At 64.7% G+C, this 57,671-nt stretch carries 48 protein-coding genes, 1 tRNA gene and 3 pseudogenes (1 of these 52 running past the window's edge); 29 read left to right on the top strand and 23 right to left on the bottom strand.

The window, feature by feature from the left end:
• A protein-coding gene (groL, locus tag ASE22_RS15410; RefSeq protein ID WP_056361480.1) for a chaperonin GroEL crosses the window boundary here: on the top strand, positions 1-510 show its 3' portion. Its footprint begins 1,140 nt before the window's first position; only the last 510 of its 1,650 coding nucleotides appear in the window; its start codon lies off the left edge, out of view; the stop codon is at positions 508-510.
• A 190-nt stretch (positions 511-700) separates the two neighbouring features.
• Here groL and ASE22_RS15405 read toward each other — a convergent pair whose 3' ends face one another.
• The gene (locus tag ASE22_RS15405; RefSeq protein WP_056362424.1) at positions 701-1,612 is read right to left on the bottom strand and encodes a peptidylprolyl isomerase; all 912 of its coding nucleotides are present in this window, start codon (positions 1,610-1,612) and stop codon (positions 701-703) included.
• A 75-nt stretch (positions 1,613-1,687) separates the two neighbouring features.
• Here ASE22_RS15405 and ASE22_RS15400 point away from each other — a divergent pair.
• The 4 genes and pseudogenes from ASE22_RS15400 (at position 1,688) to ASE22_RS26845 (ending at position 3,425) form a co-directional block, all read left to right on the top strand.
• Positions 1,688-1,778: transfer RNA gene (locus ASE22_RS15400), tRNA-Ser, on the top strand.
• 437 nt (positions 1,779-2,215) lie between these two features.
• Positions 2,216-2,953 (top strand): annotated as a pseudogene (locus ASE22_RS15395) (transposase); the annotation flags it as partial.
• Positions 2,950-3,078 (top strand): annotated as a pseudogene (locus tag ASE22_RS26270) (IS5/IS1182 family transposase); the annotation flags it as partial. The pseudogenes ASE22_RS15395 and ASE22_RS26270, both read left to right, overlap by 4 nt.
• A gap of 71 nt (positions 3,079-3,149) precedes the next feature.
• Positions 3,150-3,425 (top strand): hypothetical protein, encoded by a 276-nt coding sequence (locus tag ASE22_RS26845; RefSeq protein ID WP_156397174.1) that lies wholly within the window; start codon positions 3,150-3,152, stop codon positions 3,423-3,425.
• Here ASE22_RS26845 and ASE22_RS15385 read toward each other — a convergent pair.
• From ASE22_RS15385 to ASE22_RS15365, 6 genes are all read right to left on the bottom strand, one after another.
• Entirely contained in the window at positions 3,361-5,346 is a 1,986-nt protein-coding gene (locus ASE22_RS15385) for a prenyltransferase/squalene oxidase repeat-containing protein (protein WP_056361474.1), read from the bottom strand. The two genes, ASE22_RS26845 and ASE22_RS15385, sit on opposite strands and share 65 nt — an antisense overlap.
• Positions 5,343-6,263: a hypothetical protein gene (locus tag ASE22_RS15380; protein ID WP_056361471.1), complete on the bottom strand. Its 921-nt coding sequence runs from the start codon at positions 6,261-6,263 to the stop codon at positions 5,343-5,345. Before ASE22_RS15380 ends, ASE22_RS15385 begins: the two co-directional genes overlap by 4 nt.
• Positions 6,260-7,930 carry an asparagine synthase-related protein gene (locus ASE22_RS15375; protein WP_235538168.1) on the bottom strand — a complete coding sequence of 557 codons (1,671 nt, stop codon included), beginning with the start codon at positions 7,928-7,930 and terminating at the stop codon, positions 6,260-6,262. Before ASE22_RS15375 ends, ASE22_RS15380 begins: the two co-directional genes overlap by 4 nt.
• A gap of 140 nt (positions 7,931-8,070) precedes the next feature.
• Positions 8,071-8,361 (bottom strand): PqqD family peptide modification chaperone, encoded by a 291-nt coding sequence (locus tag ASE22_RS15370; protein ID WP_056361466.1) that lies wholly within the window; start codon positions 8,359-8,361, stop codon positions 8,071-8,073.
• A 148-nt stretch (positions 8,362-8,509) separates the two neighbouring features.
• On the bottom strand, positions 8,510-8,656 hold the full coding sequence (locus tag ASE22_RS26840) for a lasso RiPP family leader peptide-containing protein (protein WP_156397175.1): 147 nt from the start codon (positions 8,654-8,656) through the stop codon (positions 8,510-8,512).
• A gap of 86 nt (positions 8,657-8,742) precedes the next feature.
• Complete coding sequence (locus ASE22_RS15365) at positions 8,743-9,873, bottom strand: JmjC domain-containing protein (protein WP_056361463.1); 1,131 nt, start codon at positions 9,871-9,873, stop codon at positions 8,743-8,745.
• A 131-nt stretch (positions 9,874-10,004) separates the two neighbouring features.
• On the opposite strand from ASE22_RS15365, the gene ASE22_RS15360 reads away from it, so the two are divergent.
• Genes ASE22_RS15360 through ASE22_RS15345 form a run of 4 tightly spaced genes read left to right on the top strand, consistent with a single transcriptional unit; the run spans position 10,005 to position 14,669 of the window.
• A complete protein-coding gene (locus ASE22_RS15360) occupies positions 10,005-11,705 on the top strand; it encodes a carbamoyltransferase family protein (RefSeq protein ID WP_082545364.1) in 1,701 nt (566 codons plus the stop codon).
• Positions 11,702-12,796, top strand: a complete 1,095-nt coding sequence (locus tag ASE22_RS15355; RefSeq protein ID WP_056361458.1) for a cytochrome P450 — start codon at positions 11,702-11,704, stop codon at positions 12,794-12,796. The genes ASE22_RS15360 and ASE22_RS15355 overlap by 4 nt, the downstream gene beginning before the upstream one ends.
• Positions 12,730-13,587 (top strand): class I SAM-dependent methyltransferase, encoded by an 858-nt coding sequence (locus tag ASE22_RS15350; protein WP_082545365.1) that lies wholly within the window; start codon positions 12,730-12,732, stop codon positions 13,585-13,587. Before ASE22_RS15355 ends, ASE22_RS15350 begins: the two co-directional genes overlap by 67 nt.
• A complete protein-coding gene (locus ASE22_RS15345; RefSeq protein WP_056361453.1) occupies positions 13,584-14,669 on the top strand; it encodes a cytochrome P450 in 1,086 nt (361 codons plus the stop codon). The genes ASE22_RS15350 and ASE22_RS15345 overlap by 4 nt, the downstream gene beginning before the upstream one ends.
• Before the next feature lie 477 nt (positions 14,670-15,146).
• Here ASE22_RS15345 and ASE22_RS26265 read toward each other — a convergent pair.
• The 5 genes and pseudogenes from ASE22_RS26265 to ASE22_RS15325 all read right to left on the bottom strand — a co-directional run.
• Positions 15,147-15,311, bottom strand: a pseudogene (locus tag ASE22_RS26265) (transposase); the annotation flags it as partial.
• Positions 15,312-15,355: 44 nt separating this feature from the next.
• A complete protein-coding gene (locus tag ASE22_RS15340) occupies positions 15,356-16,135 on the bottom strand; it encodes an SDR family NAD(P)-dependent oxidoreductase (protein WP_056361450.1) in 780 nt (259 codons plus the stop codon).
• A gap of 49 nt (positions 16,136-16,184) precedes the next feature.
• A complete protein-coding gene (locus ASE22_RS15335; protein ID WP_200933115.1) occupies positions 16,185-17,174 on the bottom strand; it encodes an NAD(P)H-quinone oxidoreductase in 990 nt (329 codons plus the stop codon).
• Between the two features lie 65 nt (positions 17,175-17,239).
• Positions 17,240-17,977 carry an SDR family oxidoreductase gene (locus tag ASE22_RS15330; protein ID WP_056361445.1) on the bottom strand — a complete coding sequence of 246 codons (738 nt, stop codon included), beginning with the start codon at positions 17,975-17,977 and terminating at the stop codon, positions 17,240-17,242.
• 15 nt (positions 17,978-17,992) lie between these two features.
• On the bottom strand, positions 17,993-19,246 hold the full coding sequence (locus ASE22_RS15325) for an MFS transporter (protein ID WP_162248202.1): 1,254 nt from the start codon (positions 19,244-19,246) through the stop codon (positions 17,993-17,995).
• A 388-nt stretch (positions 19,247-19,634) separates the two neighbouring features.
• On the opposite strand from ASE22_RS15325, the gene ASE22_RS15320 reads away from it, so the two are divergent.
• Entirely contained in the window at positions 19,635-21,182 is a 1,548-nt protein-coding gene (locus tag ASE22_RS15320; protein WP_056361439.1) for an AMP-binding protein, read from the top strand.
• Positions 21,183-21,481: 299 nt separating this feature from the next.
• On the opposite strand, the gene ASE22_RS15315 is transcribed toward ASE22_RS15320, so the two are convergent.
• The 3 genes from ASE22_RS15315 to ASE22_RS15305 form a co-directional block, all read right to left on the bottom strand.
• Positions 21,482-23,764 (bottom strand): TonB-dependent receptor, encoded by a 2,283-nt coding sequence (locus ASE22_RS15315; RefSeq protein ID WP_162254024.1) that lies wholly within the window; start codon positions 23,762-23,764, stop codon positions 21,482-21,484.
• A 449-nt stretch (positions 23,765-24,213) separates the two neighbouring features.
• Entirely contained in the window at positions 24,214-25,446 is a 1,233-nt protein-coding gene (locus tag ASE22_RS15310; RefSeq protein WP_056361426.1) for an MFS transporter, read from the bottom strand.
• Positions 25,447-25,507: 61 nt separating this feature from the next.
• A complete protein-coding gene (locus ASE22_RS15305; RefSeq protein ID WP_056601629.1) occupies positions 25,508-27,829 on the bottom strand; it encodes a TonB-dependent receptor in 2,322 nt (773 codons plus the stop codon).
• A gap of 254 nt (positions 27,830-28,083) precedes the next feature.
• Between ASE22_RS15305 and ASE22_RS15300 the strand changes: the two genes are divergently transcribed.
• From ASE22_RS15300 to ASE22_RS15275, 6 genes are all read left to right on the top strand, one after another.
• Positions 28,084-29,580: an aldehyde dehydrogenase gene (locus ASE22_RS15300; protein WP_056361422.1), complete on the top strand. Its 1,497-nt coding sequence runs from the start codon at positions 28,084-28,086 to the stop codon at positions 29,578-29,580.
• Positions 29,581-29,588: 8 nt separating this feature from the next.
• On the top strand, positions 29,589-30,497 hold the full coding sequence (locus ASE22_RS15295) for a DMT family transporter (protein ID WP_056361417.1): 909 nt from the start codon (positions 29,589-29,591) through the stop codon (positions 30,495-30,497).
• A 91-nt stretch (positions 30,498-30,588) separates the two neighbouring features.
• A complete protein-coding gene (locus ASE22_RS15290) occupies positions 30,589-31,590 on the top strand; it encodes a phosphotriesterase family protein (RefSeq protein WP_056361414.1) in 1,002 nt (333 codons plus the stop codon).
• Entirely contained in the window at positions 31,587-31,880 is a 294-nt protein-coding gene (locus tag ASE22_RS15285; protein WP_056361411.1) for a putative quinol monooxygenase, read from the top strand. The genes ASE22_RS15290 and ASE22_RS15285 overlap by 4 nt, the downstream gene beginning before the upstream one ends.
• Before the next feature lie 32 nt (positions 31,881-31,912).
• A complete protein-coding gene (locus ASE22_RS15280) occupies positions 31,913-32,758 on the top strand; it encodes an FAS1-like dehydratase domain-containing protein (protein WP_056361408.1) in 846 nt (281 codons plus the stop codon).
• A complete protein-coding gene (locus ASE22_RS15275) occupies positions 32,743-33,681 on the top strand; it encodes an HpcH/HpaI aldolase/citrate lyase family protein (protein ID WP_082545367.1) in 939 nt (312 codons plus the stop codon). Before ASE22_RS15280 ends, ASE22_RS15275 begins: the two co-directional genes overlap by 16 nt.
• A 26-nt stretch (positions 33,682-33,707) precedes the next feature.
• Here ASE22_RS15275 and ASE22_RS15270 read toward each other — a convergent pair whose 3' ends face one another.
• Complete coding sequence (locus tag ASE22_RS15270; RefSeq protein ID WP_082545368.1) at positions 33,708-34,643, bottom strand: LysR family transcriptional regulator; 936 nt, start codon at positions 34,641-34,643, stop codon at positions 33,708-33,710.
• A gap of 100 nt (positions 34,644-34,743) precedes the next feature.
• Between ASE22_RS15270 and ASE22_RS15265 the strand changes: the two genes are divergently transcribed.
• From ASE22_RS15265 to ASE22_RS15230, 8 genes are all read left to right on the top strand, one after another.
• The gene (locus tag ASE22_RS15265) at positions 34,744-37,038 is read left to right on the top strand and encodes a TonB-dependent receptor (RefSeq protein ID WP_235536455.1); all 2,295 of its coding nucleotides are present in this window, start codon (positions 34,744-34,746) and stop codon (positions 37,036-37,038) included.
• A 73-nt stretch (positions 37,039-37,111) separates the two neighbouring features.
• A complete protein-coding gene (locus ASE22_RS15260; protein ID WP_056361399.1) occupies positions 37,112-38,716 on the top strand; it encodes a GMC family oxidoreductase in 1,605 nt (534 codons plus the stop codon).
• 99 nt (positions 38,717-38,815) lie between these two features.
• Positions 38,816-39,970 carry an acyl-CoA dehydrogenase family protein gene (locus ASE22_RS15255; protein WP_235536456.1) on the top strand — a complete coding sequence of 385 codons (1,155 nt, stop codon included), beginning with the start codon at positions 38,816-38,818 and terminating at the stop codon, positions 39,968-39,970.
• Positions 39,970-41,115, top strand: coding sequence for a CaiB/BaiF CoA transferase family protein (locus tag ASE22_RS15250; RefSeq protein WP_056361396.1), 1,146 nt, complete (start codon positions 39,970-39,972; stop codon positions 41,113-41,115). The genes ASE22_RS15255 and ASE22_RS15250 overlap by 1 nt, the downstream gene beginning before the upstream one ends.
• Before the next feature lie 26 nt (positions 41,116-41,141).
• Positions 41,142-43,199 carry a flavin-containing monooxygenase gene (locus tag ASE22_RS15245; protein WP_056361394.1) on the top strand — a complete coding sequence of 686 codons (2,058 nt, stop codon included), beginning with the start codon at positions 41,142-41,144 and terminating at the stop codon, positions 43,197-43,199.
• Positions 43,200-43,233: 34 nt separating this feature from the next.
• Positions 43,234-44,082 carry a patatin-like phospholipase family protein gene (locus ASE22_RS15240; RefSeq protein WP_056601633.1) on the top strand — a complete coding sequence of 283 codons (849 nt, stop codon included), beginning with the start codon at positions 43,234-43,236 and terminating at the stop codon, positions 44,080-44,082.
• 33 nt (positions 44,083-44,115) lie between these two features.
• Complete coding sequence (locus ASE22_RS15235; protein ID WP_056361388.1) at positions 44,116-45,918, top strand: N-acyl-D-amino-acid deacylase family protein; 1,803 nt, start codon at positions 44,116-44,118, stop codon at positions 45,916-45,918.
• Between the two features lie 42 nt (positions 45,919-45,960).
• Entirely contained in the window at positions 45,961-47,229 is a 1,269-nt protein-coding gene (locus ASE22_RS15230; protein WP_056361385.1) for a cytochrome P450, read from the top strand.
• Positions 47,230-47,330: 101 nt separating this feature from the next.
• Here ASE22_RS15230 and ASE22_RS15225 read toward each other — a convergent pair whose 3' ends face one another.
• The 3 genes from ASE22_RS15225 to ASE22_RS15215 are packed head-to-tail and all read right to left on the bottom strand — an operon-like array spanning position 47,331 to position 49,519.
• A complete protein-coding gene (locus tag ASE22_RS15225) occupies positions 47,331-48,122 on the bottom strand; it encodes an SDR family NAD(P)-dependent oxidoreductase (RefSeq protein WP_056361383.1) in 792 nt (263 codons plus the stop codon).
• 30 nt (positions 48,123-48,152) lie between these two features.
• Entirely contained in the window at positions 48,153-48,494 is a 342-nt protein-coding gene (locus ASE22_RS15220) for a DUF4286 family protein (protein WP_056361380.1), read from the bottom strand.
• On the bottom strand, positions 48,494-49,519 hold the full coding sequence (locus tag ASE22_RS15215) for a zinc-dependent alcohol dehydrogenase family protein (protein WP_056361377.1): 1,026 nt from the start codon (positions 49,517-49,519) through the stop codon (positions 48,494-48,496). The genes ASE22_RS15220 and ASE22_RS15215 overlap by 1 nt, the downstream gene beginning before the upstream one ends.
• A gap of 111 nt (positions 49,520-49,630) precedes the next feature.
• On the opposite strand from ASE22_RS15215, the gene ASE22_RS15210 reads away from it, so the two are divergent.
• Positions 49,631-50,380 carry an SDR family NAD(P)-dependent oxidoreductase gene (locus ASE22_RS15210; RefSeq protein WP_056361373.1) on the top strand — a complete coding sequence of 250 codons (750 nt, stop codon included), beginning with the start codon at positions 49,631-49,633 and terminating at the stop codon, positions 50,378-50,380.
• 35 nt (positions 50,381-50,415) lie between these two features.
• On the opposite strand, the gene ASE22_RS15205 is transcribed toward ASE22_RS15210, so the two are convergent.
• Complete coding sequence (locus tag ASE22_RS15205; RefSeq protein ID WP_235536458.1) at positions 50,416-51,135, bottom strand: nitroreductase; 720 nt, start codon at positions 51,133-51,135, stop codon at positions 50,416-50,418.
• 170 nt (positions 51,136-51,305) lie between these two features.
• Between ASE22_RS15205 and ASE22_RS15200 the strand changes: the two genes are divergently transcribed.
• The 4 genes from ASE22_RS15200 (at position 51,306) to ASE22_RS15185 (ending at position 55,959) form a co-directional block, all read left to right on the top strand.
• Positions 51,306-52,181 carry an enoyl-CoA hydratase/isomerase family protein gene (locus tag ASE22_RS15200; RefSeq protein WP_056361371.1) on the top strand — a complete coding sequence of 292 codons (876 nt, stop codon included), beginning with the start codon at positions 51,306-51,308 and terminating at the stop codon, positions 52,179-52,181.
• Positions 52,182-52,306: 125 nt separating this feature from the next.
• Positions 52,307-53,998: a class I adenylate-forming enzyme family protein gene (locus ASE22_RS15195; RefSeq protein ID WP_056361368.1), complete on the top strand. Its 1,692-nt coding sequence runs from the start codon at positions 52,307-52,309 to the stop codon at positions 53,996-53,998.
• A 45-nt stretch (positions 53,999-54,043) separates the two neighbouring features.
• Complete coding sequence (locus ASE22_RS15190; RefSeq protein WP_056361364.1) at positions 54,044-55,192, top strand: CaiB/BaiF CoA transferase family protein; 1,149 nt, start codon at positions 54,044-54,046, stop codon at positions 55,190-55,192.
• 17 nt (positions 55,193-55,209) lie between these two features.
• The gene (locus tag ASE22_RS15185) at positions 55,210-55,959 is read left to right on the top strand and encodes an enoyl-CoA hydratase/isomerase family protein (RefSeq protein ID WP_056361361.1); all 750 of its coding nucleotides are present in this window, start codon (positions 55,210-55,212) and stop codon (positions 55,957-55,959) included.
• A gap of 28 nt (positions 55,960-55,987) precedes the next feature.
• Here the strand turns inward: ASE22_RS15185 and ASE22_RS15180 are convergent, their stop codons facing one another.
• The 3 genes from ASE22_RS15180 to ASE22_RS26835 form a co-directional block, all read right to left on the bottom strand.
• The gene (locus ASE22_RS15180; protein ID WP_056361357.1) at positions 55,988-56,839 is read right to left on the bottom strand and encodes an SDR family oxidoreductase; all 852 of its coding nucleotides are present in this window, start codon (positions 56,837-56,839) and stop codon (positions 55,988-55,990) included.
• Positions 56,836-57,435: a TetR/AcrR family transcriptional regulator gene (locus tag ASE22_RS15175; protein ID WP_162248203.1), complete on the bottom strand. Its 600-nt coding sequence runs from the start codon at positions 57,433-57,435 to the stop codon at positions 56,836-56,838. Before ASE22_RS15175 ends, ASE22_RS15180 begins: the two co-directional genes overlap by 4 nt.
• 144 nt (positions 57,436-57,579) lie before the next feature.
• A partial coding sequence (locus ASE22_RS26835) for an NAD(P)(+) transhydrogenase (Re/Si-specific) subunit beta (protein ID WP_156407250.1) occupies positions 57,580-57,671 on the bottom strand: 92 nt, incomplete at its 5' end.

The raw sequence follows: 57,671 nt of genomic DNA, 5'->3' as shown, positions 1-57,671 counted from the left end.
GTCGGCGGCTCGACCGAAGTCGAGGTCAAGGAGCGCAAGGACCGCGTCGACGACGCGCTGCACGCGACCCGCGCGGCCGTCGAGGAGGGCATCGTCCCCGGTGGCGGCACCGCGCTGCTGTACGCGACCAAGGCGCTGGACGGCCTCAAGGGCGTCAACGACGACCAGACCCGCGGCATCGACATCATCCGCAAGGCGATCCAGGCGCCGGTGCGCCAGATCGCGCAGAACGCCGGTCATGACGGTGCCGTCATCTCGGGCAATCTGCTGCGCGAGAATGACGAGACCAAGGGCTTCAATGCCTCGACCGACGTTTACGAGAACCTCGTCGCCGCCGGCGTGATCGACCCGACCAAGGTCGTTCGCACCGCGCTGCAGGACGCGGCCTCGGTCGCCGGCCTGCTCATCACCACCGAAGCGGCGATCTCCGAATCGCCCGAGGACAAGCCTGCCATGCCCATGGGCGGCGGCATGGGTGGCATGGGCGGCATGGGCGGCATGGACTTCTAAATACGGAGCGATCGCAGCGGACGGGTCACCTGTCCGCTGCGATGGTGAGTATGAGGAGATCCGCCGGCCATCCGGTCATCGGAACAGGAAGGGCCCGGGGAGCGATCCCCGGGCCCTTTCCTTTGGACGGTCGCATCACAAGCGCATCGCTGGAAACGCATCGCTGCCGCAGCGAAGGCCCGGCTGACGCTTATGGCCTTTGAGCGTCGCGCACCGGGGGCAGCGCGTTGCAGATGTCGAGCGCTCCGGCCGGCCGGATGAAGAATTCGTCCTTGCGGTTGGCGCGCGCGGCCAGCCAGTCGGCGAAGCTCGCCGAATCGCTGCGCATCAAGTCGAAGGCCGGGCGTTCGGCTTCGGGCATGTCCGCAGCCAGGCGCGCGGCCGCGATCGCCGGACGCGGCGTCCCGTCCTTGTAGAAGCCGAGCGCCTCGGTTCCGCGCGGCAGCGCGCTCAGCGCCTCCATCCCCGACAGCACCCGGCCGACGACTGCGATGTTGCGGTCGAGATGGCGCGGACCATGGCCGATCACCGTGTAGAGTTCCGCTCCGGTCCCGGTATCGGGCGCGATGTTCCGCCCCACGCCGACCATGCCGTAGCAGTGCGGCAGCCAGGCGAGCTGGCCGTCGCTCGCCGCCGGCCATCCGCCGGCATGGCCGGCCTTGTCGGCATAGGCGTCGCGGAACGGCATCGCGCGGAAACCGAGCCCTTCGAGGCGGCGCGCATATTCCGCGGGCGGGCTTGCGGCGATGCCTTCGGGAAGCGGCTTCTTCTCGGTCGCATCGCCCCATTGGGTGACATAATTGTCCTGCACGCGGTTGACCGTGGTACCCGCGAACCAGCCGCTGCGCACCAGCCTGCGGATATTGGCGACATGGACCGGCGCGAAGGCGGGCGCGAGGGCGATGACGACCCGCCGGCCATTGTCGAAGTCGATGACCAGCAAATCCTCGGCCGGGATCGCCGCCCATGCCCCGGCCGGCGCCTGCGCGACGATGTCGGCCGAGGACAGCGGCCGCGCGGGCGGAGAGGCCGCGACAAGCGGCGCGGCGGCGAGCAGTACCGCCGAGAGCGACGGAAGGGCGATGCGGAGGCGGTTCGTCATGCCGCCATGATACATGCTCCAACGCCTTGCGGAACCCTTCGCCACCCGCTAGGGAACCGGCCTTCCAGAGCATGCGGAGCGGTGGCCGAGTGGTCGAAGGCGCTCGCCTGGAAAGTGAGTATACGGCAAAACCGTATCGAGGGTTCGAATCCCTCCCGCTCCGCCACGGACCTCTCCACAGCGGTCCGCAAAAGGACCACTGGGGTCGACCTTTTCTTCCTGAATACTGACACTTAGAAGATTGGTTCGGCCTCGGCCGTCCATGCCCGTCCATGCCAATCCAGTGACTCGGAAGGCCCGAAACGAGGTGTCGCCGGTCGAAAAACGAGGTATCTCAGGAGACCGAGCCATGCTCACTGACACCAAGGTCCGAACCGCCAAACCGCGGCCGAAACCGCACAAGATCGCCGATGCCAACCGCCTGTTCCTCCTTGTTGCCCCCGGCGGCGGCGGGACGAAGTCTGTGGGGCTCCTGCCGGCCAATATACGCCGTGCAAGTGCAACGCCGAAATGTCGGCTTTGCAGAGGATCGTGTTGAAAAATGCGCTCTTGAAGTAGCGGTGACGTCTGATTCACTCCTGTCGGTCGGTGGGAGATGAGCGGATGATGGGCGAGCGAACCATGTCGCAGGAGGCGCTGTTCTACAGCTTCAACCTGGAGCGGCACGTGCCGGCGGACCACCTCCTGCGCTCGATCGACCGCTCCGTCGACCCGTCGGATCTGCGCGAACAGCTGCGCCCCTTCTATAGCGAGACGGGTCGTCCCTCGATCGATCCCGAGCTGATGCTGCGCATGCTGATCATCGGCTATTGCATGGGCATCCGCTCCGAGCGCCGGCTGTGCGAGGGAGTGCATGGGAACCTGGCCTATCGCTGGTTCTGCCGGCTCGGGCTGGAGGGCAACGTACCCAACCACTCGACCTTCTCCAAGAACCGGCACGGCAGGTTCCGCGACAGCGACCTGCTTCGCCGGCTGTTCGAGACAACAGCGGCGCGCTGCATCGCCGAGGAGCTGGTGGGCGGCGAAGGCTTCGCGGTCGATGCCAGCCTGATCCGGGCCGACGCCAGCCGGCAGCATGTCGTCGATCATGCCGGGCAGCTGCCGCCGGCCAGCGCCAGCCAAGCGGTGTGGGAATATCTGGCCGTGCTTGACGATGCGGTGTTCGGCGGCGCGACGCCGGTGCCGCCCACGCAACTGGCGGTGGCCGATCCGGCGGCGCGGTGGACAGCTGCGTCGCGCGACCGGGCCTTCTTCGCCTATTCGACCAACTATCTGATCGACCTCGACCTCGACCTCGACCATGCCGTGATCGTCGATCTGGAGGCGACCACCGCCAGGCGCGGGGGCGTTCCCGAGGTGGACTGACTACCAAGGTCCACATGCTGGCCGACGCGCTCGGCCGCCCGCTACGCTTCATCCTCACGCCCGGCCAGACAGGAGACATCACTCAGGCCCCGGCCCTGCTCGCATCTCGCACGCAGACCAGGACGGCTTATGCCGATTTGACGGAGGCGCGATCGGCTGCGACTATCGCGGCATGACCGTGCAGAATGCCTTGTTGTTTCTTTCCGTCGCCCGCGCGGACGAGGTGTTGCGATCCGATCTCCGGGCTCGGCAGGACGATGTCGGCGCGCTGTTCCGCCTGGCCGGGGAGCGCGGCCTGGACTTCGATGAAAACGATCTGCAGCAGGCGTTTCGACACGACTGGGCGCTGAGGGCGCTGCGGGAACGCAAAGCGCCCGTAGCCGTCAGCGACCCGCCCGTTTCCAGCGCTCGAAGCACCCCAGCGCGTCCAACACCGTCGCGGTCGTAAAGCAGCGGCGATTGTCGATCGCCTGTACGATGTCTCCCTGCCGGTTCGGGATCGCAAGCGCAGCCGAGGCGCACCAGGAGCCATCCACGCGCTGTGTGGCCAGCAACCCGTCTACCAGACGCTCGATATGTCCGCCTCCGTCAAGCGGCCTCAACAATAGCGCGCGCAGCGCGCATGCGGCCTCGAACGGGCGCTCGTGCAGCCAGTCGGCGGCTCCTCCCGGCGCCTCCAGCCAAGCTGTCGTCGCTGCTACCGCGCGCCGCACCCGGTCTTCGTCGCCCGCGCCCCCCTGCGCCGCCAGCGCTTCGGCTGCCAGCGCGGTGGCATAGCGATCACTCTCCCACCAATAGCCTTGCCAGCCACCATCCATCCCTTGGATCGCACGCAAATGGGCTAGTGCCTCAGGGCCCACGCCCGGCACGTGCGCCGCTGCCGCCGTGACGCAGCCATGGGCATCGTACCAAGCCGGGTTGACCGCCTTGCCATCGGACCAGCCCGCATAGACGTCCCTGCGATAGGTGGCGAATCCGCCGCCCTCCTGCATGTGTCGACGAAGAAATTCGGTCGCTTCCGACGCCTCCGGTGTATCGCCCCTGTCGAGCGCAGAGGCCAGGCGCAGGCCCCAGATGGTACTGTCGGCATCCGCTGGCTGGAGGAAGTTCCATCCCCAGCCATGGCGGACGCGGGCTTTCAGCAAATGCCATGCGCGCAACGCGGCAGCACGGCCATCGGGATCGCCCCCGCAGTATAGCATATGGGCTATATAGGCTGTCACCCATTCGTCGGCTGGCCCCTCGGAAAAGCCGTCATAGTCCAGCCACCAGCCTGCCTGATTGCGTGCCGCGATCAGGAAGGCGGTGGCGGCCTCTAGGGCCGCATGCGCCTCTGCCGTGGCCGTGCGGAGCGGGGGTTCCCTCTCGAGGGCGGCTGGGGAGTGGACGTCGATGAACCCGAAATATCCCTTTGCGGGTGCCTGCTGCCCGGGGGCGATGGTCACCTTGACGTGGCTAATGCGGCAGTCGAGCCAGCGGGAGCCAGCTTCGGCGCGCAGCAGGGCGTCCGTGATGAGTGCTTCCGGCCAGTGGCGCGACGACAATGGGGTGAGCCTGGCGGGCCAGGCAAGCATCTGGTCCCGGCGTACAGGCGTACACAAGTCCTCCTCCACCAGCGTGTCGAACAGGCTGCGCCATCGCGGATCATTGGCGGCGGGCTCGCCCACGAAGCATTCCAGCCCGATGTCTGGCGTGAGCCCATCGGCAAGGGTGAGCGCGAGGCGGATCCGGTCCGCATGGGCGAACAGCCGGTCGATCCGGGCCACCGTGCTGTTGATAGGCCCGGGCCAGCCGGATCGGGTAAGCAGGGCATGGATGCCATCGGGGGGAACCCCTTCCACGATCAGCCTCAGCGGGGCGCCCCCCCGCCCCAGCATAAAGCCCAGATGGGACAGGCGCGCATCCGGCTCGCATGCCGCGAGGCAGCGCTGAAGGGCCTCCAGCCGGGCGGGCGGAAGGCGGATGTCGAAGCCTTCGAGAACCCGAGCAACGGCGGCGGAGGAGGGGTCGCCGAGCTTGACGAACACCGACAAGGGGGGCGCCGCCGAGGCTTCTTCCGCCGGAGCATCGAGCTCGAGCCAATATTCCAGGACGTCATCCGCGATCATGGGGAGCGCGGCGGCCAGCCGCTGCCAAGCCTTGCCCTGCGGCTGGGTCCGGTCGATCCATCGCGTCAGGCGGGCGATCTCTTCCTGGCCCTGGATCCGTTGTTGCAGGTCGATCGCTCCATCCCCTGCGAGAGAGACCTCAAGGCCTGCGGTGGCGACGGCGGGCAGGTGCTCGGCCATCCATTCGAGACGGTCGGAGCCGGGCCATCCGCGCTCGGCCAGCACGAAGCGCAATATCGGCGCCAGACTCTGCACCGTCACGCGCCCAGCGCGGCGGTCAGAGCGGGCAACATGTCCCAGCGGCGGGGGTAATGGATTTCGAACATCGGCACCCGCGCCGCGACCGCTCGCAGCGCGTCGAACCGGGCCTGCGTCAAAAGCCGAGTGAAGCCTTGCGGATACCAGCAGTTGACCAGCCGGGGCAGCGCACGTGCCGGCGGAAGCGGGGTGACAGCCACGCTATCGCCATCAGCTGCCTGCCCCAGCAGATAAAGTGCATCCAGATGGGGATCCGGCAGGGACAGGGAGAGATCGCGGTCAGAGACATCCCAAAGCAGCTTTTCTATCCACGGAGCAGTCGCCAAGGAGGGCCCGGTTCCCACGATTCGAGAGCTCGCGGCGGCGCCCAGCCGCGCGTTGGTGCAACCCCGCGCCACCGAAAACGCGTCCCCGCTTGCCAGCAGGGCGGCGATATCATCGGAGACCAGCGTCCCGCCCGCCGCCACCAGCGCGGCTGCGGCCGTGGACTTGCCTGCACCGCTGTCGCCGAGCAACGCAATGGTCCGACCATTTACCGACACGACCGATCCGTGCAGGCACGTGACGCCGCGCCGGTGGAGCAACAAGCCGAGCCCGATACCGACCAATACCGTCGGGACGAACTCCAGCTTCGCCGCCGAGCAGATGACCGCGATGCGATCGTTGGACGGGCTGATCACGAGTTGCAATTCGCGCCGCCATTCGATGTACAGGGCGCCGTCTTCGGTTTCGCCCAGGCGGGCGGCTCCCGGGCCGGCAGACGAGATGGGGATCGCTCGCGCAGCCGCACGCCACACCCCTTCTCCCTCCCAGACGATGGTTACGTCCGGCACTTGTGCGGGAGTAAGCGGAAGCGCTCCGGGTAGTGGGAAGGGGCTGTCTATCGTGAGGCCATAGAGGCGGCTGCAGTGCGAGGTCATCGGTGAAGGCCCTGCTGGCGGTCATACCAGTCGATGAACTTTGCAAAGCGCCCGCCGACCAGGACCATGGAGAACATTTGGCGCTGCCACCCGTGGCGGTCGGTGGGGACAATCCGGTCGAGCGCGCCGAGGAAACGCGTGCGATCGACATAATCCCAACATCGTGGCGACGCCGCGGTCTCCGCCCAGTGGCGCAAGGCCGGCCGCGCAGCGGCGCAATGAGCCGCGAGCGCGGGGTCGAAGGCCGGTCCCTTGTCGGGCCGCAGGCGCACCATCTCGGGCAGGATACCGGCCGTAGCGCGGCGCATCAAGCTGCGCGGTTGCCCGTCCCGATGCAGCTCTTCTTCGGGAAGCGCGCGGACAAGGGCGATCAGCCGGGTGTCGAGCAGCGGAAAGCGCAGATCCTGGCCGAAGGCCTCGGCAAAGATTCGACGCATGCCGGGTAACAGGCGTTCGAGATGCCCCGGTTCCAGGATGAAATCCATTTCATCATGCGGAAGCTTGCGGAGCTTCCGCGTTATCGACGACTTCGGCCGCCGCCCTTCGCGCGCGACGACCCGGCGGATGAGCGCCGGCGCGGCGCAGTCTCCGTCCTTCGCCGGAGCGGGCCACAGGCGGAAGCACCAGCCTGCCAAGGGCCGCGCGACATGATTGCGCAACAGGCGCCACCATCCGGTACCGTGCATCCGCCGCATCCGGCGCAATTCGCTCAGGGCCTTGCCGAACCGTCCGCGCCGCAGGTGCAGTTCCGGAGTCGGCACGCCGACGGCGGAGATGAAAAAATCGCCACCAAAGCCGCTCAGGACGATGTCGGCTCCATGCGCCTGCCCGGTCCTGCCGAGTATGTCCTCGGCATGGGTGACGGTGCTGTGATGGGGTTCGCCCAGATGATCGAACCAGCGGGGAAGCGCACCGAAGGGGTCCGCCTGTTCTGGAAGGACGACCCAGACGGGATCGATATTGTCTTCCTGCTCCAGCACAGCCTCGATGAATCGCCGCTCGTCCGACTCGGGGCCGACATGGCCCGTAGGGAGGACCGAGCATAGGGCCAGGAGGCGGCGTCCCTGCTGCTTCAGCCGCCTGGCAGCGATACAGGCGATGGCTGTCGAGTCCAGCCCGCCGCTGAGATGCACTGCGATCGTCCTTCCCTTGGTCAGGTGCGAATCCACCACGTCGACCAGCAGCGAGCGCAAGGCCTCGGCGGCATCAGCTTTCCCGGGCGAACATGGCGCGACCTCCTCCCAGGGCGCGGGCAGGGGGGCGAGCGATAGCGTTCCCTGCTCCAGCGTCAGGCTATGCCCACCGGGCAGGCGTCGGACTGAAGCATGATAGGTTTCGTTCGCGGGACCGGTGCCGTCGAAGCAGAGCGTGCGGCAAATCGCTCCCTCGTCGAGGGCGCGCGGCATCCAGGGCAGGGCCAGCAGTGCGGGCAGGGTCGATGCGAAGGCGAAGAGGCCGTCCTGCGCCGCGTAGAAAAGCGAGCAGCTTCCCAGATGCGAACGACGCAGGACTAGGCGGCGCGCCTCGCGTGACCAGCTGGCGAGCGTAAAGTCCCCGCCCCATGCGCTCGCGGCGATATCCTGCGGCAGCGGGTCTGTGGCCCTGACGCCATCGCGCGTATCGATATGGCCATCGCACAGCAAAAGCGTGCTATCGCAGTGCGTCACGCGATCGTCATTGCCGAGAAAGACAGCGTCAGCGCCGACGCGCTGGGTCTGTAGTGTCCGTCCGGAAGACGCTGCAAGCGCCGCAATCCATTCGTCCGGGATGGTCAGGGCATCGTGCCTGACGATCCCTGCGATGAAGCTCATTCCGATGGATGCGCGGCGCCGGCAGTCTCTGCCTGCTCGATCACGACATGCGACGCCACGAGCTTCTCGAGGAAGGCCCGCACGTCGAGGATGCATTGGTCCCGCTCGACCCGATAGGCAGCGATGACCGCATCGACGATCTCGGACTCCGAGCGTGGTGTCTCGAGCATGTGCCAGATGACGCCGCCAATGCCGGCGATCTCGTAATAGGAGCCATCCTCGATGTTCATGAGCATGAACTGGCCGTCCAACTCCGTCCAGAGCGCGCTCTGGCTTCTCACGAACATGGAAGATCCTTGTGAATGGCTGAATTAGGGATGGGCTGAGCGGGGGATCGGACCGTCAGGCAACGCAGCACGTCATTGCCTCGGAGGGATGATGCGACTTGCGAGTCGTCCCTCGATGTGCCCCACCGCATATCGAGAGTGGAACGCCTCAGGAATATCCGCCGTCGCTGCCGCTGTCGTTGCCGTTGCTGAGCGTCACGTCGGCAATCTTGCCCGCGTCGATCAGCTCGGGCTTCACATAGACGAGCCGCGAATCCTCGGAAGGCTCACGGTCATTATTGATTAGATTGTCCATGATATGTCCTCCCAAGGCCCTGTTCCTTGCGCGGCATCGCTTAGCACCGCCACGCGACCAAGACAACCGCGGCGGGCTCAACGCCTTCAGCTTTCAGCGAAAAGAAACACCAAGGCTTTGCGCGCCAGGGCTTCGAGCGCGGCTGGAACGTCGAACGCCGGCAACGCTTCGGCGATCCGCCGCACGGTGAGCGAGTCCTCGACGAGCAGCAGCGCGAGCACCGCGCGTTCCGGCTCGGGAAGCGCGCCATGCGGACCGTCCCCCGGCGTTAGCGGGACCCTGCGCCGAAGGGCGGGCTGCACGATCATGTCGGGCGCGATGGCCTGGCCGAGCCCGAGCGAGAAGGGGCGGAAAGCCGCGCGTTCGCGATCGGCTTCGACCAGGAAGCTGTCGATGTCCAGGGTGTCGACCAGCCGGTGGAAGGCGGCCCGAAGCGCGGCCTGATGCGCGCCGCGTTCCTGCCGGTCGCCAATTACGGGCAGATATTGCCGCCCGATATCCTCGTTCGACAGCGCACGTCCCAGCCATGCCAGCATATCGGCGCCCGTCGGCGGACTCATGCTCACGGTCAGGTGGAGCGAATTCGGTCCTTCCACCTGCGCGCGGTGGACATCGCCGCGCGGCAGGTACAGCAGGTCGCCCGGTTCCAGCACGCCCTCCCATTCCGCTGGCGGCAACGCCTCCGGTCCGGCAAAGGTCCGGCCCACCACCGGGTAGCGTTCCGCCTGCCCATAGCACCACCATCGCTTGCGCCCCTGCAACTGCAGGATAAGCACATTGTGCCCGTCGAAATGCGCCTTGAAGGCACTTTCGCGGTTGAAGCTGGCATAGGCATTGCTGTGCGTGTTGCAGCGCAGATAGCGCTCGACCATTGCATTCATCGCGGCGATGGCGGGCACCTGCCGCTCCACACCGTTGAACACCAGGCTGGCCCCCTGAGCGCACAGTGCCTGAATCGCATCGGGGGCCAGCCCGCCGGTACCGGCGCTGACCATCTCGATGGGCAGGGGGCGGCCCTGGCGGGCGATGGTTACCTGGCCCGCCCGCAGCGCCTCCGCGGTGATCAGGGTGCCGAGCGTTTCCCACGGCAACAATCGCGAAAAGGCCTCGGTGCGCCCGGTTTGGCGATGCAGGCGGCGTTCCTGCCTCGCGGCCTCGGCGATATCGGCAGGGTCGATCGGGCGAAAGAATTCCAGGAGGGCTGCGCTGGGCTCCATCCCGTCCACCTAACGCGAATGCCACCCCAAGGCCAGCGGAGCTGCAGACACGTCAATGGCGGGCAAACGCTTTGCGGGCTATTGCGGAATATCCTAGTGCACCAGCTCACCTGTCGGAGCGCAAACCCTAAATGGCATCGTCCAAATCCGTTTATGTCCTGGGGCTTGGTTTGTCGCACAACGGTGCCGCCTGCCTGCTGAAGGATGGACGCGTCGCGGTTGCGATCGAGAAGGAGCGGCTGACCAAGGTCAAGAATGACGGCGGCAACGATGCTCTTGCGATCGCCTATTGCCTGAACGCAGCCGGCATCGGCTGGGACGAGATCGCGCTGGTCGTGCAGAACGCCAATTTCGGCAGCTTCGCCTATGGCAATCACTGGTATCGCGGCGCGCGGACGATCCCGGAAGGGGTGCCGGTGGAAACGATCTCCCACCATCTCGCCCACGCGTGCAGCGCCTTCTACCTGAGCCCGTTCGACACGGCGGCGGTTCTGACAGTTGACGGATGCGGCAACGCGTTCGAGGATTGCATGGATCTCGATGGCGCGATCCTGCCCGAACGGCCCGAAGGCGAAATGGCGGCGCTCTGGTTCGAAAAGGACAGCTATTACGCCGCCTCCGGCACCGGGATTCAGTCGGTCTTCAAGGATTTTTCGCCGCTCGGCCGCTTTCAGTGCGACTATCCGATGCACCCCGACACCACGCGCCATTCGATCGGCGGCGTCTATGCCGGGGCCAGCCGCTACGTCCTGGGAAGCACCAGTGACCTCGGCAAGCTGATGGGATTGGCGCCCTATGGACAGCCTGGTGGCTTTCGCCACCGCATCTTCGACATTCGCGACGGACGGCTGTTCGTCGATTATGGCTGGATGCAGGATTTCCGCGCGCGGATGCATTCGGCGGCGGACTTCAAGGCGCGATTCCAATATTTCGCCGATGTCGCGCACATGGTGCAGGGCGAGGTCGAGCGCGCTCTGGTCGAGCTGGCGCGTGCGCGCCACGCTCTGCATCCCAGCCCCAATCTGTGCTTTGCGGGCGGGGTGGCGCTCAATGCTGTCGCCAACACGCGGATCCTCCAGGAAACCCCGTTCGAACAGATGTTCGTGCCGCCCGCCGCGGACGATTCCGGATTGGCGCTCGGCTGCGCCTATCATGGCTGGCATGGCATCCTGACGGGCGAGCCGGCGCGCCATGACGGCTCCCCGTTCCTCGGGCGCAGCTACGACGGCGATACCATGCAGATCGAGCGCGCTTTGCAGGTGGCCGGCGACGACCTGATCATCACGCGGCCCGCCGACCCTATAGAGGCAATGGCCGAACTGCTCGCCGAGGGCAGGACGGTGGCATGGCACCGCGGCGGTGCCGAATTCGGTCCCCGCGCCTTGGGTCATCGCAGCATCCTGGCCGATCCCCGCCGTGCCGAGCTGCGCGATTACATCAATGCCCAGGTGAAGTTTCGCGAGGACTTCCGTCCTTTCGCGCCGGCCGTGCTGGCCGAGGACGCGGCGACCTATTTCGAGCTGGATCGCGACAGCCCCTACATGCTGTTCGTCGTACCGGTGCGGGAGGCGTGGCGCAGCCGCATCGGCGCGGTCGTGCATGTCGATGGCACGGCGCGGGTGCAGACGGTGCGCCGGGAAACGGACGAGACATTCCACGCCCTGCTCACGGCGTTCAAGGCGCGTAGCGGCATCGGCATGCTGCTCAACACGTCGCTCAACCGCCGGGGGCAGCCTATCGTCGAGACCCCGGTTGAGGCGGCCGAGCTGTTTCGCGACACCGGGCTGCACGCGCTGGTGGTCGGTCCTTACCTGGTGCGGAAACAGCCATGAGCGCCCCGGCCCTGCCATTCGGTCCGGGCGCGCCCGGTGCCGACTACGCACGCGATCCCTTTCCCGACCTTGCCCGCCTGCGGGATGTGGCGCCCCGCTATCATGCCCCGGAACGCGATGCCTGGTTCTTTTCGGCGCGTGCGGACATCGCGGCCCTGCTGCGCGACGATCGCCTCGGCATCACGCAGGGCACGTCCTTCGCAGATCGCTCCGATCCGTTCCGTGCGACGGTGGTGCGGCGGCTGCGCGGGTGGTTCGCATCCTCCGGTCCGTTGCTCGCGCAGACCGTGTCGACCGCGCTCGACGACTGTCTGGCGACAGTCGCGGCGCATGCGGAAGGCGATCTCGTTCCCCTTCTCGCCCAGGCTCTTCCGACGCGGGTGATGGCATCGCTGCTCGGTATCCCCGCATCCGACCTGCCCGCGCTTCAGAAGGTCTCCGAGGGACTGATACAGGGCTTCGATCTCGAATGGGACGGACGTCCGGCCCTCGCAGCTCCGGCGTCGCGGGTGCTTGCCCTGTACTTCCAGAAGCATTGGCGCGGCGCGCCGGCGACCGAGCTGATGGCGTTGCTGCGTACCACGCAGGCGGAGTTCGACCTGCCGCAGGCCAGCATGGTCGATACGTGCAGCAAGCTGTTCTCCGCCGGCACCACTACTACCGCCGCCTGCATCGCCAATATTCTGGCACGGCTGATAGAGGCGGCAGAGGCGCCCCATGGCTCGGGCGAAATTCCAGGGGTCGAAGAACTGTTGCGGCTCGACACGCCGTTGCTCGCGCTCAAGCGAGTAGCCCTCGCGGAGTTGCGGCTGGGTGAGGCCGTAATCCGGCCGGGTCAAAAGGCTTATCTCCTGGTCGGCTCGGCGCATCGGGCCTCCGAAGGAGAAGCGCCGGCGCCGTCGCTGACCTTCGGACTGGGGCGCTATCATTGTCTCGGCGCGGCGCTGGCGCGGCTCGAGATCGGGGCGCTGCTCGATCCCATGCAGAAGCTGGCCGCAGGGATGCGCCTGTCCGGTCCCATCCAATGGCGCGAATCCTGGCTGCTGCACGAAGCGCGATCCATTCCGTTTACGACCCACGGAGTATCTTGATGCCGACCGAATATCAGCAGACCCTGACCGGGTCCTATGACCGCTTTTTTCGGGATGGCTCGCTCTATGTCGGGGAACGGGCGGACTCGGGATATGCCAATCTGGGCCTGTTCCTTCCCGGGACGACCGACTTCCCGGAGGCGTGCGACAATATGATGGCGCTGCTCGTCGGCAAGATCAGCCGACGCGATGGGCCGCTACTAGACGTCGGCTGCGGATTGGGCGGCACGACCGAATATCTGGCGCGTCATTTCCCGGTGGAGGGCGTGCACGGCATCAACGTCTCCGAATATCAGATCGAGCAGTGTCGGATCCGGGTACCCGGAGCGCATTTTCATGTGATGCCAGCGGAGCAGATGCGCTTTCCGGACGCGATGTTCGACGCGATCGCCAGTGTCGAGGCGGCGCTGCACTTCAAGGGACGGCGCGAGTTTTTGAATGAGTCGCGCCGCGTGCTGAAGCCGGGCGGAGAGATCGTTGTCGCCGACATGGTGTTCCGCGAGGAGCCGAAGGCGTTTCCGAAGGTGCTGGCCGGGCAGGAATGCTATCCGGACCTCGATAGCTATCGCGCGCTTTGGGAGTCGTGCGGCTTCGAGGATGTCGTCATTGAAGATATCACCGAGACCAGCTGGCGCGCCTTTGTTGCTTATTACAAGAGCAAGGCCCTGAGCGAGTTGCTGGAACAGCGGATCGATGCGATCACGTTCAATCGGCTTCTCGGCTTCGTTCGCGAGATAGAGGAATTGCCGGTGCTGTCCTATGTGGTCGTGAACGCCCGCACGCCCGAATGACCCGACCGCCCCTTCTGCTGACCCGCTATCGCGACGTCCGCGACGCACTGAACGACGCACGGTTGGTGATCCACAAGCCGCTCGCGGTGGGTGAGGCGGCGGCCCATGTTGCACAGGCTGCCAGCGGCGAAAGGTCGCATCGCGTGCGTCCGCTCTGGCAGAGTCTGGCGCAGCAACTCCGCTCCGAAAAAATAGCGGCGCTGACCACCTTCATCGAAGCCCGCGTCGACACGGTCGTGCGCGAGGTTGAGGCTCGGGGTGGCATGGAGGTGGTGGGGGACCTCGCCTTTCCCCTGCCGGTGGCGGTGATGGCGGAACTGCTTGGACTTCCGGCTGGCGACCATGGCCGGTTGCGCCCCCTATTCGAAGCGATCACGCGCGGCCATGACATCGGCTCGACCGAGCCGGAGCGGCAGCATGCCCGCTTCGCCCAGGCAACCGTTTCACGCTGGATCGGGGCCGGACTTGCACAGGCGCGCGCCACGCCCATGGCCGAAGCGATCCGCCAGGTAGCTGCTGCTGAGGGGATCGAGCCGGCGCTCGTCGCCTATTGGGGCACCATGCTGCTTTACGCCGGCAGCGCCACCACCCGCGATCTCATCGCCAATTCGATCGGGCTGCTGATCGATCATCCGCATGTGGCCGGGCAGCTTGGCGACGGCGCGCTGTCGGTCGAGGCGGTGATTGAGGAGGTGCTGCGGTTCGAGGGGCCGGTGCGCGGTATCGGGCGGGTCGCGACCGAGGATATGGAGATCGGTAACCATGGCATTGCGCGCGGCGATCTCGTCTATTTGATGCTGGCGGATGCCAACCGCGATCCGGAGCGGTTTGCAGATCCCGATCGCTTCGACCCCATGCGCAGCGATGGCGCGCATCTGGGCTTTGGATCGGGGGTGACGCATTGCCTGGGCGCACATCTGGCGCGGCTTGAGACGCGGATCGTGCTCACGCGTTTGCGCGCGCTCCTCGCCGACGCCAGCAAGCTGTCGCCCGATGACTGGGGCCCGATCCGCCTGTTGCGCCAACGCAAGACGCTCCGGATCGCTTTAGGATCGGGACAGCCATCGCGATTGCCGCTCTGAACGATCGGTGGCCCAATTACCGAGGCGGTCCGGCAGCCAGAGCCTCGACGACGGCGTTGGTAGCCGGGACCGGTTCGAAATTGTCGCCCTCGTGCAGGGTGATGCAGGCGGTTTGCGGGGCGGTGGCCTTCAATCGTTCTAGATAGGGGAAATGCAGTCCGTCACGCGCGGCGATTGCGGTCGTCAGGCGTCGCGTTCGTTGTTTTGGTAGTCGGATGGAGTGGCCGTTCGGGCACCGGTCCGGAAACGGCTCGACTTGGTCGGCAGGTGCTTCGGGGCTCCTGCTTAACAGGCTCGCTTGCCCAAACGTGATGAGCGGCACCCTCATCGACCAATTCAGCGTTACCGGCCTGCTCAACCGATAAAGGAAAGGGTCCGCTTTGCTCTGAATTGTGTTGAAAAAGGCGGCTCCGGCCATCGGTCGGCATGATGGCTGAGTGACGCAGGCGAACGGCGTCTGCGCTCATCGTGCTCCGGCTATGGCGGGCTGCGGGACCATCTGGCGAGCTTGCGGAGGTTCTGGGCGTTGGCGGCGAGAAGGAATTCGTCCTTCGCGCCGTTGGGCCCTCGCAGCCGCAAGCGCCCGAGCTTCAGGATGCGCTTGAGGTGCGCGAACAGCATCTCGACCCTCTTTCGCGGTCGATATCCTCATGAGACCCCATAGTTTATGCGGAATGCCGATGCTGTCACCGCTTCTGCGGCATGCCCGAATGCAGAGCCATCTGGCCGCCGTCCACCGGCAGCGTCACACCCGAGATGTAGCCAGCCTCGTCCGACGCCAGGAAAAGGATAGCACGGGCCTGATCCTCGGCATCGCCCATCCGGCCCAGCGGCACCCGTCCGATCCGCTCCGCCATGAAGACCGGCTCCGCGTCGATCGCGGCCTGAGCCATGTCCGACTTCGTGATGCCGGGCGCGACGCAATTGACCCTGATGCCATATTTCGCCCATTCGACCGCGAGCGCCTTGGTCAAGCCGACGATACCATGCTTGGCCGAGACATAGCCGATATCGCTCGGGATCGCCGCCAGACCCGCAATCGAGGCGATGTTCACGATCGTTCCGCTCCTATTATCGATCATGCTGGCAAGGCCCGCCGCGCGCGACCAGTAGAAGGCGCCGGAAAGGTTCACCGCCACCGATTGGGCGAAGCGGTCATAGCGCTCGGCGACGGCGGTGATCGAAATGCCGGCATTGTTCACCAGCACGTCGATCCGCCCGAAGCGCGACACGATATCCTGTGCGACCTGCTGAACCTCTGCCTCGTCGGAAATATCGCAGCGGAAGGCGATAGCCTCGCCGCCCCCGCTGACGATCGCGGCGACGGCCTTCTCGGCATCGGGCAGGTTGAGATCGACCAGCGCCGTGATGGCGCCTTCCCCGGCGAACATCCCCGCCGTGCACAGGCCGATGCCCGACGACGCCCCCGTCACCACGACGACCTTCCCGCTAAACCGCTTGCTCAACACAGCCTCCTCTCGACGAAATCGGGCGCCGCCTTTTCGGCCGCCGCCATCATGGTATCAACACCACCTTGCCGAACTGGCCGCCCGCCTCCAGCCACGCATGCGCATCGGCGACATCGGCCAGGGCGAACCGGCGGTCGATAGGCATGCGGATGCTGCCGTCCGTGATCGCCGGCCACACGTCCCGTTCGATCGCCCGCGCCAGCCGCGCCTTTTCGTCGGCGCTGCGCGCTCGCAGCGTAGAGCCGGTAACGGTGAGCCGCTTGAGCAGCAGCGGCATGAAGTCGAGCCGGGCGGACATACCCGCCTGGGCGGAGATGAAGCAGATACGGCCGTCCAGCTTGAGGGCGGCGATATTCCTGTCAAAATAGGGTTCGCCGACCATATCCAATATCACGTCGGCGCCGCCGTCCGACGTGACCACCGCTTCGAAATCCTCGGCCGTCACGTCGATCACCAGATTGGCGCCCAGGGCGCGGGTCTTTGCCGCCTTCTCGGGCCCGCGGACGGTAGCGATCGTGCGCGCGCCCATCGCCTTGGCGAGCAGGATCGACGTCACGCCGATGCCGCTGTTGCCGCCGTGGATCAGCAGGGTTTCGCCTGGGGCTAGCCGGCCGCGTTCGAAGACATTGGCGTAGACGGTGAAGATAGTCTCGGGAAGCGCGCCTGCCTCCGCCGGATCCATCCAGTCCGGCACCGGCAGCACATGCCGCTCGTCGACCGCGACATATTCGGCATATCCGCCGCCGCCGAGCAGGGCGCAGACCCTGTCGCCGATCTTCCATCGCCGGGCCCCATCTCCCAGCGCCGCGACGACGCCGCCGACTTCAAGCCCCAACACGTCGGAAATCCCCGGCGGCATCGGATAATGGCCTTCGCGCTGTGCGATGTCCGCGCGGTTCATCCCTACCGACATTATCTTCACCAGGATCTCGCCGGGTCCCGGGACGGGCACCGGCAAATCCTGCATATAGAGCGCGTCAAGCCCGCCTTTGCCGCCCCGAATGCCGACGGCGCGCATGGACGCTGGTAGAGTCATGGGCTTCTCTCTCCTGGACAACCGTTAACGCGCTGTGCCGCGCTTTCCGCTTTCGGCGGGGACGATCAGTTCTGCACGGCGGGGCGTATGACAAGATCCCCGACATCGACGTGATCGGGCTGCTCGATCGCATAAATCATCGCCCGCGCGATTGCCTCCGGCTCGAGCGCGATCGCATCCATACGCTCCTGGATCGCGGCCGCGACCTGCGGGTTAGTCATCGACTGGACGAAATCGGTGGCGACGAAACCGGGCGAGATGCCGGTGACACGATAGCGCCCCTCGGATTCGATCCGCAGCCCTTCGCCCAGCGTCCGAACCGCATTCTTGGTCGCGGCATAGACCGCCATCGTCGGGCTGACTTGGAGCCCCGAGGTGGAGATGGTGTTGACGAAATGCCCGAACCCCTGGCGTAGGAAGATCGGCAGCGCCGCGGCGACGCCGTAGAGAACGCCCTTGAAGTTGATGTCGACCATCGTCTCCCAGTCTTCGACCCGCATATCTTCCAGCTTGGAGATTGGGGCGACACCGGCGTTGCTGATCAGCACGTCCAGTTTGCCATGCAACTCGCACGCATAAGCGACGAGCGCCGCGACATCCTCGCGCCGGGCGGTGTCGGTGACTTTGAAGCTCGCGACGCCGCCCCCCGCCTCGATTTCCTGGACCAGCGATTCAAGCTTTTCAGCCCGCCGTGCGCCGACGACGATCTTGGCGCCGCGCTCGGCTAACAGGCGCGCCGCTGACCGGCCGATCCCGCTGCCCGCGCCGGTGATGACGATGACCTTGTCCTTGATGCCTGTCACGTTGTTACCTTCCTGTCATATTGCTTGTTCGGTGGGGGTGGCGCCTTCACATCGTGTGACGAAATAAGCCGCGGCAAAGAGAAAGACCGCCACGAACAGCGCACTTCCCATCGTCCAAAAAGGGATATGATAGCCCCCCGAGGATTCGAACAGGAAGGAAGCGAGCGGCGCGAAGGCGAAGATGAAAGGCAGTTTCAGCGCATAGCTGATGCCCAATGCCCGGCCGATTTCGGCAGGCTCGATCAATTCGCTCAACGCCGACTGGTGCAGCACGTTGATCGGCACCGCGACGATCCCCAGCACGGCCGCCGCCAGGAACAGTGCATAGCCCGACGTCTGCGGTATGACGATCCACAGGCCTGCCTGCAGAAGCGCGGTGATCCCCAATGTCGCCGCCCCGCCTAGCCGGTCAACGATCCAGCCCAGCAACAACGCCCCAACCAGGCCGGACCCCGCATAGATCGACATCAGCGCGGCGGACGCCTCGGGTGAAAGTCCGTTATGGGCACCATAGGGAACGATGTGCACGACAAAGGCCGTGGTGGTGCCGGTGACGACTCCCACGCCAAGCGAAAGCAGCCAGAATTCCGGCATGCGCAAAATGCGACTGGCGGGTTGCCTGGCCCGGACGGCCAGGGTCGCGCCGCCCGCCCGTGCGCCTGCAGCCTCGCCCCAGGGGCGCTCGCCGATCTGCCCCGGCGTCTCGGCCATGGTCAGAAGCAGGGGAATGAGAAGGAGGAACGCGGCCGCCATCGCAAGCAGAAGCGCCGAGCGGCCCCACAAGGGCAGCGCCACCGCCAGGATGAAGGGCAGGAGGAACACGGTGATCGGCAGGTTGATGATTCCCAGCATCTTGCCCCGGCCCGCTACGAACCACCGGTTCACCATGGTCACTGGGCCGAGGATGCTGAGCAAGCATACGCCCGCGCCGATAAGCGCGTACATCGACAGGGCGAGGGCGAAGCTGGGTAGAAGAGCGAGCCCGGCGAAGCCCAGCGCGCCGAGCAGCGCGCCGAACACCATGCTCATGCGCACCGGGAAGCGGCCCATGACGCTGCCGAGCAGCGGAGAGGATATGCCCATCGTCGCCGTGGTTACGCTCATGCCGAAGGTGGCGGCGGTCCGCGACACGCCGAAATGCTGCTCGGTGCTGGCCAGCATCGGGCCGAAGGAGCCGAAGACGAGGCCGGTTGCCAGATTCTGCGCCAAGGCACAGCGGACGACGATCTTCCAGCCGGAAAATCCCATAGGGGCGGCGGCTTTGGTCATGCCGCTGCCCATAGGCTGGCGGAGCAGGGGCTTTTCGGAAAAATCATCCTTCTCTCCTCGGCGACCTTGGGCCGCTCGGAAGGGGATAGTGCTTCATAGTAAAGCTATACCCATCATATAAAATTGCACTGCCATTCATGCTGATATGGCATGCATCATGTTTGTCGCGTCCGCAGGATCGGCGATAGCCGGGCGGCATGGGCGGAATAGCAATTCGGCCTTTCCCATCGCCGGAATGCTTCACTACCGGGTATCAACGACGATATTCCGCCCGGGCGGGAAGCGTCGCGACCTGCGGCGAAATTTCCGGTGCCGCCCGCGGGCCGGTCCAGCCGGAACAAGATCGATGCCGGCATCGCATGGCGGGCCACCAAGGAGAAGAAAACCGATGAGCGCCATCAGCTTTGGAGAGGAAGTGCTTCCCCGTGCTCTGTTCGATGAACGTATCGAACGGGCCGCTTCGGCACTGGCCAGCGTGGGCATCCGCCGGGGCGACGGCATCGCCGTGATGATGCGCAACGAGCCCGCCTTCATCGAAGCGTCGATGGCCGCCGGCAGCCTCGGCGCGTTCACGGTGCCGATCAACTGGCACTGCGTGGCGGACGACCTGCGCTATATATTGGAGGACTCCGGCGTATCCGCGCTGTTTATCCATTCCGACCTGCTGGAACAGATGCGCTCTGGCATATCCGAACATATCAGGATTTTTGTCGTCGAAACCCCGGATCTGATCCGCAAGACCTATCGCCTGCCCCCGGTCGATGCATCGCTGCCCGCCGGGGCCACGCCGTGGGCCCCGTTCCGCGACGGATTTCCCCGTCGCCGCCACCCACCCGAAACGCTGCCGCAGATCGTCTTCTACACGTCGGGAACGACGGGGCGGCCCAAGGGCGTCAAGCGGATCATGGGCGACGCGGAGATGGCAATCATCGCCGGGGTAATGGCCCGCTCCTATGGTTTCCTGGGCGAATATGGGCAGGCCGGCGAAATCTCCACCGTGGTCACTGGGCCGATGTACCACGGCCTTCCCAACGCCCATTCCAACTTCACCGTGCGCGCCGGGGCGAGCGTCACGATCATGCCGCGCTTCGATCCCGAAGAATTGCTGCGGATCATCGAAACGAAGCGCATCACCCATCTAAACATGGTGCCGATCATGTTCTATCGCCTCTTGCAGCTGCCGCCCGAGGTGCGCGGCAAATATGATCTTTCGTCGCTGCGCTATGTCGTCCACGGCGCCGCGCCGATCGCACCGGCGATCAAGCGCGAGATGATCGCCTGGTGGGGGCCGGTCATCCACGAATATTATGGCGCGACCGAAGTCGGCAACGTCGTCTTCTGCAACTCGGAAGAATGGCTCGCCCATCCCGGAACAGTCGGCAAGGCGCCGCCGGGGACCGACGTGCTCATCGTCGACCGCGATGGAAATCAGCTGCCGGCCGGCGAGGTGGGCGAAATCGTCTGCCGAATCCAGGGGGCCGGCGACATGACCTATCTCAACCACGATGAAGACCGCCGAGCCATGGAGTTGGTGCCCGGCTTCATTGGCGCGGGCGACATGGGCTATCTCGATGAGGACGGCTTCCTGTTCATCTGCGACCGGGTGAAGGACATGATCATATCGGGCGGGGTGAACATCTACCCGGCCCAGATCGAGGCGGCGCTTCACAAGATGCCGGGCGTGGCGGACTGCGCCGTGTTCGGGATTCCCGACCAGGAGTTCGGCGAAAGCGTTCATGCGGTGATCGAGCTCAAGCCCGACGCCCCGGCCGTTACCGCCGCCACTGTCCGCGAATATCTGCGTGAGCAGGTTCCCGGATATATGTCGCCCAAGACGGTCGAGTTCGCGACCGACCTGCCGCGAGAGGAGTCGGGCAAGCTGTTCAAGCGCAAGCTGCGCGAGCCCTTCTGGCAGGGCATGGACCGGCGAATCTGATCCCGCGGCCCGGCGGCTGGGGCTGCGCCCTGGCTGCCGGGCCCGAAGCGATTTCCCGGTAGTTGAAGCATCTGCCGACCGGGAAATCGCGGCAAGTCAATAGGCTGGACCGCAAGATTCGATATAAGCGGATCGTTGAACGCTCTCGGCCTCGACCATCGTTAGAAAAGGCACCGCCCTGAACAGGCTGCCCGTCATAAGCTGAAGCAAAAGGAAAGGGCGTGGCGCTCATAGCGCCACGCCCTTTCCTTTTGCTTGGAGCATGGACGCCCCGGAGACCGAGGCGTCCTTAGCCGGCGTCAGAACTTCACGCTGAAATCGACACCATAGGTAGCCGGCATTCCGGCGAAGCGGACCACCGAGTCCGCACGTCGCGTCGCCGTCGACCAATAATATTTATCGGTGACGTTCCGACCATAAAGACTGACGGTCCACTTGTCGTCGGGGCCCTTGATGCCGGCGCGGAGGTCCAACAAGGCATAGCCGTCAACCGCTACGCGGGGATCAGGCACGAAATCGCCGCTCGTCGAGCTCTTGTAGGTGAGATTGGCGCCGACAAAACCGTCCAGCCCGTCATTTATCCCGAACTCATAACTGACGTCGCCATTGAGCGACCATTTCGGCGTGTAAGGAAAGCGCTGGCCCTTGAACGAGGCTAGCTGCCCGAACTGGGTGAAGTTGCTGTAAGTGGCCGTGATCTTACTGTCGAGGTAGACGCCGCCAAGCGATATACGCAACCCGTCGGTCGGCGCCGCCACGATCTGGAATTCCGCACCCTTAACGCGGGACTTCGGAATGTTGATCAGCGCTTCAAGGAAGCGGAAGGGGGGACCGGTATCGATTCGGCCACGTAGCTGTTTGTCCTTATAGTCATAATAGAACAGCGAGCCGTTGAGTTGCAGCATCCGATTGAACAGGCTTGATTTGAAGCCGACCTCATAGGCCGTCAGCTCTTCCTGAACCGCTGGCGCATATTGACCGGCAGCCGTGCCGGAAAGGCTGGTATAGGCACCCGATTTGTAACCGCGGCTTACATTGGCATAGATCAGATGACCCGCGGCGGGCTTGACGTCGATACCGACACGCCAGGAAACATTGTCTTCGGGTAAGGACTGGCTCACCTGCCCAAACGCGCGGGTCGGCGTCGTTGCCGGGGGGACTGGCGCCACCGCCAGGACGGTCGCGCATTGTCCCACGACGGGGAGAGGCAATCCCAGCAAAGTCGCGACGCCCGTGCCAAAGGTATTGTTGCCCTGGGTTCTCAGGCAGCCGGTGAAATCAAGGTCGGTCTTCGTGTAGCGCGCACCTGCATGCAGGGTGATCATATCGCCGATATCGTAATCGACATTGCCGAAAGCGGCCCAGCTTTCAAATTTGGTGTGCCCCTCGAAAGAAACGAGGTCGATGTCCGGAAGGCCGAGAGCCCTGAACGTCACCGCTGACGTGTTACGCGACGGATCATTCAACGTATTCTCGAACGCGGTGCTGCGTTCATAATTGCCCCCCAGCAGCCATTGCAGGCCACCGGCCTTGCCGGCCAGGCGCAACTCCTGGTTGAAGCTGTCGATATGGGCAGAGACTTGGAGATTGACCGCGCTCACCGCAACGCCGTCGGTGTCGAGTCCCTGCAGCTGCCGATAATGCGAATAGGCGCTGATCGAGGTGAGCGTGATGTCGCTCGTGATATCATAGTCCATGCGCAACGCCGCCTGATACATGCGGTTGTTGCGCTTCAGTGGGAAGCGTTCGTTCCAATCTGCATCGCGAGCGTCGTTAGGCAACGGCTGGGCGAGCAGCGCCGGATCGAGCACGGCGGTCGGCGTCTGCTTGAAGGTGGCGACCTGCTGCGCCTGCTGCGTGTCGGACCTGTCGCGGAAGCCGCTGACGGTCAGGTGCGCGGTGAAATCACTTGTAGGGTTCCACAGCAACTGGAGCCTGCCCTGGGTGAAATTACGCGAGCCGATCGTCCTGTCGCTGGTCTGACTGCGTTGCCAATCTCCGCTCGATTCATGGTTTAGCGACAAGCGAGCGCTCAGGCTTTCGCTCACCGCGCCGCTGACATGCCCGCCGATATGCGCCGCGTCAAAGCGGCCATATCCGCCATTGATCGCGGCGCTAAACGCATCCGTGGGTTTGGCGGCGATATAGTTGATCGCGCCACCCGTGGCATTGGCGCCGAACAGCGTGCCCTGCGGCCCCTTGAGCACTTCGACGCGCTCAAGGTCGAACGACGCGCCCGAGCCCATCACCGGATAGGGGATCGGAACTTCGTCGACATAGACGCCGACCGGCGCTTTCACGAGAACCGATTGCTCGTAGAAGCCTACGCCGCGCAGATAATAGACCGGCGTGCCATATGAGCTGTCCTGTGCGAAAAAGCCAGGAACGACCTTGGCAAGGCCGGCAACATCGACGACGCCGAGCTGTTTGAGCTGATCGCCGGTGGCGGCCGTGATCGACATCGGCACGCTATTAACCGACTGCGAACGCTTGGTCGCCGTTACGATAATATCGCTGATGCCGGTCATGTCATCCGGAGCAGCATCTTGCGCCAAGGCTGGCGCGCAGACCGCGATGGCCATTGATAGAGCCGAAGCTCCGTGAAGTAATTTTTTCATTTCCTCTCCCCTCGAGATTCGCTTTTAACGGTTGGCCGACCGGATCACCCTCGCATGGGGAGATTCCGGGCAGTGTGGCTGTTTTTCATCGCCGGTCCGCTCGCCTTCGCGGATGCCGTCGCTGCGAAGCGCAGGCCGGCCCGGAGAAAGATATGCTGCGAATGCCGTTCATTGCATCATCTCCTTCTTGATCATGCGGAAGATGGCGGGGCCGTTCTGGGTATGAACCGCCGTCATATGTCGCGGTGATCTTTACCGCGAATGTCGATGCACCCCAGGCCCACACCACCTCTGCAGATTCATTGCTCGAGTTCTTTACAGGAGCCGATCGATAACTCATAAGACTTATACACTATGTGATGCATGCCGAAATTGCATGCCGTAATATTTAGAGATTTGGAGATTTTCCTAATCTATTCTGATGAGTTTATGATTTTATTTGGAAACACATACCGACCGAGCATGAGCGGCAGCAGCGCGCAGACCGCGAAGCCGCCGGCCGACGCCATTATCCCCCAGTGATAGGATCCCCATAGCTCGAACGCCCAGCCATAGAGTTGCGATGCCGCGACACCCCCGATCGCGAAGGCCGCGAAAATGGCGGCATAGATTTTCCCATAGTCGCGCAGCCCGAAATATCGCGACACGAGGAATGCACTCAGGTCATATTCGGACCCGGAGGCCAAACCGATCAGGAATACCAGCAACCCGATCGCCCGGCCATCGGCGGCGTCCCACAACAGCAGCGATAGGCTGGCCGGAAGGCACAGGATCAGCGCCACCAGCGGCGCCCATAGCCGATCGAGCATGATGCCCGTCACCAGCCGCCCGATCAGCATCGACAAGCCGAACAGGCTCATCATGCTGGCGGCGGCCAAGGGAGTGAATGCCTGCGCGGCCAGGATCGGCACAAGGCTGCTGACCACGCCGACATAGGCGCCCGATGCGCCGATGAACGAAATGGCGATGATCCAGAAACGATAGTCCTGCAAGGCTTCCGCCAAGCGGAGCCCCGGCACGGTTTCCGCCGGTCCCGCCCCGATCCAACCGCTGCCGGCGGCGGTGCGGCTGTCGTCGCGCACCCACAGGAAAACGAGCGGGGCGGCAATGAGCAGCGGCAGCAGCGCGAGCCCGGCGAAGGCGGCGCGCCATCCGAGTTCCTGGAGCAGCCAGGTCGCGAATAGCGGGACGATGAGCGCCCCGACGCCGGAGCCGGCCAGCGCCAGCCCTAGCGCCAGGCCGCGGTGGCGGCCGAAATGCTCGTTGAGCAACTTAGTGGCGCTGATGACCAGCGTTCCGCCGCCCAGAAGCGGAACCAGGATGCTCACGGCGTGAAAATGCCACAAGGTCTGCACGCCGGCGTACAGAGCGAAGCACAGCGCCAGACCGATATGCGACAATATCAATATTTTTCGCGCGCCGAAGCGATCGGCTAGATATCCGACGACGAAGCTCATCGGCACGCAGCCGGCGGCGAAGATGGACACCGCCGATCCGATCTGCTGCCGGCTCCAGCCGAACTCGCCCGACAACGGCACGACGAAAGCCCCCATGGAGAAGGGCAGCATCACGGCCACGCCGAAGGCGATCGCGATATGCAGCGCCACGATCAGCCGCCATCCGTCGCGTAGCTCGTTTCGATCCATCGTCACGACGCTTCCCTGCTAGATGCGAGCGGCCCTCGGACCGCCCCGCCCATCCGGACGATCAGAATCGGGTGCTCAGTTCGAGCCCATAGGTCCGCGGCTGCCCGGCATAGCGGCGGATCGCGTCCGATAGACGCGCGATGTTGGTCCAATAATAGGTGTTCATCAGATTGCGCACGAAGACGGTGGCGGACCAGGACCGGTCGGCTGCGCGAATGCCGGTTCGGGCGTCGATAAGCGAATATTCGTGGATTTTCAGGCGTGGATCGCTGCCGAAACCCGCATTCGTCTCGCTGCGGTAATTGATGGTGAAGCCCACCATCGCGTTCAGATCGCCGGCGAGCGGCGCATCATATTGGCCGTCTGCGACCAGCTGATATTTGGGCGTATAGGGGAAACTGTCGCCTTTAAAGTTCCTCGGCACGCTAAGGATAGTGAAGTTGTTGAAGTCGCCGGTCACCTCGGAATTGATGTAGGTGCCGCCGACAGACAGCGTCAGCCCGCTCGACGGATAAGCGTTCACCTGGAATTCCGCGCCCTTGATGCGCGACGTCGGCACATTCACCACACCCGGCAGCGCGCCGAGGATATTGGGCTCCACAACCTTTCGGCCGAGCAGCTGCTTGTCGGAATAGTCATAGTAAAAGACCGCGCCGGTCGCCTCCAGCATCCGCGCGACGATGGGAACCTTAAAACCCGCTTCATAGGCCAGCACCGATTCCTGCGTCACCGGGGCGAGCGCCTGTACGCCGAAACTGGGGATCGGCGACGCGCTGCCCGCCTTGTAGGCGCGGCTGACGTTCAGATAGACCAAGGTGCGCGGGCCCGGCTTCCAGTCAAGCCCGGTGCGCCACGATAGATTGTCTTCCTTCAGGTCGCCGTCGTCGCGGGTCGGGGTCAGCGTGTCGTTCAGCGACAGGCAGCCACCGACCGGAATGACGATCGCCCCCAGACCGCGCTGCGCGCGCAGGGCGCTGAACCGGCTGCTGAAGGTCCTCGCGGTGTCGGCGTCGCCGGCAAGCGGACAGCCTTCATGATGGAGTTTGTCGCGGGTGTAGCGTAGACCGCCATGCACGGTGAACCGGCTGTTCAGTTCCACATCGACGTTGGCGAAAGCGGCGATCGTCCGGGCTCGCTGGTGGCTGTCGAGATCGAGCGCGCTCCCCGTCCCGAGCGGGAGCGACGAGAAGTGGAAGGTCGTGTAAGGCGATCGCAGCCGATCGAACTCGTCGGTCTTGTCGCGCTGGTAATTGCCGCCGACCACGAACTGCACAGGCCCCGACTCGCCCGAAAAGCGCAGCTCCTGGTAGAAGGAGGACAGCCGACCGCTGATATCGTTGAGCGACGCCGTGACGGGCATCCCGTCCTGATCGACCAGATGGTGGACCTTCATATGGGCATAGGCGGTCAGCGAGGTTACCCGCAACGCGTCGCCCAGCTCATGCTCGGCCCTAGCCGAGAACTGGTAGAAACGGCTGTCGCGGCCATAGTCGCGCCCGGCATCCCAGTCCGCCGCGCGATTGTCGGCAGGAGCCTTCGGAAAGGTGAAGATGAGCGGCACATTCGCCGCGAACGCCGGCACCTGGACGATCAGCTGTTGCAGCTGCGCCGCCTGCGTGTCCGATTTGTCGCGGAAGCCGGTGGCAGCCAGCCTGATCGACGTGCGCTCACCGGGCTGCAGTTCGAGCAGCAGCCTTCCCTGATAGAAACGCTTCTGGCCCAGCGATGCGTCGCGGGCCACACTGCGCTGCCAGTCGCCGCCGCGCAGCACCCGGCCCGACGCCCGGAAGCCGACGCCCGAAGCTAGCTGTCCGCTCACATAGCCATTGGCGTCGATCGTGCCGAAGCGGCCGTAGCTGGCCGTCAGCCCGGCCGAGAGATCCCGCGTCGACTTCGCGGCGATGTAGTTGATCGCCCCGCCGGTCGCGTTTTGTCCGAACAGCGTGCCCTGCGGCCCCTTCAGCACTTCTACCCGTGCAAGATCCAGCGCGGCACCCTGCGCCATCGAAAGGAAGGGTAACGGAACCTCATCCTGATAGACGCTGACCGTCGGACGCGCGCCGAGCGCATTGTCGAAGAAGCCGACGCCGCGCAGCGAATATACCGGTACGCCATTTCCGCTTTCCACATAGCTCAGGCCCGGGGTGACCTTTACCAGGCTCTCGACACTTGCGATCCCGCGGATCGAAAGTTGCTCGCCGCTCAACGCGGTGACCGACATCGGAACGTCGCTCAGCGTCTGCTCCCGTTTCTGGGCGGTAACGATGATCTCGCCGGGCGCAGCTTCGTCCTGTGGTTCGACCGGAGCGGCGAGCGCGGGGCCCAGCTGCGCGCCTGACAATAGCGCGGCGATGACAAGTCGTCTGCGAGACATGCGGATCATGATCCTCTCCTGAAGGACGTGCGGCGTTCTGCGCCTGCCATGCGAGATTGCCCATCAATGAAGACCAATGGCAACAAGAATCTTACGGCCGTACGTTTTTATTACTGCGCTGGCATACCGATCCTGCATGGCTACCATAGCGCTTAAGTCTTATGTGGCATCGCCACGGCCTTCTATGATCTACTTCGGTCGCATTTCGGCGAGCATGGCGTCGCATGAATGACGGCGCGGGATCCAGCAGGCGGGAGAGAGCGATGGCGACGACGATCGGCAGAGGAATCGATGTTCCCTACGGCCATCGGGACCAGTTTTTTATCGGTGGCCAATGGGTCGATCCAAGCTCGAGCGACCGGTTCGATCTCGTCTCGCCGATCAGCGAGGAATATTATGCCAGCGTCGCCGAGGCGCGCGAAAGCGACATGAACCGCGCGGTCGCGGCGGCACGCGATGCGTTCGACCGCGGCCCGTGGCCGCGTCTCGGCCATGCGGAGCGCGCCACTTTCCTGAACGCCATCGGCCGTGCGGTTTCCGAACGAAGCGGCGACATCGCTCGAATCTGGCCGAACGAGACAGGAGTGCTGCAAAGCGTTGCGGCCCTGGCGGGCAATGCCGTCGGCGACACGTTCCATTATTACGCCGGCCTCGCGGAAACCTTCCCCTTCGAGGAACAACACAAACCCTTGGCCGGGGGACATACCGGCCTGCTGACGCGGGAACCGGTCGGCGTGGTCGCCGCGATCATCCCGTGGAATCACCCGCTGGCGCTGATCGCCAACAAGATCGCGCCCGCCCTGCTGGCCGGATGTACCGTCGTCATCAAGGCGTCGCCCGAGGCGCCCGGCATGGCCTATCTCATGGCCGAGATCGCGGAAGCGGTCTCCCTTCCGGCCGGCGTCCTCAACATCATCACCGCCGATCGCGACGTCTCCGAGGCGCTGGTGCGCCATCCGGGCATCGACAAGATCGCGTTCACCGGCTCGACTGCGGCCGGACGGCGGATTGCGGCGCTGTGCGGCGATCGGATCACCCGCTACACCCTCGAACTGGGCGGCAAGTCGGCCGCCGTCATTCTGGACGACTACGACGTCGAGGCGGCGGCGCAGGCTATCGCGCAGCCGGCCTGCTTCTTGTCCGGCCAGGTCTGTTCGTCGCTGACACGGATCATCGTCCCCCGGCAGAAACATGATCGTCTTGTCGAAGCTCTGGGCGCCTCTTTCGGCGCTATGCGCGTCGGCGACCCGTTCGAGACATCGTCGGACCTCGGCCCGGTCGCGATGCGGCGCCAGCGCGACCGCATCGAGCAACTGATCGCCCAGGGCAAGGAGGAGGGCGCCGTGCTGGCAGCGGGCGGGGGCCGGCCCACCCACCTCAATCGCGGCTTCTTCATAGAACCCACGGTGTTTGGGAATGTCCGCAACGATTTCGCGATTGCGCGCGAGGAGATATTCGGGCCTGTCCTCAGCGTCATTCCGGTGGACAGTGAAGCCGAAGCAATCGAGACCGCCAACGACACGATCTACGGGCTGAACAATTCGGTGTTCACCAACGATCCGGATCGCGCCTACCGCGTCGCGCGGAGACTGCTGTCCGGCACCGTCGGCCATAATGTCTGGCGCACCGACTTCAGCATCGCCTTCGGCGGCTTCAAGCAGTCGGGTGTCGGTCGGGAAGGCGGGACGGAGGGCCTGCTTCCCTATCTCGAGACGAAGACGATCGTCCTGGAAGGGCGGCCCTCGCACATCGCCGGCTGAGGCCGCGCATGTCCGCCCCGTCCAGGGCCGCGGCGACCTTTGGCGCGGCGGACATCGCCACCTCGCTGGTGATGAGTCTGCTGTGGGGGCTGAACATCATCGCGGTAAAGATCGCGTTGACCGGCCTGGGCCCACTCACCACCGCCGCCGTCCGGCTGCTGGTCGTGCTCTTTCTTTGCGCCGCCTGGCTGAAGCCCGTGCGCGGGAGCACCGGCACGCTCATTCTCCTCGGGCTCGACTATGGCCTCATGTTCGCGCTGGTCAGCCTCTCGCTGAGCCTTGCCGACAATGTCGGCGCGCTGGCGATCGCCAGCCAGCTATCGGTGCCGATCGCCGTCATATTGAGCGTGCTGTTCCTGGGCGAGCGACCGACAGTGATGCAGGTGGCTGGAATCCTGCTCGCGCTCGGCGGGGTCGGCCTGATGTTGTTCGACCCCCAAGTCGCCGATGATCTGCCCGGTCTGGCCTTGATGTCCCTGAACGCCGCCCTGCTTGCCGTGGCCTCGCTGCTGCAGCGCCGTCTGGGCGGCGTTGCCGTCCCAAACACTCTCGCCTGGTCGGGCCTGATCGGCAGCGCAATGCTTGTGCCGCTGGCGCTCGGCGTGGAGCCCGATGGCCCCGTGCGCCTGGAGCATATGCGCCTGGACGTCGCCATGGGGCTCGCCTTCTCCGCGCTGGGCTCCACGCTCGTCGCCCCCGCCTGCATGGCCTGGCTGCTGCAGCGTCATCATGTCTCGATCATCATGCCGCTCAGCCTGGCGTCGACGCTCGTTGCGGTGGTCGCCGCGCATATCTTCCTGGGAGCGCCAGTGACGATGCTGATGACTGTCGGCGCCGGCGTTTCGCTCTCCGGCCTCCTTTTCATCATGCGGTCTGTCGCGAGCCCGGCCAAAGCCGCCGAAGCCGTGATGCCATGAGGGCATGCCGGCAATGTCGTGTTTGTCTTTCTAGCTATCGGTGCAGCCCAGTAAGGACAGGGTCCGGCGCGAAGACCGGCAGGAGAGTCGTATGGGCATCAAGGTCAACACGGTGACGGGACCGTTGAGCAGTACCGAATTGGGCCGCACCCTCGTCCACGAGCATGTGCTGATCGGTTTCCCCGGCTGGTTCATGGATGCGCGCCAACCGGTGTTCAGGCGACAGGAAGCCGTCGAGCGAGTTGTGGACGCCTTCCAGGCGCTGCATGCGCATGGCGTACGGTCGGTGATCGATCCCTGCCCGATGGACATGGGCCGCGACGTGGAGCTCTATGCCGAAGTGTCCCAGAAATCCGGCATCAACCTGATCTGCGCGACTGGCGCCTATGCCGAATCGATGGGGATCACCTACACCTTCAACGCGCTGTCAGTGGAGCAGATCACCGAGGTCTTCCTTAAGGAAATCGAGGATGGCGTCGGCGATACGGGCATACGCTGCGGCGTGATCAAGATCGCCACCGGCGACGGCGCGGTGACGCACTATGAGCGTAAGGTGCTTACCGCCGCCGCGCGTGCGGCCAAGCATAGCGGCGTGCCGCTGATCTCGCACACCGAACGCTGCACCTGCGGCCACGACCAGATCGATATCGCCACCGGCGAAGGCGTCCGATCGTCCAGCCTGATCGTCGGGCATAGCTGTGGCACCGCCGACCTAGGCTATCAGACATCGCTCGCGGAACGCGATTCCTATGTCGGCTTCGACCGGTTCGGTATCGAATTTGAGGTGCCGGACGCCGTCCGCATGAAGAATCTCGCCGCGCTGGTCGAAGCGGGCCACGGCCATCGCGTCGTCGTCTCGCATGATTCGATCGCCTGCTGGCAGGGGGCGATGGGCAATATCGACCCGGCCGAACTGAGCAAGGCCATGCCCAACCACAAGCTCACCCATCTTTTCGAAAATATCTTCCCCGAACTTCGCCGCATGGGCCTGTCCCAGGCGCAGCTAGACGAGATCGTAATGGACAATCCGCGACGCTATTTCGAAGACGCCTGGAACGCGGTGAACAATCCTCTAGCCGGAGCCGCATCATGATCAACGAGATCGCCAAGCTTACCATCGACAGCGCGAACAGCGAGGCCTTCGAACAAGCGGTGGCCACCTATATCGCGAGATTTTCGCACGTGCCCGGCTGCAACACGATGACGGTCGAGCGCGAAATCGAAGATGCGCGATGCTATTATTTGCGCGCGCAGTGGGAAAGCGTCGAAGCCCATCTGGCGATGCGGGACACCGATGCCGGCCGCTACTGGCGCGAGCATGTTATGCCCTTCTACGCCATCCCGTCCACGACCGTGCACACGCGAGCGCTCGCCGCCCGCTGACCCGTGCGCGTCCCTTCGGAAGCCCAAGATCAATGACTTCTTCCCGATATGGCGCCTGGGTGGGGCGCCACGAAATGATGCGCGACCTGATCGCCGGGACGCCGGCCAGTGCCCTGGCGGCAACCTTCGACCATCACGATCGCGCCTATGACGATGGAACGCCGCTGCCCGGCCCGTGGATCTGGCTCTACTTCCTTCCCCGCGCCCCGATGAGCGAGGTCGGGCCCGACGGCCATCCGAAGCGTGGCGGCTTCCTGCCGCCGGTCGATCTGCCGCGGCGGATGTGGGCCGGCAGTCGCATGACCTTTCACAGGCCGATCCGCATCGGCGATATCGCCGAGCGCCGCTCGACGATCCTGCGCGTGGAGGAAAAGTTCGGCCGTTCCGGCGCGTTGGTGTTCGTGACGGTGCGGCACGACATCTCCGTGGACGGACAACTCGCGATCCGCGACGAGCATGACATCGTCTATCTCGGCATTCCGGAACGGTTCACGCCGCCGCCGCGGGTCGATCCACCGCCGGCCGACTGGTCCGAACCGATCGCCGCCGATCCGGTCCTGCTGTTCCGCTATTCGGCGCTGACCTTCAACGGTCACCGCATCCATTATGACCGCCAATATTGCAAAGATGTGGAGCATTATCCCGGGCTCGTCGTCCACGGGCCGCTTCAAGCCAGCCTATTGTTCGACGCGGCGACGCGGCATAATGCCGGCCGCGAGCCACTAAATTTCGACTTCCGGGCAGTCCGGCCCTTCTTCGATTTCGATTCCATCAGCGTCAACGGCGTGAATGCGACAGCCGACCTGACCCAGCTCTTCACCGCGATCGCGGATGGCGGCGTCGGGATGCAGGCGAGCATCACATGGCGACCGCGATGATCGAGGACGCGGCCGATCGCGCTATCCGCTCCGTCCTGCTGGTGCCCGCATCCAATCCCGCAATGATCGCCAAGGCGGCCGCGGCGGAGGCTGACGCGATCTGCATCGATTGCGAGGATGCGGTCGCGCCGGACGAGAAGTCGACGGGCCGGCAACATGCCGTTGATGCGCTCAACGCCCTCGATTTTCGCGGTAAGACGGTCATGGTCCGGATCAATGCTCTCGACGGGCCATTCGCCTATCAAGACGTGATCGCACTGGCGAGCCAGGCGGGCGGGAAGCTCGACCTGATCGTCGTTCCCAAGGTCGAGGGGCGCGACGACATCCGCTTCGTCGACATGCTGCTCACGCAGATAGGAACGCCGAGTGGCGGAAAGCCGATCGCGATCGAAGCCTTGATCGAGACGGCCGCCGGCCTCGTCGAGATTCGCGAGATCGCGAAGGCGAGCAGGCGGCTGGAGGCACTGATCTTCGGCTCGGGCGACTTTTCGGCATCAATGCAGATGCCGCAAACGACGATCGGCGGCTTTGATGAGCATGACGCGCTCTATCCCGGCCACCGCTGGCACCACGCAATGGTCTCGATCGTCGCGGCGGCGCGGGCGAATGGGTTGCGCGCCATTGACGGCCCCTTTGCGGGGATAAGGGACGGCGAGGGCCTCGAGCGGGCCTCGCGCATCGCCCGGGTCATGGGCTTCGACGGCAAATGGTGCATTCATCCGTCGCAACCCGCGGCGGTGGACCGCCTCTTCTCCCCCTCGGCCGATGAGATCGCCCAAGCGCAAGTGGTGATGGCCGAATATCACGCTGGCCTGCGCGAAGGGCGCGGCGCGGTCAGCGTTGGCGGCAAGATGGTTGACGCGGCCAGCCTGCGCGCCTGCCGTGCGCTGCTCCGCAAGGCACGCCTGCCCGCTGGGCGCTAGGACCGCGCCAGGCCGCGGCGCAGGCCTTATTCCGTCTTGACGACCTGCCAGCGATAGGCCTGCTCTCCGGCGGAAAGTATTTCGCAGAGCAGGTTGACGATGCCATTCCACGATGGGGTTTCGATGCGTTCCTGCGTCCGGGCGAGCACCAGTTGGCGATCGAGCTTCTGCGGCGAGATACGAGCATAGCTGACCCGTCCTTTCTCGACGGCGTGGCGAATCGATGAATAGGGTAGAACCGAAACGCCTGCACCTGCGGCGACAAGCGCGAGCAGCGCCGGCACAGAATCCACCTCCATTGCCGCGGTGGCTGTGAGCCCGATATTGGCGGCCGCCTCTTCGAACAGCGCGCGCAGCTGGTTGGCCGAGGCTGGCATGATCGGATTGCGCGCGACGAGATCCTCGATGGAGATTGCGGCCTCGGTGCCGAAAGCTCCCGCCGGTCCGAAGGCGACCAGTGATTCCGTTAAGAGCGGCCGCGTGACCAGCGACGAATGTCGGCGGTCGGCATAGAGGATTGCGGCGTCGAGCTCACCGGTCAGCAGCCGCTGCCGCAGCGTCGCGCTATAGCCCTCGACCAGCCGCAACTCGACGCGCGGTAGTGCCCGCTGCGCGGCGAGCGCCAGCTCGGGCAGCACGATCTCGGCCATGGAGCTTGGCACGCCGATGGCGAGTTTACCAGACGGCGACCCCGACGCCGCGCCCACCGCATCGCGCACCGCCTGGGCCTGATCGAGCAGGCTCCGGGCCGATTTGGCGAGCACCTCGCCCTCGGGAGTCGGCGTGATGCCCCAGCCATGACGAACGAGCAGCGGTGCGCCGAGATCATTTTCCAGCGCCTGGAGTTGGCGCGACAGGGCCGGCTGCGCAAGCCGGACGATATTCGCCGCCTTGGAGATGCTTTTCTGCTCCACGACTGTGACGAAATTGCGCAGATGTCGAAGTTCCATCGCAATCCTCATGCAAAGCCGGCATGGCCTTCATCGCGCATAAGTCTTTTACGGCATGGAAGTCAATTCCTATGCTTCGGACAACGAAATTAGAAAATGTGGGAGACTGCCTGTGGCCAGGAGCCGGTATAAACTGCTGTCGGTGTGCGCGTTGAGCATCGGGAACTTCGGCGCCCCCGCCCTGGCTCAGGCCCCGGTCTCAGCCGCCGATACCGTCGGCGATATCGTCGTCACAGCCCAGAAGCGTTCGGAAAAGCTATCCGACGTGCCGATGTCGATTTCGGCCGCGACGGGCGAGCAGCTTGCCCAGCGCGGCATAAGCAGCGTCGCCGATCTGGCTAAGATTGTGCCTGGCCTCACCTATCAGCCGAGCGACTATGGCTCGCCGGTCTACACAATCCGCGGGATCGGCCTGAAGGATCTCGCCGTCGCGGTCGCACCGACTGTCAGCGTCTATGTCGACCAGGTGCCACTGTCCTATTCGGTGATGACGCCGGGGGCGTCGCTCGATCTGGAGCGGGTCGAGGTGCTCAAGGGCCCGCAAGGAACCCTGTTCGGACAGAACTCCACCGGCGGCGCGATCAATTATATCGCCGCCAAGCCGACCGACACGCTCAGGGGCGGGACGGAGCTCACCTACGGGCGGTTTGACCAGCTCGATGCGCAGGCTTTTGTCAGCGGTCCGCTGGGCGAGAATGTCAGGGCCCGGCTCGCGGTGAGGACGGAACAGCGGGGCAATTGGCAGAAGAGCCAGACGCGCGAGGACGCCCTGGGCCAGCGCAATTTTACGACCGCCCGGCTGCTGATCGACCTCGATCCCACCGACCGCCTGCGAATCCAGATCAACCTCAACGGGTGGCGGAACAAGAGCGACTCCCAGGCCGCCCAGTTCATGCGCTTCTCGCCGGCCGTTCCGGCTGCCGGAGGCGGCTATACCGGTCTCTTCCCGGCCCTGACCGCCTATTCGGCCGCGCCAGACAAGGCGCGCATCGCGGATTGGGACCCCGCCACCAGCTTCAGGAGCGACGACCGCATGGGCCAGGCCTCGGTCCGGGCGGATCTCGATCTCGCCGACGATGTCACGCTGACCTCGATCTCCGCTTATTCGGACTTCAAGCAGCGGGCGCCGATCGATCCCGACGGCACCAACGTCACCGATTTCCGGATGACGCTCAATTCCCGGATCGAATCCTTCTCGCAGGAGCTGCGGATCGCGGGCAAGTCCGCCGGAGGGACATTGCGGTGGCTGGTCGGCGGCAATTACGCCCATGACCGCACCCAGGACGATCAGAACGGCTTCACCACTGGGTCCTCGGTTGGCATCCTCGGCCTCACCGCGACCAATTTCTTCAACTCGAACCACCAGCGGATACGGACGCTTGCCGGCTTTGCGAGCGTCGACTTCGACATCGCGCCGACCCTGACCGCGCAAGGCTCGACCCGCTACACGGATTCACGCAACCGCTTCAGCGGCTGCGTGCGCGACAGCGGCGACGGGGTGATGGCGGGCGCCTTCTCGGGCCTGTCCGGGGCCACCATCCCGCCAGGCGGGTGCGTGACGCTGGACGATGTCGGCGGCACCTTCCAGCCGGGGCTCGTGCGCGACGGGCTGCATGAGGACAATCTGTCGTGGCGGCTCAGCCTGAATTACAAGCCGTCGCCCGACCAGCTGATCTACGCAAACATAACCCGGGGCTACAAAGCCGGCACCTTCCCGACCGTCGCCGCCACGCTGGCCAGCCAGGACGTTCCGGTAAAGCAGGAATCGGTGCTGGCCTATGAGCTGGGCTTCAAGGCGTCGCTGCTGGATCGCGCGGTGCAGTTGGCCGGCGCCGGCTTCTATTATGATTACAAGGACAAGCAGCAGATCGGCTATGTGCTGACGATCTTCGGCCCCAATCCAGGCGAAATCAGCATTCCCAAGTCGCGTGTTTATGGCGGCGAGCTGAACCTTACGCTGCGCCCGGCGCGAGGCCTCACGCTCAACGCCGGCGGCACCTATGTCGATTCCAAGGTTCGCGGCAGCTATCTGAGCTTCGATCCCTTCGCGGTGCCGGTCAATCTCGATGGCGAGCGCTTTCCCAACACGCCGAAATGGCAGCTCTCACTCGATGCCGATTATCAGCGGCGGCTTTCCGACAGCGCCGTGCTGCGGCTTGGAGCCAGCTATGCCTATCGCAGCCGCAGCGTCGCAGCCTTCGGCGCCAGCCGTGAGTTCCTGATACCGTCCTATGGCTTGCTCGACCTGCGTGCGGGCGTCGATTTTGATCGGTTCACGGTCCAGCTCTGGGGCCGCAATATCACCAACAAGTTCTACCTGACCTCGGTGACCCATGTGGTCGACACCGTTGCCAGGGTGACCGGCATGCCGGCCACCTATGGCGCCACGCTCGGATATAAATTCTAGCTACGTTCGTCCACGGCGGCCGTCTCCGCGCGGCACGCCGCCCGGCGCCGTCGCGATCTTTCGGAGGCCCGCCATGGAAACCACGAATTATGATTTCATCGTCATCGGCTCCGGCTCGTCCGGCGCCATCGTGGCGGCGCGGCTGTCCGAGGACCCGCGTACCAGGGTGCTCCTGCTCGAAGCGGGCAAGGAGGACAGCGGCATATGGTTCCATATCCCCCTCGGCTTCGCCAAGGTTCATTTCGCTGAGGATACGACCTGGCGGCACGAGACCGACCCCGAGCCGCGGCTGGGCGATCGCCGCATACCCTGGTTCCGCGGCAAGGTGCTGGGCGGATCGAGCTCCACCAACGGCATGGTCTATGTGCGCGGCGCCCCGACCGATTATGCGCTCTGGGGGCAGATGGGGGCGCGTGGCTGGTCCTATGAAGAGATCCTGCCCTTCTTCAAGAAGGCCGAGCGGCAGCAGCGCGGGGCCGATGACTATCATGGCGGCGATGGGCCCCTTGCGGTGGAGGACGGCGGCTGGCGCAATCCGCTGGCCGATGCCTTCATCCAGTCCGCGGCGGCGATCGGTATCCCCCGCAACGACGATTTCAGCGGCCCCTCCATGGAGGGCGCGGGCTATTATCAGCTCACCACGAGCAAGGGCCGGCGCGCATCGACATCGGCCGCCTATCTGCGTCCTGCCCGTCACCGGCCGAACTTGCATATCCTGACCCAAGCGCTCGTGACCCGGATCGAGATCCAGGACAAGCGCGCCGTGGCCGTGCACTTCGAACGCGGCGGGACGATGCACCGCGCGGCGGCGGCCGGCGAGATCATCGTCAGCGCGGGCGCGGTCAATTCGCCCCACATCCTGCAGCTGTCGGGCATCGGCCCTGCGGCACTGCTGCGCGAATATGGGATAGAGGTGGTGCACGAGCTGCCAGGCGTGGGCGAGAATCTGCAGGATCATGTCATCGCCAAGCGCGTCTGGAAGACGTCGAGCAACGACACGCTCAACATGATCATGCGCAGCCCGCTGCGCCAGGCCGCCATGGCCCTCCAATATCTGACCACCCGCCGCGGCCCGCTGGCCATCGGCGCAGCGCTCGCCGGTGCCTATGCGTCGACGCGCCCCGCTCTCGACACGCCCGATGTACAGATGTTCCTGTGCCCCTTCGCCCCCAAGGCCGGGGTCGCGGAACTGGCCGATTATTCGGGCTTCCACGTCAGCGTCTACCAGAACCGACCGGAGAGCAGGGGCCATGTGCGGATCCGGTCGTCTGATCCACGCGATCTTCCGTCGATCTACGCCAATTATCTGGCGACTGAAAACGACCGCAAGACGATGTGCGATGGCATGCACCTAGTGGGGCGCATCGCGGCGCAACAGCCGCTGGCCGGACTCATCGTCGAGGAAACCGAGCCCGCAGGGCGCGAGCTGGACGATGAGGCGATGCTGGCGTTCATCGCCGAGACCGCCTTTTCGGCCTGGCACCATTCGGGCACCTGCAAGATCGGCGAAGACGCGCTCGCCGTCGTCGACAGCCGCCTGCGCGTTCACGGCATCGATGGCCTTCGCATCATCGACGGATCGGTGATGCCGACGGTCATTTCGGGAAACACCAACGCCACCTGCCTGATGATCGGCGAAAAGGGTGCGGCGATGGTGAAAGAGGATAGCCGGCTATAGCCGACCCCCCCCCATGCCAAATGCGCATGTCGGGAATATCCAATTGGCCTTTTGAGGCATCGCTGTGAACAGTTATCTTCCCGGAGAAGGGAGATTTTCTTGGAAAACGCAGATTATCCGGAGATTCGGGAAGCGGTGAAGCGGTTATGCGCCGACTTCCCCGGGCCATATTGGCAGGAGCTCGACCGAGACCGCTCCTATCCTTCGGCTTTCGTCAAGGCGCTGAGCGACGCAGGATTTCTGTCCGTGCTGATCCCTGAGGAGTTCGGCGGGTCCGGCCTCGGCATCGGCGCCGCCACGGCGATCCTGGAGGAGGTCCATCGTTCGGGCTGCAATGGCGGCGCCTGCCATGCGCAGATGTACACGATGGGGACGATCCTCCGCTACGGCGGCGAAGAGCAGAAGGCCAGCTATCTGCCCGCGATCGCCAGCGGTGAGCTTCGCCTGCAGGCCTTCGGCGTCACCGAACCCACCGCCGGCACCGACACCACCCGGATCGAGACCTTCGCCGAACGCCGCGGCGACAGCTATGTGGTCAACGGTCAGAAACTGTGGATCAGCCGCGCCGAACATAGCGACCTGATGGTGTTGCTGGCCCGGACCCAGAAGCGGGAAAAGGGCGCCAAGCCCAGCGACGGCATGAGCGTGTTCTTGGTCGACATGCGCGAGGCGATCGGCCGCGGCCTGACGATCCGGCCGGTCCGCACCATGCTCAACCATGCAACGACTGAACTGTTTTTCGACAATCTGGAAATTCCGGCGAGCGCGCTGATCGGACAGGAAGGCGCTGGATTCCGCTATATCCTGGGCGGGATGAACGCCGAACGGATCTTGATCGCGTCCGAATGCATCGGCGATGCCCGCTTCTTCATCGACCGCGCCAGCGCCTATGCCCGGGACCGGCGCGTGTTCGGCCGCGCGATCGGCGAAAATCAGGGCGTCCAGTTCCCGATTGCGCGGGCCTATGTGCTGATGACTGCGGCGGCAGAAATGGTCCGCACGGCGGCCGCGCTCTACGATGCCGGCCAGCCCTGCGGCACGGAGGCCAATATGGCGAAGTTGCTGGCGTCGGAAGCGTCCTGGTTCGCCGCCGACATGTGCGTCCAGACGCATGGTGGTTTCGGTTTCGCCGAAGAATATGACATCGAGCGGAAGTTCCGCGAGACGCGCCTCTATCAGGTCGCGCCGATCTCCACTAACCTGATCCTCAGCCATGTCGCGACGCATGTGCTCGGCCTGCCGAAGTCCTTCTGATGGCGTCCCCGCTGTCTGATATCTTGGTGGTCAGCGTCGAGCAAGCCGTGGCTGCGCCGCTCTGCTCGGCGCGGCTGGCGGATGCCGGGGCTCGTGTCATCAAGGTCGAACGGCCTGAAGGGGATTTCGCGAGAGACTATGATCGGGTGGTCAACGGCGGCAGTGCCTATTTCGACTGGCTCAACCGCGGCAAGGAATCGGTCCGGCTCGATTTCAAGAAGGATTCGGACGCCGCCCTTCTCGCCGAGATGATCGACCGGGCCGACATCTTCATCCAGAATCTGGCGCCGGGGGCGGCGGAACGGTCCGGCTTCGGATCGGCCATGCTACGCCAGCGCAATCCGCGCCTGATCACCTGCGACATCTCTGGCTACGGCCTCGATGGGCCGCTGAAGGATCGCAAGGCCTACGATCTGCTGATCCAGTGCGAGAGCGGCCTGGCGTCGATCACCGGAACACCCGACGCGCCCGGCCGGGTCGGCATATCGATCGTCGATCTCACCTGCGGCCTCAACGCCTACAGCGGCATCCTCGAGGCGCTGCTGCGCCGCGAGCGCACCGGCTGCGGCGCCAGCCTGTCGATATCACTGTTCGACAGCGTCGCGGACTGGATGGCGGTGCCGCTGCTGCACCATGATTATGGCGGCAGCGCCCCTTCGCGGGTCGGCATCGCCCATCCCAGCATCGTGCCCTACGGCGTGTTCCGCTGCGCCGATGCCAAGGACATCGTCATCGCGATCCAGAACGAACGGGAATGGACGACGCTGGTACGTCAGGTTCTCGGTGAGGACCAGCTGCTGTCCGACGACCGTTATTCGAGCAACAGCGCCAGGACATCCCGGCGGGAGGAGGTCGACGCGATCATCGCCGGGGCTTTCGCACGGCGCAGCGCAACGGAAATGGCCGCGCTACTCGACGAAGCACGCATCGCCTTCGCGATGCTCAATGACGTGTCGGGCCTTTCGCTTCATCCGCATCTGCGCCGGATATCTGTCGACAGCCCGGAAGGCGTCGTGTCGCTGCCGGCGCCTCCGGTCCGCTGGACGGACTGGGAGATCGGCGCAGTCCACGTTCCCGCGCTCGGCGAGCACGACCAAGCGATTGAAATCGAATTCACCACATCACAAGAAAAGCAGGCTGGATAATCTCCAGCCTCGGAAAGAGGGCCCAGATGGCGACGCAACCTAAGCAAGACACGGACAGGAAGCCGAAAGCAGGGAAAAGCCTGCTGCATGACAAATTCACCCATGTCGTGCCCCGCCGCCGCCTCGCAACGGAGGATCTGCGCCATAACCTCGCCGAAGTCGATCCTGCACTGCTGCTGATGGCGCTCGTCCATATCACTCGCGATACCGGCCTGCTGGATCGGTACGGTCCGGAACTGAAGAAGGTCGACCGCGGCGAACTGCAGCCCGGCGTGAAGCATGTCGACACCGTCGCCGGCGTATCGACGGCCGCCGTCATTTCCGATCAATCGCGCAACGAGCTGATTGACCTCGCGGTGGCGGCGCTCGATAAGGATCCGGCGGAGCAGACCGAATATCTGAGCGGCTACGAGCTCGACTCCGACACCTTCATCAAGATGGCCTCGCTCGTCGTCGACCAGCCCGTCAATCCGGAAAATACAGAGATGTTTCTGGAGCAGGCCGGCTTCGTTCGCCCGCTGCCGGTCCTGCCGCAAAGCGGCAAGCATCCCGCGGAGCGGATCGAGCTGGCGATCATCGGCGCAGGCATGACCGGCCTTGCCGCCGCAGTGCAGGCGATAGACCGGGGCTTCCGCTTCCGCATCTTCGAAAGCACCGACAAGGTCGGCGGGGTGTGGAGCCTGAACGACTATCCGGGCGTCGCGGTCGACACCCCCGCAGTCTATTATTCACTGTCTTACGAGATGAACTCGTCCTGGAGTTCCTATTATCCGACTGGCCCCGAATATCTCGCCTATCTCAACAAGCTAGTCGACAAATATGGCTTCCGCGACAGAATCGAATTCAACAGCGAGATCCTGCGCGTCGAATGGATCGATACCGATCAGGAATGGGAACTGACGATCGTCCGCAACGGCCGCGACGCCTATAAATATCGCGCGGCGGCGGTGATGACCTGCCTGGGCCATCTCAATCGCCCGCTCTATCCCGACCTGCAGGGACGCGAGACGTTCAAGGGCGTTTCGATACATGCCAACCGCTGGCGGCACGACGTTGATCTGCGCGGCAAACGCGTCGGTATCATTGGCACCGGCGCCACCGGCGTGCAGGTGATCGGTAAGATTTCGCAGGAGGTGGGGCATCTGACAATCTTCCAGCGCCAGCCGATGTGGATCGCGCCCAATCGGGTCGGTGATGGCGTGGTAGCGCCGGGCAAGCGTTGGGCTCGGGAAAACCTGCCCTATTATCTCCATTGGGACCGGCTGAAGGATTATTGGAGCTTCGGCGACGCGGTGGGCTATCCGGTCGTTCGCGCCGATCCGGAATGGGCCAAGACCCACCAGTCGATCTCGCCGGCCAACGACGCGGCGATGCAGTTCTTTCTGAACTACATCCATTCCTGCTTCGGCGAGGATAGCGAGCTGACTCGCAAGCTCACCCCCGATTACGCCCCGCTGGGCAAACGCATCGTCCGCGATCCCTATGATTTCGCGCCGGGCGGCTTCTATTATGCGCTCAGCCAGCCCAACGTCGATCTCGAAACGTCGAAACTGGCGCGCGTGGTACCGGACGGAATTCTGACGTCCGAGGGCAAGCTGATCGAGCTCGACGTCATCATCTATGCGACCGGCATGACGCTCGACTGGCTGTCGCCGGTCGAGGTGGTCGGCCGCGACGGCGTCCGCCTGAGCCAGCTATGGCGCGACAATAACCCGTCATCCTATCTCGGCGGATTGGTGCCGGGTTTCCCTAACCTGTTCGTCAATTCCGGCCCCCACACCGGGGCGGCGCATGCCGGCGGCCACAACTTCATGGCCGAGGTGGTCAACCATTATGCGATGGAATGCCTGCAGATGCTGGTCGAGGAGGACGCCCGATCAATCGAGGTCACCCAGGAAGCGCATGACGAGCATAACCGGAAGCTGGACGAAGCCATGGCCGGCTCGATCTGGGTCTGGGAGCGCCGCGCAAACACCTACTACACCAATCAGAAGGGGCGGCCGATCCTGCCCACGCCGTGGCGGCACGTCGATTTCTGGAAGATGACGCGCGAGCCTCGCAAGGACGCCTTCATTCTTCGGTAGGAGCACCGGCGGCGCGCCGCCGCGGAGAAAGCATATGGACGAATTGATGCCAACCAAGCAGCGCGGCCTGATCCTGGGCGGCGGCGGCGTGACGGGCCTCGCCTGGGAAATCGGCGTCCTCCACGGCTTGCTGGGCGCGGGTGTGCCGCTGCTCGAGGCCGACGAGGTGATCGGCACCTCGGCGGGGGCCTTCGCGGGCGCCGCGCTGCTCGATCCGCGCGGCATCGCCTGGGCCTATGAGCGGCAGCTGACCGGCGCCGCCAGCGAAATTTCGGCCGACTTCCCACCCGAGGTGATCGGCGCGCTGACCTCGATCCTGGGCGATTATGCCGACGATCCGGAAGAGGCCGGACGGCAGCTCGGCGCCTTTGCCATCGACGCCCGTACCACCGACACTGCCGCGCGCATGGCGGTCGTCCGCGAGCGGCTGGCAACCGCCGAATGGCCCTCCGGCTGTCTGCGCATGACGGCAATCGACGTGCGCACCGGCAAGCTGCATCTTCTCGACCGGGCGTCCGGGGTAGATATCGTCGATGCCGCTGCGGCGAGCGGTGCGGCGCCGGGCATCTGGCCCGTGGTCCAGACAAGCGAGACCCTGTGGATCGACGGGGGCAGTGTCTCGGTGAGCAATGCCCAACTCGCGTCCGCCTTCGCCCGCTGCCTCGTCATCTCGCCGATGACGATGAACTTCTCCGGCGCGTCGGTTCAGAGCCAGCTCGATGCGTTTGCCGCGACGCGAAGTCTTCTGATCACACCCGATCCAGCCAGTAGCGAAGCGATCGGAACCAACCCGTTCGATGCCGACCGCCGGCCCGGCGCAGCCGAGGCTGGTTATCGGCAAGGTCTGGCCTTGGCCGGAGAGGCATCCGCCATCTGGCGATGAGAGCGAAGGCAAGCCGAAAGAACAGGAGGATCCATGGTCTATGATCTCAAGATCCGCGGCGCAACGATTGTCGACGGGACCGGCGAGCCCAGCTTCAGCGGCGATGTCGCGATCAGCCGCGGCGTCATCGTCGCGGTCGGAGAAGCGCCGGACACCGCGTATCGCACCATCGATGCCGACGGAACCCTGCTGACGCCGGGCTTCATCGATCCCCACACCCATTATGATGGCCAGGCGATGTGGGACGACGAACTCGTCCAGTCGGCCCGTCACGGCATCACCACGGCCATATTGGGCAATTGCGGCGTCGGCTTCGCGCCGGTCGCGCCGGGCCGGCAGGATGATCTCATCACTCTGATGGCGGGCGTCGAGGATATTCCGGGCACTGTCCTGAATGCGGGGCTGGACTGGGACTGGGAGAGTTTCGGCGACTATCTCGACCGTCTGGATCACCGGCAATGGTCGATCGATATCGGTGCCCAGGTCACGCACGATCCCGTTCGCATGTATGTCATGGGCGAGCGCGCGCTCAGCCGGGAGATCGCGACCGAGGACGATATCGCCCGGATGCGCCAGCTGGTCTCGGCCGCGCTCGGCGCGGGCGCCTTCGGTTTTTCGACGGGACGGAACGACGCGCACCGCATGGCGGACGGCCGGGATACCCCGGCGTCGATCGCCGGCGCTCGCGAGCTGACGGCTATCGCCCAATGCCTCCGCGATCATGATTATCGCGTCCTCCAGATCACTTCGGACTTCGATCAGGCCGAAGGTCCCGCCGCGTTCGACGCCGAGTTCGCGCTGGTCGAGCAGATGGCAGAAGCATCGGGCCGGCCGATCTCGTTGAACCTCCTGCAGCGGGAAGGGGGCGGCGACCAATGGCGTCGCGTGGTCGAACGATCCGAGGCCGCGCTGGCCCGCGGCCTGGACATCCGCTTCCAGGTCGCGGCGCGCGGCGTCGGCGTGCTGATGGGGCTGACATCTTCCTTCCATCCCTTCGTTGCCCACCCTTCCTTCCAGGCGATCGCTACTCTTCCGCTGGCAGAGCAAGTGCGCACAATGCGCGATCCGGGCTTCCGAACCCGACTGCTCGCCGAGGCGCCGGTGCCCTATGCGGGCAAGGGCAATGCTGCGCCGGCCTTCTTCGATCAATTGCTGGGCGATATGGATCGCTACGCCGCACGTATCTTTCCGGATCGCGGCGTGCCCGATTTCGAGGCTGGCCACGACCGGTCGCTCCAGGCGGAAGCCCGCCGCCGGGGCATCAGCGCCGTAGAAGCGGTCTATGACGCGCTTCTGGATCGTGACGGGCACGCGCTGCTCTACCTGCCGATCTTCAACTATGGCGGCGGTAACCTCGACGACGTCCGGGAAATGCTGGTCCATCCCCAATCGATGATCGGGCTTGGTGACGCGGGCGCCCATGTCAACGTCATCACCGATTACAGCTACCCCACCTTCGCCCTGTCCTTTTGGCCCTACCGGCGGAAAGCCGGACCCGGCCTGACGGCGGAGCGTATCGTCCAGCTGATGAGCGGCGCGCCAGCGGCGCATCTCGGGCTCAACGACCGTGGCGTCATCGCGCCGGGACGCCGCGCCGACATCAATCTGATCGACCCCGTTCGCCTTCAGCTCCTGCAAACCCGGGTCGCACATGATCTGCCGGCTGGCGGGCAGCGGCTGCTCCAGGACTCGTGCGGCTATCTCGCCACATTGGTGAAGGGCGTCGTCGTCGCGGAAGGTGACGAACTGACCGGCGCCCGGCCGGGCCGCCTGCTGCGCGCGGGTAAGTTGCGCGAAACCGCACTTAAAAATACGAACGGCCGTTTGTATTTTTAAGTCGATCCTGATATCTGGATTCGAACTTTGAGGAGATTTGCGATGTCGGATGCTGCGTCTGGAGATGGCCGCGCCTTCTCGGTCCTGAACGTCGAGGATGTCGAACCCTGGGAATATTATGAGGCCGCCCGATCCCAGGGCGATGTGATCTGGGACGAGGGCATGGGCGGCTGGGCGGTCCTCCGCTTCAAGGACTGCGCTTGGATCGAGCAGAATGAAGACAAGTTCCGCAATCCCTATCAGACCGTCCCGGAGGTAGTCGTCCAGATCAAGGGCGGCGGCCGCAACATCGCCCTGCTGGGGGGCGAGGAACACAAACGCATGCGCCGTTTCGTACTCCAGCTACTTACCCCCCGCCTTATCGAGAGCTATCGCCAGAAACATGTCGTCCCGATCGTCGACATGATGATCCAGCGCGTCCTCGCGCGCGCCGGCAAGGCCGACCTGACCACCGATTTCGGCGACCAGATCCCGTCGCGCGTGATCGCCGCCTTGCTCGGCATGCCGTGGCAGGACGACGCCTTAATCCAGCGCATCCTGCATCTGCACGAACAGATGATGGAAGTGCTGGGCGCACTCTTTGCCACCGAGGAGCTTGTCCAGAAGGGCCTGGCAATCTCCAAGGAGCTCAACGAGATGCTCCTGCCTTACATCCGGGATCGCCGCGAAAACCCGCAGGACGATTTCATCAGCCGCGTCTGGCAGGAAGCCCCGTCCGGATATGGCGACGATCTGACCGAGGAGGATGCGACCGCCATCTGCCGCGAACTGTTCCTGGGCGGCGCCGACACCACCGTCCATGGCATCGCAAACACCCTCTATCTGATCCTGACCAACGACGAGGTCCGCTCGGCGGTCGAGACCAACCGCAAGGCCGCGCTCCCCGTCGCGGTAGAGGAAGCACTGCGGCTCTATGGATCGATCATGTACCGCTTCCGCGTCGCCAATCAGGATATCGAGGTGGGTGGCGTCCAGATCAGGAAGGACGAGAAGCTCGTCCTGCTGCACTCCGCCGCCAATCGCGATCCCGAGAAATTCGCATGCCCCCACATGGCCGATCTGAACCGCCGGCTGCCCGCCGACCATCTCGCGTTCAACAAGGGGCCGCGCTCCTGCGTCGGCATGGGGCTAGCGCGGGCCGAGATCAACGAAGCGGTCGGCGCGATCCTCGACAATCTGCCTGACCTGAAGCTCGACCCGACCGCCCCGCCACCACATTTCGGGGGGCATTTCGTGCGCTCGTGGCGGCCGCTGAACGTCACCTTCGCCGCCGGCGCCGCCCACGGCGCCGACAAGGGAACCTGGATGTAAGATAGATGGGCCGTTGCCGGCTTGGTCGGCGGCGGCCCATACGCGGCTAGGCTCGCCAATGACTCTACGACACAGCACTCACCGCGTGGCGGGCTGAAGGTTCAATGGCCCTGCCCGCCGCCCGTGTTCGGCATCAGCGCGGCGGTGAGGCCGCCATCGACGGTCAGGTTGACGCCGGTGATCTGCGCCGCTTTCGAGCTTGCCAGGAACAGGATCGCTTCGGCGACCTCGTCCGGCTGGCTGAGCTTGCGCAGCGGCACCGCCGCCTCCCGCCGCTGCCGGTTGAGCAACTGGGTGGGGTCGCTCGCGTCGTTGAAGGCGCCCTGGGTGATGCCGGTGTAGGTCGGCCCCGGCGACACGCAATTACACCTTATGCCGTCAGGGCCCCATTCGAGCGCCATCTGCTTCACCAGCATGATCAGCGCCGCCTTGCTGGCGCTATAGGTGGCCAGCGGCGGGGTGGCGTACTCGCCTGCGATCGAAGCCGTGGCGACGATGCTGCCGCCGCTCGCCTTCAGCAACGGATAGGCCGCCTTGCCGAGCAGCCAAGTAGGTCGCGTGTTGATATCGAACAGCAGATCGAACGTTTCGACATCGAGATCCTTGAGCGGGCCGCTGCGGACGATGCCCGCATTGCTGACGAGGCTGTCCAGTCCGCCTAGCACGGCTTCGGCGGCGCGGACGCTGTCCGTGCAGGCTTCCGGCTTCGACAGGTCCGCGGTGAAGGGGATGGCGCGTCCGCCCAGCGCGGCGACTTCCTGCACGGCGGCGTCGAGCCCCGCCTGATCGCGATCGACCAGAAATAGTTCAGCGTCCTTCCCAGCAGACTGCGCCGCAAGGCGCGCCACCGACCGACCGATTCCGCTGCCCGCACCCGTGATGATCATCTTCATGCTAGAGCCTTTCCGATGGCAGGGCACACGTCAGACGGCAGCCGCCCGTTCAGAGATTTTCTCGAAGAACCAACCGAGCCTTGCCTCGTCCATTGCGTCGCTCATCTCGAGCGCCGGCGTGCCGCGCCGCCGCCCCAACTCCTGCGCGGCCGAGGCGGCGGCAGCGGCCTCCACCTCATATATGGTGAGATAGGCCCAAGGCGTCGTGCCTTCGGCATGGACGGCTCCGGCGATGCGGTAGCGGGTCGCCCGTACCATCCCGTCGATGCTCAGCACATCGACCACATGGCGCTCCTCATACCATTGGTTGAACGCCTCGTCTTGGCCGGGCGCCGCGTTCATCAGGGCCATCAGGATGACATTTCCTGACATCAGGCTTCACTCCCGCCGATACGGATCACGACCTTGCCGACGTGGGCGCCCCGGTCGAGATAGGCGAGCGCCTCATTGGCCTGCTCAAAGTCGAAAACCCGGTCGATCTCCGGGCGGATCCCGTGGAACGCGATCGTGCGGTTCATCGCCTGGAACATCTCGCGCGATCCCACCAGCACGCCCCGCAGGATGCAGTTGGCCGACAGGATCGACATCGGGTCGATCGACTCGCCACCGGCCAGCATCCCGATGATGCTGACGATCCCACCCGGCGCGGCGCAGCGGATCGATTGCGGCAGCGTGCCCGCCCCGCCGACCTCGATCACATGATCCACGCCCTGGCCTCCGGTAAGGCGGAGAACCTCGGCGCTCCAATCGGGGTGCCGCGCATAGTTGATGACATCATCGGCGCCGAGCGCCCGAACCCGGGCAAGCTTCGCGTCGCTTGACGAGGTGACGATGACACGCGCGCCCGCAGCCTTGGCGAACTGGACCGCGAACAGCGACACGCCCCCCGTGCCCAGCGCTAGCACCGTCTGGCCCGAACGCAGCGGCGTCAGCCCATAGAGGGCATTCCAGGCGGTGAGCGCGGCGCAGGGCAATGTCGCGCCTTCGTCAAACGACAAGTGTCCGGGCAGCTTAACCAACCCATGCTGGTCGAACGCGCGATACTCGCTGAGCACGCCGTCCAGCGCCCCCGCCAGCGTATTCTCCCGGCCTTCGCGCGAATGGGATCCGCCGAACCAGCTCTGGGCGAACAGGCCCGCGACCCGGTCACCCGGCGTGATGCGGTCAACCCCCGGGCCGATCTCGACGACATCACCCGCACCGTCGGACAGCGGTATGCGGCCGGGCGGAGCGACGGGGAAGCCATGCCGACCATCGGAGAAGAGCAGATCGCGATAGTTGAGCGACGCAGCCTTTAGCCGAACGAGAACCTGCCCTCGGCCAAGCTGCGGGCGATCCCTGTCGACGCATCGCCACCGCGGCATTTCTCCGGCCGGCGCCGCTTCGAAAGCCTTCATCGTCCATCCTCTTCCATCGCCGGTCCCCCGATCGAACAGATGCAATTTACAAACGCTCGTTCGTTTGTTTAAGTGGTCTCAATCGAATTGTCCATCCAGTGGGAGGCGAACATGAATGAGACCGGCGTGGATGTATATGTGGTCACGGGCGGCGCCGGAGGATTGGGGCGCGCCCTGTGCGCGCGGGCGGCGAATGGCGGCGCGCATGTGGTGGTGGTCGACATCGGCGAATCGGCGGTGTCCGTTGCCGAAGAGCTGACCGCCCGGGGCCTTTCGGCGGAGGCGGCATCGTGCGACGTTTCCCGGCGCGAAGAGATCGAGGCACTGCGCGCGCGGCTGACCGAAAGCAGGCGTGTGCCGACGGTGGTAGCCAACCTTGCCGGCGCGACCCGCAACGCGCCGCTCGTTGACGTGACCGAAGAGGATTTCGACCTCACCCTCGCTACCCACGCCCGCGGCACGCTGAACATGATGTGGGCCTTCGCGCCGGCCATGAAGGAGCGCGGCTATGGCAGGATCGTCAACACAAGCTCGGTCGCGGCCCGCGGCTCGCCCACGGGCATGAGCTATGTCGCGGCCAAAGGCGCGATTGAGGCGATGACGCGGACTGCCGCCATCGAACTCGCCCGGCACGGCATCACCGTCAACTGCGTCGCTCCGGGCGGAGTCGATGGCGGGATGTTCAGGATGCAGCCGGAAAAGGCGCAGGAGCAGATGCTCAGCCGCACCCCGATGCGGCGGGTCGCCGAGCCCGACGAGATCGCGGTCTGCTATATGTTCCTGGCGTCGCGCGGGGCGAGCTTCGTAACCGGCCAGACGCTCTACGCTTGCGGCGGCGCATCAATCGGCGCGTTTCTCTAGCCTCGAATAAGGCCGGCGACCTCGCGCCGGCCACCCTACTCGTCTATGAAGACGGTATAATCCTCAAGCGGCGCCCGGCCCGCGACGAAGCTGTTGGCGGGAGCGTCGGGATCAGCATAGCCGACCGCCATGCCGCAGAACAGCATCAGCTCCGGCGCAAGGGTCAAAAAGTCTCCGATGGTCCGCGAGTAGAGGCTCCACGCTTCCTGCGGACAGCTGTGCAACCCTGCCTCGCGTAGGAGCAGCATCAGCGTCTGCAGCGCCATGCCCATATCGGCCCATTGCGGCGGCCCCATGCGCCGGTCGATGCTGCAGAACAGGCCGACCGGGGCGCCAAAGAACTGCAGATTATAGGCGGACCATTGCGCCCGGCCCTGCTTGTCTTCCCTGGCTATGCCAAGCCGGTCGTACAGGCCGAAACCGACCTCGAAGCGCCGTTCGCTATAGATGGCGGGCATTTCCTCTGGCAGGATATCATATTCAGTCGGCTCGCCGCGGGGCGCCTCCGTCGCGCGGGTCCGCATCAGCGCCTTGAGCCGGGAAAGGGCCTGTCCCGTAACCACATGAAACTGCCAGGGCTGGAGATTGCACCCCGACGGCGCCCGCGCCGTCAGCTTCAATATCCGGCGCAGCACGTCCTGATCGACCGGCTTATCGAGAAATCCTCGCACCGACCGGCGGGAGAGAATGGCCCCGGTGACGGACACGGCTGCGGCGGTGTCGACAGGGCCATCGGGGCAAATCAGATCCTCCATCAGGCGCACCTTAATAAAACGGTTGACCGTTTTTCTTTATGGCTTAGGATGATGCCCGTCAAGCTGGCGCCATCGCTCGGATTCGTTGGGAATGGCCGTCGCTTATAAGGATCGTCCTGCACCTCGCCGTCGAGGCTGCGGTGCCGCAACTCATTGGCAATAGAGGGAGCATGAAGATGGCAGACGCGGGGGAAACGGCATCGTCGGATGTCCTGTTCGAGCGGAACGGCCGGGTAGCGACGGTGATATTGAATGCTCCCGAACGGCTGAACGCGCTGAGCAATTCGATGATGAAGAAGATCGGCGATGCGATGCAGGAGTATGAGGCCGACGACAGCGTTCATGTCGTCGTCTTCCGCGGCGCGGGCCGGGCGCTCTGCAGCGGTTCCGAGGTGGTCGAAATCGCCGACCTCTATCATGAGGTGGGGGCTCATACCGACCGCCGCGAGCTCAACAAGCTGGCCATGTGGTTCCAGCGGAACATCTGGGAGTTCGCCAAGCCGACCGTCCTCGAAGTCAAGGGCTATTGCTACGGCGGCGCGAACCTCTTTCTCGCCTTCTGCGATCTGGTAGTCGCGGCCGATGACGCGCTGATGGGCCCGAACGAGAATCGCGGCATGGCGCTCGACCCCTCGATGGCGCTCTGGACCCTGACCATGGGCATCCGCCGGACCAAGGCGCTGTTCCTCACCGGTGACACGATCGACGGGAAGAAGGCCGAGGAATATGGCCTTGTGAACAAGAGCGTCCCCGCTGACGAGCTCGAAGCCTATGTCGACTGGCTCGCGCAGAAGATCGCCAAGACCGATCTGTCGCTGCTTTCGCTCCTCAAGCAGGGCGCGAACATGGTCTATGACGTCATGGGTGCTTATCCTATGTTCAAGGCCAATGTGATGTTCGATCACATGGCCCACATGGATTCGAAATTCGGAGAGACCCTGAACCGCGTGAAGCGCGACGGTCCGCGCGCGGCTTTCGAATGGGTCTATGGCGAAAATGACGAGCCGACCTTCCTGGAGGGGCCGCCGAAGAAGAAGGCTGACTGAACATTAAGGGACCGGCGGCGTGAGCGTGCGCCGCCGGATCGACGCTTACCTAGCCGGACGCGACCGCTCGGCAGCAATCAGGTGAAGAGGGTGTGATGGGGGGATCGTCCGACGGGCAGCAGGGCATGGATCAGTTCGATGTGGTGAGCTTGTACGGCCGCCACCCGTCGAAGCGATGGGAGCGAACCTCGGTTGGCGACATGTTCGAACGCATGTGCTGGAGCTACCCGGACAAGAAGGCGATCGTGGCAAGCGCCGACGCGTGCGGCTCGGAGCGGTTCGCGAGGCTGACCTACCGCGCGGCGGATCAGCTGGCCAATCGCATCGCCAACGCGCTGATCGCCCGCGGCCTGCAACGGGGCGACCGCGTCGTGTTCTTTTGCGAGAATTCGGTCGAGGCCTATATCTCCAAATTCGGCATCGCCAAGGCCGGCATGGTCGGCGCGCCGATCAATCCGCGGATGGCGCCCGATGTTCAGGATCACCTGCTTTCGACGCTGGAGCCCAAATTGGCCATCGTCGATCGTGAGCTGTGGCCCGCCGCCGAAGCGACGTTCACCCGCCACGGCCTCACCGGCGTGATGATCCCCATAGGCGGGTTGGACATCCCGGACGGCTGGGTAAGCTTCGAGAAGTTCGTCGACGACTCATCGATCGAGGAGCCCGACGTCGAGATCCATGGCGACGACATCTGGGAGATCCTGCCGACCTCCGGCACGACATCGATGCCCAAGGGCGTAATGATGTCGCACCACTGCTCCTATATCGGCGCTTATGGCAACGCGCTCACCTTCTCGCGCGGCCTGCGGTTCGAATCTGACATGCGAACCTGCAGCGTGCTGCCGCTGATCTATCATGCCCCTGACCAGACCCAGGCTTTCCCCGCCTTTCTATGCGGCGGGACGCTGATCATGGGGCGGCAGGCCACGGGGGCGAACTTCGCCACTATGGTCAGCGACGAACGCGCCACCCATTTGTGGGCCGGCTCGCCGCAGTTCATCGAGGAGATGATCGCCGAAATCGAGGCCAAGCCCGGCCGCTATGACATCACCAGCCTGACCTCGGTGGTGTTCGCCTGGGCCGCGCTCGATCCTGCGACGGCCGACAAGCTCAAGGCACTATGCGGCGAGCAGGTCCAGCTTGTCGAGATATTGGGGCAGACCGAAGCCATGCCCTGCACGCGCTTTTATCCGGACAAATGGCCGGAAATCTATCGCGCCTCCGCCCCCGCTATCAACCATACCGGGCTTCCCGCGCCGATCCTTGCCGCCGGGCTGATGGACGAGGAAGGGCGGCTGATCGAGCGGGACACACCCAATGTCGCGGGGGAGATCGTCTATCGCACCCCGGCGATGACCGCCGGCTATTACAAGAATGAGCAGGCGACGCAGGAGGCATTCCGCGGCGGCTGGTTTCATTCGGGGGATGCCTGCATCTATGACGAGAACGGCCTGTTCGTCATGGTCGATCGCTACAAGGACGTCATCAAGTCTGGCGGCGAGAATGTGTCGACGATCCGGGTCGAGGGCGTGATGCGCGGCCATGAGGCGGTCGAGAAGGCGGCCGTCGTTGGTCTGAACCATCCGCGCTGGGGCGAAGCCGTCACGGCGTTCGTCATCCTCGCTCCGGGGAAGAGCTGCAGCGAAGAGGAACTGATCGCCTATGGCCGCGCTCGGCTGGCCGGATTCGAGGCGCCCAAGGCGGTGATATTCGTCGACGAGATCCCCACGACGCTGGGCTCCAAGGTGCTAAAATATAAATTGCGCGAGCAATATCGCGACTATTTCGTGGCAAGCGAAACCGCCGAACGGAAATAGGCCGGGACGGCCCGCCATGATGGCGATGACGACGAGGAGAAAGCCATGTCCGGCCCACTGAACGGACTGCGCGTGATCGAGTTCGCCGGTATCGGCCCGGGTCCGTTCTGCGCGATGATGCTCGCCGACATGGGCGCCGATGTGATCCGGATCGAGCGAAAGCGGAGCGCACCAGCGCCCGCCGCAGACCGTTCGGCGAGCTTCGACATCACCTTGCGCGGCCGCCGCAGCATCGCGCTTGATCTGAAGAAACCGGCCGGCGTGGATATCGCACTCTCGCTGATCCGCAGCGCCGACGCGCTGATCGAAGGCTTCCGGCCCGGCGTGATGGAGCGGCTGGGCCTCGGCCCCGACGAATGCCTGGCCGCCAATCCGCGACTCGTCTACGGCCGGATGACCGGTTGGGGACAGGCCGGCCCACTGGCGCAGACCGCCGGTCACGACCTCAACTATATCTCCTTGAGCGGCGCATTGAATGCGATCGGGACGCGCGACGGCTGCCCGGTGCCGCCCCTGAATCTGGTCGGCGACTATGGCGGCGGTGCGATGATGCTGGCCTTCGGGATCGCCTGCGGGCTTCTGGAAGCCGCCCGTTCGGGCAAAGGGCAAGTCGTAGATGCCGCGATGAGCGACGGTGCCGCCCTGCTTTGTTCGCTGTTCTACAGCCTAAATGCGGAAGGCGCGCTGGATCTGCAGCGCGAAAGCAATTTCCTCGATGGCGGCGCGCATTTCTACCGCACCTATGCCTGCGCCGATGGCCGGCACATTGCGGTCGGCGCGATCGAGCCGCCCTTCTACACCCTGCTGCTCGACCTCCTCGACCTCGACCATGCCGAATTCCATCCCCAGATGGATCGCCAGAGATGGCCCGAATGGTGCGAACGGTTCGCCGCGCTGTTCGCGACCCGCACCCGCAACGAATGGGTCGAGATATTGGGCGGGTCAGATGCATGCTTCTCGCCGGTGCTCGACTGGAATGAAGCCCCGCTGCATCCTCACAACGTCGCACGCGGCGCCTTCACCACGCGCGACGGGCTGGTCCAGCCTTCGCCCGCACCGCGCTTCAGCCGCACGCCCGGCAGGGTTGCGGGGCCGCCGGCCCGTTATGGAGAAGATGGCGAGTCCATATTGGGCGAACTGGGGCTTGCGGCGGAGGAAGTCCGGTCATTGAAAGCCTCGGACATACTCGGCTAATCCGGCGGGGAGGGCATATGCTGATCATATCGGATGCTCGCGACGGCGGCTGCGCGATCCTGACGCTCGATCGGCCGAAGGCGCTCAACGCCCTCAACGGCGAGCTGCTCGACGCCTTCGACGCGGCGCTGGACGTGATTGAGGCCGACGATGGAAAGCGCGCGCTGGTCATTGCCGGCAATGGCCGCGCCTTCTGCGCCGGGGCCGACCTGAAGGAGAGCGGCATCGATGCGATCGCGCGCGTGGACCGCATGCATGCACTGATGCTGCGCCTGCTCGATTTTCCGAAGATCATCGTCGCCGCGATCGACGGCTTCGCGCTGGGCGGCGGGCTGGAACTGGCGATGGCCTGCAGCTTCCGCGTCGCCTCTCCCGCATCCGCGCTGGGTTTGCCGGAGATCCGGATGAACCTGGTCCCGGGCTATGGCGGCACACAAATGCTGCCACGCCTCGTCGGCGCAGCCAGGGCCGCCGAGATGATCCTGGACGGCGAACCGATAAGCGCCGCCCGCGCGCTCGAGATCGGGCTGATCACGGCGATGAGCGCGGAAGGCGAGCCGGTGCTCGATGCCGCGCTGGCGCTCGCCGCCCGCTATTCACGCCATGGCCTGGAGGCGCAGCATGCCGCGCGCCGGGCGATATGGCGCGGCGCGGGCCTTTCGATCGAGGACGCCTTCCGGCTGGAGCGCGAACTGGTGTCCGACGTGGCACGCAGCAAGGCGGCGCAGACCGGCGTGGCCGGCTTCCGAGAAACGGGCCGCAACTGATCCGCCCCGCTCGGGCGGCAGCGGCCCTCTAGGAGAAGATCGAGGCCGGTGGAACGATGCCGAGACCGCCGTCGAGGTTCAGTATCGCCCCGGTCATATAGGCCCCCCCCCGTCCGCACAGCATGTGGACGAGCCCAGCCAGATCCGCAGCGTTGCCGAGCCGGCCCAGCGGTATCTTGGATTCGACCCTGTCGAGTCGATCTTCGTCCTGCGTCACATAGGCGCTCATGCGGCTCTCGAAGACACCGGGCGCGATCGCGTTCACCGTGATCGACGATCCGGCCAGCTCATGCGCCATGATCCGGGTGAGATGGTGAAGGGCCGCCTTCGAAGCGGCATAGGAATAGGCATCCTCCGCGATGGGCTGGGTGCCTACCATCGAACCGATATTGATGATGCGCGCTGGATCGTCGGGCTGGGCGTTCCGGCGCAGGAGGGGCAGCAGCCCCTGGGTCAGCGCGAAGGGAGCGGTCAGGTTCACGGACAGTACCGACTGCCACGCCTCGTAGGGGAAGCTTTCGAAGGGCGCGCCCCATGTTTTGCCAGAATTGTTGACCAATATGTCGAGGCCGTCGGTCAGGGCAGCGACCTTTTCGCACAGGTCGGCGACGCCCTCCTTGGTGCCGACATCAGCGCCGATGGCGAAAAGCGCGCCCGTGGGCGCCTCGGCCGCAATTTCCTCCGCCGCCTGACGGCACGCACTCTCCTTGCGGGACGCGATGATGACGTTCGCGCCCGAGCGGGCCAGTGCCGAGGCGATCATCCGGCCGATGCCGGTCGCGCCACCGGTGACCAGCGCCCATTTGCCGAGGGTGCTGAAGAGTCGGACGAAATCTTCCTGTCCCGGCGCGGCAGGGGCATTGGTGGAGACGGTCGTCATCCCTGGGCGCGCTTGGCGGTCGGCTTCGCCGCCGCCATTGCCGCTTCGCTTGCGCCGATCATCCGGAAGATGGCTGCAATATGCCACCGGACGAGGCCGGCGGGGGTCAGCCGGCCGTTCTCGCGATACCAGTTGGGAATCGCCGCCAAGGTCGACAGAATGCTGAGGCAGGTGATGTCGAAATCGTCGATCGCGAAGTCCCCGACCTTGCCGCCATCGGTCAGGATCTGCTCGAGGATGGTGCGGAAGGCCTGACGCAGGTCGACATATTCCTCGTAGCGGTCCTTGGATACGTTGCGTATCTCCATATGGGCGACAAAGGCTTCTTTGCGATGCTCGGTGTGCCACATCACCATCACGTCGATGAAGCATTTGAGCCGGTCGACCGGGGTGGTGCAAAGCTCGAGCCGCGCGGTGATCTCCCCCAGCAGATCCTCCATGATCGCGCAGACGATCATAGACAGCAATTCTTCCTTGCTCTTGAAATAGTTATAGAGCGATCCGGGCTGCAAATTGGTCTCGCTCGCCAACAGCCGGACGTTCATTCCGTCATAACCGAGTTTGTGGATCAGCTGAATGGCTGTATTCCTGATCACCGGCCATGTGGTGTCGCGCTTCGATCCAACCGTCCGCATTCGAACCTCGCGATAACTCAGATGCCATGCTTATAAACGGCTGATCGTTTTTTAACAGCCCCAGCGGCTGATGCAGCCCACTCTTTCTTCCACCATCGGCCCCGCCTAGTGGTTCATCGCCTTGACGATTTCCTCGACCATCTTCTTGGCGTCGCCGAGGAGCATCATGGTGTTGTCCATGTAGAAGACGTCGTTGT

This window comes from Sphingomonas sp. Root720, from assembly GCF_001428605.1.
Classification (GTDB): Bacteria; Pseudomonadota; Alphaproteobacteria; order Sphingomonadales; family Sphingomonadaceae; genus Rhizorhabdus.
Note: the sequence above shows the minus strand (reverse complement) of the source record. Positions and strands in the feature narration are given on the sequence as shown.

Bases quoted from the DNA above. Each gene is read 5' to 3' on its own strand.
- ASE22_RS15405 (WP_056362424.1), bottom strand. From the start codon at position 1,612: ATGACGAACCGCCTCCGCATCGCCCTTCCGTCGCTCTCGGCGGTACTG.
- ASE22_RS26845 (WP_156397174.1), top strand. From the start codon at position 3,150: ATGACCGTGCAGAATGCCTTGTTGTTTCTTTCCGTCGCCCGCGCGGAC.
- ASE22_RS15380 (WP_056361471.1), bottom strand. From the start codon at position 6,263: ATGACCTCGCACTGCAGCCGCCTCTATGGCCTCACGATAGACAGCCCC.
- ASE22_RS15370 (WP_056361466.1), bottom strand. From the start codon at position 8,361: ATGTTCGTGAGAAGCCAGAGCGCGCTCTGGACGGAGTTGGACGGCCAG.
- ASE22_RS26840 (WP_156397175.1), bottom strand. From the start codon at position 8,656: ATGGACAATCTAATCAATAATGACCGTGAGCCTTCCGAGGATTCGCGG.
- ASE22_RS15365 (WP_056361463.1), bottom strand. From the start codon at position 9,873: ATGGAGCCCAGCGCAGCCCTCCTGGAATTCTTTCGCCCGATCGACCCT.
- ASE22_RS15360 (WP_082545364.1), top strand. From the start codon at position 10,005: ATGGCATCGTCCAAATCCGTTTATGTCCTGGGGCTTGGTTTGTCGCAC.
- ASE22_RS15355 (WP_056361458.1), top strand. From the start codon at position 11,702: ATGAGCGCCCCGGCCCTGCCATTCGGTCCGGGCGCGCCCGGTGCCGAC.
- ASE22_RS15350 (WP_082545365.1), top strand. From the start codon at position 12,730: ATGGCGCGAATCCTGGCTGCTGCACGAAGCGCGATCCATTCCGTTTAC.
- ASE22_RS15345 (WP_056361453.1), top strand. From the start codon at position 13,584: ATGACCCGACCGCCCCTTCTGCTGACCCGCTATCGCGACGTCCGCGAC.
- ASE22_RS15335 (WP_200933115.1), bottom strand. From the start codon at position 17,174: ATGACTCTACCAGCGTCCATGCGCGCCGTCGGCATTCGGGGCGGCAAA.
- ASE22_RS15325 (WP_162248202.1), bottom strand. From the start codon at position 19,246: ATGACCAAAGCCGCCGCCCCTATGGGATTTTCCGGCTGGAAGATCGTC.
- ASE22_RS15320 (WP_056361439.1), top strand. From the start codon at position 19,635: ATGAGCGCCATCAGCTTTGGAGAGGAAGTGCTTCCCCGTGCTCTGTTC.
- ASE22_RS15315 (WP_162254024.1), bottom strand. From the start codon at position 23,764: ATGGCCATCGCGGTCTGCGCGCCAGCCTTGGCGCAAGATGCTGCTCCG.
- ASE22_RS15310 (WP_056361426.1), bottom strand. From the start codon at position 25,446: ATGGATCGAAACGAGCTACGCGACGGATGGCGGCTGATCGTGGCGCTG.
- ASE22_RS15305 (WP_056601629.1), bottom strand. From the start codon at position 27,829: ATGATCCGCATGTCTCGCAGACGACTTGTCATCGCCGCGCTATTGTCA.
- ASE22_RS15300 (WP_056361422.1), top strand. From the start codon at position 28,084: ATGGCGACGACGATCGGCAGAGGAATCGATGTTCCCTACGGCCATCGG.
- ASE22_RS15295 (WP_056361417.1), top strand. From the start codon at position 29,589: ATGTCCGCCCCGTCCAGGGCCGCGGCGACCTTTGGCGCGGCGGACATC.
- ASE22_RS15290 (WP_056361414.1), top strand. From the start codon at position 30,589: ATGGGCATCAAGGTCAACACGGTGACGGGACCGTTGAGCAGTACCGAA.
- ASE22_RS15285 (WP_056361411.1), top strand. From the start codon at position 31,587: ATGATCAACGAGATCGCCAAGCTTACCATCGACAGCGCGAACAGCGAG.
- ASE22_RS15280 (WP_056361408.1), top strand. From the start codon at position 31,913: ATGACTTCTTCCCGATATGGCGCCTGGGTGGGGCGCCACGAAATGATG.
- ASE22_RS15275 (WP_082545367.1), top strand. From the start codon at position 32,743: ATGGCGACCGCGATGATCGAGGACGCGGCCGATCGCGCTATCCGCTCC.
- ASE22_RS15270 (WP_082545368.1), bottom strand. From the start codon at position 34,643: ATGAGGATTGCGATGGAACTTCGACATCTGCGCAATTTCGTCACAGTC.
- ASE22_RS15260 (WP_056361399.1), top strand. From the start codon at position 37,112: ATGGAAACCACGAATTATGATTTCATCGTCATCGGCTCCGGCTCGTCC.
- ASE22_RS15250 (WP_056361396.1), top strand. From the start codon at position 39,970: ATGGCGTCCCCGCTGTCTGATATCTTGGTGGTCAGCGTCGAGCAAGCC.
- ASE22_RS15245 (WP_056361394.1), top strand. From the start codon at position 41,142: ATGGCGACGCAACCTAAGCAAGACACGGACAGGAAGCCGAAAGCAGGG.
- ASE22_RS15240 (WP_056601633.1), top strand. From the start codon at position 43,234: ATGGACGAATTGATGCCAACCAAGCAGCGCGGCCTGATCCTGGGCGGC.
- ASE22_RS15235 (WP_056361388.1), top strand. From the start codon at position 44,116: ATGGTCTATGATCTCAAGATCCGCGGCGCAACGATTGTCGACGGGACC.
- ASE22_RS15230 (WP_056361385.1), top strand. From the start codon at position 45,961: ATGTCGGATGCTGCGTCTGGAGATGGCCGCGCCTTCTCGGTCCTGAAC.
- ASE22_RS15225 (WP_056361383.1), bottom strand. From the start codon at position 48,122: ATGAAGATGATCATCACGGGTGCGGGCAGCGGAATCGGTCGGTCGGTG.
- ASE22_RS15220 (WP_056361380.1), bottom strand. From the start codon at position 48,494: ATGTCAGGAAATGTCATCCTGATGGCCCTGATGAACGCGGCGCCCGGC.
- ASE22_RS15215 (WP_056361377.1), bottom strand. From the start codon at position 49,519: ATGAAGGCTTTCGAAGCGGCGCCGGCCGGAGAAATGCCGCGGTGGCGA.
- ASE22_RS15210 (WP_056361373.1), top strand. From the start codon at position 49,631: ATGAATGAGACCGGCGTGGATGTATATGTGGTCACGGGCGGCGCCGGA.
- ASE22_RS15205 (WP_235536458.1), bottom strand. From the start codon at position 51,135: ATGGAGGATCTGATTTGCCCCGATGGCCCTGTCGACACCGCCGCAGCC.
- ASE22_RS15200 (WP_056361371.1), top strand. From the start codon at position 51,306: ATGAAGATGGCAGACGCGGGGGAAACGGCATCGTCGGATGTCCTGTTC.
- ASE22_RS15195 (WP_056361368.1), top strand. From the start codon at position 52,307: ATGGATCAGTTCGATGTGGTGAGCTTGTACGGCCGCCACCCGTCGAAG.
- ASE22_RS15190 (WP_056361364.1), top strand. From the start codon at position 54,044: ATGTCCGGCCCACTGAACGGACTGCGCGTGATCGAGTTCGCCGGTATC.
- ASE22_RS15185 (WP_056361361.1), top strand. From the start codon at position 55,210: ATGCTGATCATATCGGATGCTCGCGACGGCGGCTGCGCGATCCTGACG.
- ASE22_RS15180 (WP_056361357.1), bottom strand. From the start codon at position 56,839: ATGACGACCGTCTCCACCAATGCCCCTGCCGCGCCGGGACAGGAAGAT.